At 63.7% G+C, this 56750-nt stretch carries 49 protein-coding genes, 2 tRNA genes, 1 pseudogene and 1 riboswitch (2 of these 53 cut by a window edge); of the genes and pseudogenes, 19 read left to right on the forward strand and 33 right to left on the reverse strand.

The features are described from left to right. On the reverse strand, nucleotides 1-1251 hold the 5' portion of the coding sequence (locus V1292_RS08365) for an ammonium transporter (protein ID WP_334371716.1). Its footprint begins 57 nt before the window's first position; 1251 of the gene's 1308 nt are visible here — the first part of the coding sequence; the start codon lies at nucleotides 1249-1251; the stop codon falls past the left edge of the window. Between the two features lie 91 nt (nucleotides 1252-1342). Next, complete coding sequence (locus tag V1292_RS08370) at nucleotides 1343-1681, reverse strand: P-II family nitrogen regulator (protein WP_028348351.1); 339 nt, start codon at nucleotides 1679-1681, stop codon at nucleotides 1343-1345. 249 nt (nucleotides 1682-1930) lie between these two features. Here V1292_RS08370 and V1292_RS08375 point away from each other — a divergent pair, with 249 nt between their 5' ends. Then, on the forward strand, nucleotides 1931-2818 hold the full coding sequence (locus V1292_RS08375; protein WP_334371717.1) for a DUF4339 domain-containing protein: 888 nt from the start codon (nucleotides 1931-1933) through the stop codon (nucleotides 2816-2818). A gap of 170 nt (nucleotides 2819-2988) precedes the next feature. Here V1292_RS08375 and tesB read toward each other — a convergent pair whose 3' ends face one another. Then, entirely contained in the window at nucleotides 2989-3849 is an 861-nt protein-coding gene (gene tesB / locus V1292_RS08380) for an acyl-CoA thioesterase II (RefSeq protein ID WP_171578739.1), read from the reverse strand. Between the two features lie 193 nt (nucleotides 3850-4042). On the opposite strand from tesB, the gene V1292_RS08385 reads away from it, so the two are divergent. Beyond that, nucleotides 4043-5260, forward strand: a complete 1218-nt coding sequence (locus V1292_RS08385; protein WP_334371719.1) for a ubiquinone biosynthesis hydroxylase — start codon at nucleotides 4043-4045, stop codon at nucleotides 5258-5260. A 116-nt stretch (nucleotides 5261-5376) separates the two neighbouring features. On the opposite strand, the gene V1292_RS08390 is transcribed toward V1292_RS08385, so the two are convergent. Continuing rightward, entirely contained in the window at nucleotides 5377-5571 is a 195-nt protein-coding gene (locus V1292_RS08390) for a Trm112 family protein (protein WP_334371721.1), read from the reverse strand. A 50-nt stretch (nucleotides 5572-5621) separates the two neighbouring features. Beyond that, the gene (locus V1292_RS08395) at nucleotides 5622-6158 is read right to left on the reverse strand and encodes a TetR/AcrR family transcriptional regulator (RefSeq protein ID WP_334371723.1); all 537 of its coding nucleotides are present in this window, start codon (nucleotides 6156-6158) and stop codon (nucleotides 5622-5624) included. 95 nt (nucleotides 6159-6253) lie between these two features. On the opposite strand from V1292_RS08395, the gene V1292_RS08400 reads away from it, so the two are divergent. Next, on the forward strand, nucleotides 6254-6604 hold the full coding sequence (locus V1292_RS08400; protein ID WP_334371725.1) for a hypothetical protein: 351 nt from the start codon (nucleotides 6254-6256) through the stop codon (nucleotides 6602-6604). Between the two features lie 12 nt (nucleotides 6605-6616). Here the strand turns inward: V1292_RS08400 and V1292_RS08405 are convergent, their stop codons facing one another. Next, on the reverse strand, nucleotides 6617-7291 hold the full coding sequence (locus tag V1292_RS08405) for an LON peptidase substrate-binding domain-containing protein (RefSeq protein WP_334371727.1): 675 nt from the start codon (nucleotides 7289-7291) through the stop codon (nucleotides 6617-6619). A gap of 73 nt (nucleotides 7292-7364) precedes the next feature. After that, nucleotides 7365-8288: a thioredoxin gene (gene trxA, locus V1292_RS08410; RefSeq protein ID WP_213286599.1), complete on the reverse strand. Its 924-nt coding sequence runs from the start codon at nucleotides 8286-8288 to the stop codon at nucleotides 7365-7367. A gap of 464 nt (nucleotides 8289-8752) precedes the next feature. Here trxA and V1292_RS08415 point away from each other — a divergent pair. Continuing rightward, a tRNA-Gly gene (locus V1292_RS08415) sits at nucleotides 8753-8827 on the forward strand. A gap of 116 nt (nucleotides 8828-8943) precedes the next feature. Here V1292_RS08415 and V1292_RS08420 read toward each other — a convergent pair. Next, nucleotides 8944-11583, reverse strand: coding sequence for a DUF2235 domain-containing protein (locus V1292_RS08420; RefSeq protein ID WP_334371730.1), 2640 nt, complete (start codon nucleotides 11581-11583; stop codon nucleotides 8944-8946). Nucleotides 11584-12001: 418 nt separating this feature from the next. Between V1292_RS08420 and V1292_RS08425 the strand changes: the two genes are divergently transcribed. Beyond that, nucleotides 12002-13264, forward strand: coding sequence for a PQQ-dependent sugar dehydrogenase (locus tag V1292_RS08425; protein ID WP_334371731.1), 1263 nt, complete (start codon nucleotides 12002-12004; stop codon nucleotides 13262-13264). 89 nt (nucleotides 13265-13353) lie between these two features. After that, complete coding sequence (locus V1292_RS08430) at nucleotides 13354-13935, forward strand: c-type cytochrome (protein WP_334371732.1); 582 nt, start codon at nucleotides 13354-13356, stop codon at nucleotides 13933-13935. Between the two features lie 13 nt (nucleotides 13936-13948). Here V1292_RS08430 and panE read toward each other — a convergent pair whose 3' ends face one another. The 3 genes from panE to V1292_RS08445 all read right to left on the reverse strand — a co-directional run bounded on the left by panE (nucleotide 13949) and on the right by V1292_RS08445 (nucleotide 16272). Next, nucleotides 13949-14869 carry a 2-dehydropantoate 2-reductase gene (gene panE / locus V1292_RS08435; protein WP_334371734.1) on the reverse strand — a complete coding sequence of 307 codons (921 nt, stop codon included), beginning with the start codon at nucleotides 14867-14869 and terminating at the stop codon, nucleotides 13949-13951. Between the two features lie 148 nt (nucleotides 14870-15017). Further along, a complete protein-coding gene (locus V1292_RS08440; RefSeq protein ID WP_334371735.1) occupies nucleotides 15018-15623 on the reverse strand; it encodes a 2-hydroxychromene-2-carboxylate isomerase in 606 nt (201 codons plus the stop codon). Nucleotides 15624-15660: 37 nt separating this feature from the next. Next, a complete protein-coding gene (locus tag V1292_RS08445) occupies nucleotides 15661-16272 on the reverse strand; it encodes a DUF2239 family protein (protein ID WP_334371737.1) in 612 nt (203 codons plus the stop codon). 152 nt (nucleotides 16273-16424) lie between these two features. Between V1292_RS08445 and V1292_RS08450 the strand changes: the two genes are divergently transcribed. Beyond that, the gene (locus tag V1292_RS08450; protein WP_334371739.1) at nucleotides 16425-17090 is read left to right on the forward strand and encodes a glutathione S-transferase family protein; all 666 of its coding nucleotides are present in this window, start codon (nucleotides 16425-16427) and stop codon (nucleotides 17088-17090) included. 33 nt (nucleotides 17091-17123) lie between these two features. Here V1292_RS08450 and V1292_RS08455 read toward each other — a convergent pair whose 3' ends face one another. Further along, nucleotides 17124-18020, reverse strand: a complete 897-nt coding sequence (locus tag V1292_RS08455) for an SDR family oxidoreductase (protein WP_334371741.1) — start codon at nucleotides 18018-18020, stop codon at nucleotides 17124-17126. A 303-nt stretch (nucleotides 18021-18323) separates the two neighbouring features. Further along, entirely contained in the window at nucleotides 18324-20063 is a 1740-nt protein-coding gene (gene ggt / locus V1292_RS08460) for a gamma-glutamyltransferase (RefSeq protein ID WP_334371743.1), read from the reverse strand. A 128-nt stretch (nucleotides 20064-20191) separates the two neighbouring features. Here ggt and V1292_RS08465 point away from each other — a divergent pair, with 128 nt between their 5' ends. Next, on the forward strand, nucleotides 20192-21577 hold the full coding sequence (locus V1292_RS08465; protein ID WP_334371745.1) for an MFS transporter: 1386 nt from the start codon (nucleotides 20192-20194) through the stop codon (nucleotides 21575-21577). A 972-nt stretch (nucleotides 21578-22549) separates the two neighbouring features. Here V1292_RS08465 and purH read toward each other — a convergent pair. The 3 genes from purH to V1292_RS08480 all read right to left on the reverse strand — a co-directional run bounded on the left by purH (nucleotide 22550) and on the right by V1292_RS08480 (nucleotide 27681). Further along, the gene (gene purH / locus V1292_RS08470; RefSeq protein ID WP_334371747.1) at nucleotides 22550-24142 is read right to left on the reverse strand and encodes a bifunctional phosphoribosylaminoimidazolecarboxamide formyltransferase/IMP cyclohydrolase; all 1593 of its coding nucleotides are present in this window, start codon (nucleotides 24140-24142) and stop codon (nucleotides 22550-22552) included. Nucleotides 24143-24165: 23 nt separating this feature from the next. Beyond that, a riboswitch (ZMP/ZTP riboswitch) is annotated at nucleotides 24166-24246 on the reverse strand. Nucleotides 24247-24452: 206 nt separating this feature from the next. Beyond that, nucleotides 24453-26168, reverse strand: a complete 1716-nt coding sequence (locus tag V1292_RS08475; RefSeq protein WP_334371749.1) for a heparinase II/III family protein — start codon at nucleotides 26166-26168, stop codon at nucleotides 24453-24455. Between the two features lie 163 nt (nucleotides 26169-26331). Beyond that, nucleotides 26332-27681, reverse strand: a complete 1350-nt coding sequence (locus V1292_RS08480; RefSeq protein WP_334371751.1) for an RsmB/NOP family class I SAM-dependent RNA methyltransferase — start codon at nucleotides 27679-27681, stop codon at nucleotides 26332-26334. 159 nt (nucleotides 27682-27840) lie between these two features. Between V1292_RS08480 and V1292_RS08485 the strand changes: the two genes are divergently transcribed. Then, entirely contained in the window at nucleotides 27841-28050 is a 210-nt protein-coding gene (locus V1292_RS08485; RefSeq protein ID WP_334371752.1) for a DUF1674 domain-containing protein, read from the forward strand. Nucleotides 28051-28126: 76 nt separating this feature from the next. Beyond that, entirely contained in the window at nucleotides 28127-28738 is a 612-nt protein-coding gene (locus V1292_RS08490) for a thermonuclease family protein (protein ID WP_442895603.1), read from the forward strand. Here V1292_RS08490 and cysC read toward each other — a convergent pair. From cysC to acs, 6 genes are all read right to left on the reverse strand, one after another. Then, nucleotides 28704-30599 carry an adenylyl-sulfate kinase gene (cysC, locus tag V1292_RS08495; protein ID WP_334371756.1) on the reverse strand — a complete coding sequence of 632 codons (1896 nt, stop codon included), beginning with the start codon at nucleotides 30597-30599 and terminating at the stop codon, nucleotides 28704-28706. The genes V1292_RS08490 and cysC overlap by 35 nt on opposite strands. Next, the gene (gene cysD / locus V1292_RS08500; protein WP_334371758.1) at nucleotides 30599-31561 is read right to left on the reverse strand and encodes a sulfate adenylyltransferase subunit CysD; all 963 of its coding nucleotides are present in this window, start codon (nucleotides 31559-31561) and stop codon (nucleotides 30599-30601) included. Before cysD ends, cysC begins: the two co-directional genes overlap by 1 nt. A 5-nt stretch (nucleotides 31562-31566) precedes the next feature. Then, the gene (locus tag V1292_RS08505; protein WP_334371760.1) at nucleotides 31567-32586 is read right to left on the reverse strand and encodes a sulfotransferase family protein; all 1020 of its coding nucleotides are present in this window, start codon (nucleotides 32584-32586) and stop codon (nucleotides 31567-31569) included. Nucleotides 32587-32745: 159 nt separating this feature from the next. Next, nucleotides 32746-34464, reverse strand: a complete 1719-nt coding sequence (locus V1292_RS08510; RefSeq protein ID WP_334371762.1) for a methyl-accepting chemotaxis protein — start codon at nucleotides 34462-34464, stop codon at nucleotides 32746-32748. Between the two features lie 175 nt (nucleotides 34465-34639). Beyond that, entirely contained in the window at nucleotides 34640-35152 is a 513-nt protein-coding gene (locus V1292_RS08515) for a L,D-transpeptidase (RefSeq protein ID WP_334371764.1), read from the reverse strand. A 313-nt stretch (nucleotides 35153-35465) separates the two neighbouring features. After that, entirely contained in the window at nucleotides 35466-37418 is a 1953-nt protein-coding gene (acs, locus tag V1292_RS08520; RefSeq protein ID WP_334371765.1) for an acetate--CoA ligase, read from the reverse strand. Between the two features lie 368 nt (nucleotides 37419-37786). Here acs and V1292_RS08525 point away from each other — a divergent pair, with 368 nt between their 5' ends. Next, nucleotides 37787-38938, forward strand: a complete 1152-nt coding sequence (locus V1292_RS08525; protein WP_334371767.1) for a DNA topoisomerase IB — start codon at nucleotides 37787-37789, stop codon at nucleotides 38936-38938. 67 nt (nucleotides 38939-39005) lie between these two features. On the opposite strand, the gene V1292_RS08530 is transcribed toward V1292_RS08525, so the two are convergent. The 4 genes from V1292_RS08530 to tsaD form a co-directional block, all read right to left on the reverse strand. Then, complete coding sequence (locus V1292_RS08530) at nucleotides 39006-40226, reverse strand: IS481 family transposase (RefSeq protein WP_334371768.1); 1221 nt, start codon at nucleotides 40224-40226, stop codon at nucleotides 39006-39008. 126 nt (nucleotides 40227-40352) lie between these two features. After that, a complete protein-coding gene (locus V1292_RS08535; protein ID WP_028348379.1) occupies nucleotides 40353-40766 on the reverse strand; it encodes an EVE domain-containing protein in 414 nt (137 codons plus the stop codon). Nucleotides 40767-40768: 2 nt separating this feature from the next. Beyond that, a complete protein-coding gene (locus V1292_RS08540) occupies nucleotides 40769-41749 on the reverse strand; it encodes an NAD(P)H-dependent glycerol-3-phosphate dehydrogenase (protein ID WP_334371770.1) in 981 nt (326 codons plus the stop codon). 1 nt (nucleotide 41750) lies between these two features. Further along, nucleotides 41751-42824: a tRNA (adenosine(37)-N6)-threonylcarbamoyltransferase complex transferase subunit TsaD gene (gene tsaD / locus V1292_RS08545; RefSeq protein WP_334376972.1), complete on the reverse strand. Its 1074-nt coding sequence runs from the start codon at nucleotides 42822-42824 to the stop codon at nucleotides 41751-41753. A gap of 143 nt (nucleotides 42825-42967) precedes the next feature. Between tsaD and V1292_RS08550 the strand changes: the two genes are divergently transcribed. The 6 genes from V1292_RS08550 to V1292_RS08575 all read left to right on the forward strand — a co-directional run bounded on the left by V1292_RS08550 (nucleotide 42968) and on the right by V1292_RS08575 (nucleotide 49316). Beyond that, nucleotides 42968-43723 (forward strand): uroporphyrinogen-III synthase, encoded by a 756-nt coding sequence (locus V1292_RS08550; RefSeq protein ID WP_334371771.1) that lies wholly within the window; start codon nucleotides 42968-42970, stop codon nucleotides 43721-43723. A 112-nt stretch (nucleotides 43724-43835) separates the two neighbouring features. Then, on the forward strand, nucleotides 43836-45059 hold the full coding sequence (locus V1292_RS08555; RefSeq protein WP_334371772.1) for a COG4223 family protein: 1224 nt from the start codon (nucleotides 43836-43838) through the stop codon (nucleotides 45057-45059). An 8-nt stretch (nucleotides 45060-45067) separates the two neighbouring features. Next, a complete protein-coding gene (locus tag V1292_RS08560) occupies nucleotides 45068-46849 on the forward strand; it encodes a heme biosynthesis protein HemY (RefSeq protein WP_334371774.1) in 1782 nt (593 codons plus the stop codon). Between the two features lie 194 nt (nucleotides 46850-47043). Further along, nucleotides 47044-47119, forward strand: a tRNA-Thr gene (locus tag V1292_RS08565). Between the two features lie 158 nt (nucleotides 47120-47277). After that, on the forward strand, nucleotides 47278-48804 hold the full coding sequence (locus V1292_RS08570) for a hypothetical protein (RefSeq protein WP_334371776.1): 1527 nt from the start codon (nucleotides 47278-47280) through the stop codon (nucleotides 48802-48804). Nucleotides 48805-48911: 107 nt separating this feature from the next. Beyond that, nucleotides 48912-49316, forward strand: coding sequence for a hypothetical protein (locus tag V1292_RS08575; protein WP_334371777.1), 405 nt, complete (start codon nucleotides 48912-48914; stop codon nucleotides 49314-49316). A gap of 72 nt (nucleotides 49317-49388) precedes the next feature. Here V1292_RS08575 and V1292_RS08580 read toward each other — a convergent pair whose 3' ends face one another. Next, nucleotides 49389-50423, reverse strand: coding sequence for a polysaccharide deacetylase family protein (locus tag V1292_RS08580; RefSeq protein WP_334371779.1), 1035 nt, complete (start codon nucleotides 50421-50423; stop codon nucleotides 49389-49391). 209 nt (nucleotides 50424-50632) lie between these two features. Between V1292_RS08580 and V1292_RS08585 the strand changes: the two genes are divergently transcribed. Then, entirely contained in the window at nucleotides 50633-50911 is a 279-nt protein-coding gene (locus V1292_RS08585; protein ID WP_334365697.1) for a hypothetical protein, read from the forward strand. 232 nt (nucleotides 50912-51143) lie between these two features. Beyond that, on the forward strand, nucleotides 51144-51365 hold the full coding sequence (locus V1292_RS08590) for a hypothetical protein (RefSeq protein WP_334371781.1): 222 nt from the start codon (nucleotides 51144-51146) through the stop codon (nucleotides 51363-51365). Between the two features lie 21 nt (nucleotides 51366-51386). Here V1292_RS08590 and V1292_RS08595 read toward each other — a convergent pair whose 3' ends face one another. The 6 genes and pseudogenes from V1292_RS08595 to V1292_RS08625 form a co-directional block, all read right to left on the reverse strand. Then, nucleotides 51387-51560, reverse strand: a complete 174-nt coding sequence (locus tag V1292_RS08595) for a hypothetical protein (protein ID WP_334371782.1) — start codon at nucleotides 51558-51560, stop codon at nucleotides 51387-51389. Continuing rightward, a pseudogene (locus V1292_RS33830) lies at nucleotides 51557-52994 on the reverse strand (amidase). Before V1292_RS33830 ends, V1292_RS08595 begins: the two are co-directional and overlap by 4 nt. Continuing rightward, a complete protein-coding gene (locus V1292_RS08610; protein WP_334371785.1) occupies nucleotides 52981-54330 on the reverse strand; it encodes a TRAP transporter large permease in 1350 nt (449 codons plus the stop codon). The pseudogene V1292_RS33830 and the gene V1292_RS08610 overlap by 14 nt, the downstream one beginning before the upstream one ends. Then, a complete protein-coding gene (locus V1292_RS08615) occupies nucleotides 54327-54932 on the reverse strand; it encodes a TRAP transporter small permease subunit (RefSeq protein ID WP_334371786.1) in 606 nt (201 codons plus the stop codon). The genes V1292_RS08610 and V1292_RS08615 overlap by 4 nt, the downstream gene beginning before the upstream one ends. A gap of 113 nt (nucleotides 54933-55045) precedes the next feature. After that, nucleotides 55046-56167, reverse strand: coding sequence for a TRAP transporter substrate-binding protein (locus tag V1292_RS08620; RefSeq protein WP_334371787.1), 1122 nt, complete (start codon nucleotides 56165-56167; stop codon nucleotides 55046-55048). Nucleotides 56168-56492: 325 nt separating this feature from the next. Continuing rightward, on the reverse strand, nucleotides 56493-56750 hold the 3' end of the coding sequence (locus tag V1292_RS08625) for an MFS transporter (RefSeq protein WP_334371788.1). The gene runs 1434 nt beyond the window's last position; 258 of the gene's 1692 nt are visible here — the last part of the coding sequence; its start codon lies beyond the right edge, outside the window — the gene reads right to left on this strand; its stop codon occupies nucleotides 56493-56495.

The raw sequence follows: 56750 nt of genomic DNA on the forward strand, positions 1-56750 counted from the left end.
CGATACCCGCAGGGGCGCGAACACGCCCACCAGCTTGAGCAGGATAAAGGTAATGCCGCCAGACCAGACGAGGGTAACCGCGACGCCATAGAGCTGGGTCAGTACCTGCTGAGCATTGCCCTCGATCAGGCCGGCAGTGCCCCCGATCGCGTTCACCGCGAAGACGCCGGCGAGCAATGTGCCGGTCAATCCCCCGATGCCATGAACGCCGAACACGTCGAGCGAGTCGTCATATTTGAAACGCTGCTTGAGCCAGGTGCAGGCCCAGAAGCAGAGCGTTCCCGCGACGACGCCGATGACGATGCCGTGCCACGGCGCGACGAATCCTGACGCCGGCGTGATCGTGCCGAGGCCCGCGATCGCGCCCGAGATCATGCCGAGTACCGATGGTTTGCGCCGGGTCGCCCATTCGATCGCGGCCCAGGTCAGCGCGCCGGCGCAGGCGGCCAGGTGCGTCGCGGTGATCGCCATGATGGCGCGCGAGTTCGCGGCCAGCGCCGATCCGCCGTTGAAGCCGAACCAGCCGACCCACAACAATCCGGTGCCGATCACGGCCAGCGAGAGGTCGAACGGCGCGAGGTTCTCGCTGCCATAGCCGTGACGCCGGCCCATCACCATCGCGGCAACCAGTCCGCCGACACCGGCGGAAAGATGCACGACGAGGCCGCCGGCGAAATCCAGCACGCCCATGGTGGCAAGGAATCCGCCGCCCCAGACCCAATGTGCGAGCGGCACATAGACGAACATGAACCAGCCGACCGAGAACAAGAGATAGGCTGAAAACCGCATCCGGTCCGCGACCGCGCCCGCCACCAGCGCCACCGTGATGATCGCAAACGTCATTTGGTACAGCATGAAAAGCGCTTCCGGAATCGTCTTCGCCGCCGGATTGACGCTCTCCATCGTCATGCCGATCAGAAACCAGCGATCGAGCGTTCCGATCCAGGCGCCATCGCCGACAAAGGCCAGCGAATAGCCGAAGGCCACCCAGAGAATCGAGATGATCGCGACGGCGGCGAGGCTTTGCGCCATGGTCGCCAGCACGTTCTTCTTGCGCACCATGCCGGAATAGAACAGGGCCAGGCCCGGTATCGTCATCATCAGCACCAGCGCGGTGGCGACGATCATCCACGCGGTGTCGGCGGCGTTGATGGTGGACGTCTCGGCCTGAGCCGGCGTGACGAGTGCGAAGCTCGCCGCAAGAATAATGAGCGCAGCATTGCCTGCTGCACGATACGATGGTGCCCCCATAAAAATCCCCCGGCCTGTTGTCGTTTCGTTGCCGCTTCCTGGCTTCGCGCGTTCAGCGTCGTTGCCGCCGCGCCTTGAATTCCGTGATGTCTCAGAGCGCGTCGCTATCGGTCTCGCCGGTGCGGATTCTCAGCGCATGGTCGATCGGCGTGACGAAGATCTTGCCGTCGCCGATCTGCCCGGTACGCGCGTTCGCGGTAATGACCTCGACTGCTTTATCCGCAACGTCGGAGGCGACCGCGATTTCGATTCGGAGCTTGGGCAGAAAGTTCACGACATACTCGGCGCCGCGATAGATTTCGGTGTGGCCCTTCTGGCGGCCGTAGCCCTTGACCTCCGTCACGGTCATGCCGTGGACGCCGATGGCCGTCAGCGCCTGGCGTACCTCGTCAAGCTTGAAGGGTTTGATGATCGCGACGACGAGCTTCATGGTCAGGCCTTCATTTCTCTGGGGAATTTTTTGAGCACGCGACAGGCTGGGCGCCCCGACGACGGACCGCCGACGCAAATCTGGCATCTTTCTGGGCAAATGGCACAAAAAAGTTGCAGGTAGAAGGGGAAAACATTTCGAGCTGGTGACATCGATCACTGTACAGGCACCTGTAACGTCCGCCAAAATGCGGTTTCACCCCCAGCCGCCCGCCGGCTACCTCCATTTTCCACGGCTCAAGGAAATAAAATGTCGAACCGATCGTGGTTTTATGCAGCCAACGGACAGCAACAGGGTCCTTATCCGGAGTCCCAGCTTCGCGACCTCATCACCCGCGGCATGGTCGGGGCGGATACGCTGGTATGGACCGAGGGAATGTCGGGCTGGCAGCGGGCAGGAGAGATTCCGGGGATGATACCCGGCGGATCAGGTCCGCCCGCGTTCGCGCAACCCGGTGGCCCATCTACGGCTGCAGCCGGAGGTTACGGCGGCGGTGCGCTATCGATCGATGTCGGGCTGTGGGAACTCCTCGGGCGCAGCCTGTTATTCGTCATCGGCATGGTGCTGGTGATTCCGGCGCCCTGGGTTGCGACCTGGTTCTATCGCTGGATCTTTTCCCGGCTCTACGTGCCGGGCCGGCCGAACCTTGCTTTCACCGGCCAGCCCCTCGACATCTGGTACGTCTTCATCGCCATCGGCATTTTGACCTATGTGGGCTCGGCCGACCTCTATTACCTGCAATACCTCTCGATCCCGATTCAGGCCGTGCTGGCCTGGATGGTCATTCGCTGGATCGCTTCCAACCTGAGCTCCAACGACCAGCCGCTTCCGATCGCCTTCAACGGCAGCGCGTTGGGTTATGTCGGCTGGCATGTGCTGTTGTATGTATCCTTCATTACCATCGTCGGCTGGGCCTGGGTGGTCACGGCCTGGATGCGCTGGATCTGCCGCAACATCGACGGCACACAGCGCGAAGTCATCTTCACCGCGTCCGGACTGGAAGTGCTGTGGCGAACCATCGTGTTCGTGATCGCCTGCATCTTCATCATTCCGATCCCGTGGATGCTGGCCTGGTACGCTCGCTGGTACGCGTCGCAATTCGCGCTGGCCGAGCGCGGAACGCTGGCGAACGCGTAAGAGGTCGCGCTGCCGTTAGCGTGGAATTTGTAGGGTGGGCAAAGGCGCAATTGCGCAGTGCCCACCATCCCCATTCTCACGCGCATTTCGCGATGGTGGGCACGCGGAGCCTGTCATCGGGCGCGCATTCGCGCGACCCGTTGGCTTTTGCCCACCCTACAAGGTGTGACTCACTTGCGCTGGCGGACCGAGCCTTCCTGGGCGACCGACGCCACCAGCGTGCCGTCAGGCTTGAAGATCAGGCCGCGGGTCAATCCGCGGCCGTCCTGCGCGCTCGGCGAATCCTGCGCGTAAAGCAGCCATTCGTCGGCGCGGAACGGCCGGTGAAACCACATCGCGTGGTCGAGGCTCGCCGGCATCATGCGCTTGTCGAACAGCGTGCGGCCGTAGCGCGCCATCACCGCGTCAAGCAGTGAGAAATCCGACGCATAGGCCAGCGCGCACATGTGCAGCGCCGGATCGTCGGGCAGCTTGGCCGCGGTGCGGATCCAGACATGGATGCGCCCGTCGTCGATCTTCTGGCCGAAATAGCGGCCGAGCTCGACCGGGCGCAGTTCGATCGGCCGGTCGGATTCGTAGTAGCGGCGGATGAATTCCGGCATCTCCCGGAACATCGGCTGCTTTGCCACTTCCTCGGCGGTGAGTTTCTCCGGAGGCGGCACGTCCGGCATCTTGTCCTGATGGTCGAAAGCGCCTTCCTCCTCGGCATGAAAAGAAACCATGATGGAGAAGATCGCATTGCCGTGCTGGATCGCGGTGACGCGCCGTGTCGAATAGCTCTTGCCGTCGCGCAGCCGTTCGACCTCGTAGATGATCGGAATCTGCGGATCGCCGGGCAGGATGAAATAGCAATGGATCGAATGCGGCAGGCGGCCTTCGACAGTGCGGCATGCCGCGACCATGGCCTGCCCGATCACCTGTCCGCCGAACACCCGCTGCCAACTCGTCTTCGGGCTGTTGCCGCGGAACAGGTTCACCTCGAGCGGCTCCAGATCGAGGATGGAAATCAGGTCAATCAGGCCTTTGGACATGGTGGTGCGCTTTCGGTCGGATTCCTGCGTCATTCCGGGCTGGTCCGAAGGACCAGACCCGGAATCTCGAGATTCCGGGTTCGATACTGCGTATCGCCCCGGAATGACGGCTTAGCCTTGTTTATGGCCCTGTTTCGCCCAGCTATTATCAGGTAGCAAGTCTGGTCTGAGGGCGTAACCGGGTACGGATCGCATGGCGACACAGCGAAGTATTGTCATTTGCGGCGGCGCCTTTGCCGGGCTGGCGCTCGCGTTGGCGCTCCGCCAGGCCCTTGGCGCGGAGATTCCCGTCGTCGTCGCCGATCCTGCGCTCGGGGTGCGGCCGAGCCGCGACCCACGCGCGACCGCCATTGTGGCCGCCTGCCGGCGGCTTTTCGAGACGCTCGGCGTCTGGAATCAGGTGTCGGATTCGCAAGCCATCCTCGACATGGTCGTTACCGATTCCCGGTTGGATGACGCGACACGTCCGGTATTCCTGACGTTTGCGGGAGATGTCGAACCCGGCGAGCCATTTGCCCACATGGTCGAGAATTGCCGCCTGATCGACGCGCTGGTCGAGCGCGCCGAGGCCGATGGCATCGATCTCCGGGCCACGGCGGTATCGACCTACGATTCACGTTCCGATGGCGTCACCGTGACGCTCGCCGACGGCGCTGTCATCGAGGCAAGCCTGCTGGTCGCCGCCGACGGCGCGCGCTCGAGACTGCGCGAGCGCGCCGGCATTGCCACCAATGGCTGGGACTACGATCAAGCCGGCATCGTGGTCACCGTCGGCCATGAGCGGGATCATCACGGCCGCGCCGAAGAGCATTTTCTCCCGGCGGGTCCGTTCGCAATCCTGCCGCTGAGTGGAAAGCGCTCGTCGCTGGTGTGGACCGAGAGCCGCACCGAGGCCGCACGCATTACCACGCTCGGCGAAGCCGAATTCCACGATGAGCTCGAGAAGCGTTTCGGGCTGCACCTCGGCGAGATCAAGGCGCTCGACAAGCCGCGCGCGTTTCCGCTCGGCTATTTCGTTGCGCGCTCATTCATCGCCGAGCGGCTGGCGCTGGTCGGCGACGCCGCGCATGTGATTCATCCGATCGCAGGGCAGGGGCTGAATATGGGCCTGAAGGACGTCGCGGCGTTGGCCGAAGTCGTGGTCGACGCGGCCCGGCTCGGCATTGATCCCGGGCAGGCCGATGTACTCGACCGCTACCAGCGCTGGCGGCGGTTCGACACCATGGCGATGGGCGTTGCGACCAACTCGCTGAATTTTCTGTTCTCGAACGAATCGACGCTGCTGCGCACCGTGCGGGATATCGGCCTCGGCCTCGTCGATCGCGCGCCGCCGCTGAAGAACTTGTTCATCCGCCAGGCGGCGGGATTGTCGGGCGAGGTGCCGCGGCTGTTGAAGGGCGAGGCGCTGTAGCTGCTAGCCGTCGTCATTGCGAGGAGCGAAGCGACGAAGCAATCCATGCAGCAACAAGCGGAGAGATGGATTGCTTCGCTTCGCTCGCAATGACGTGGAGAGGGCAGCGCTTACCCTCACTCGATCTTCCGCGCCTCTTCCGGCAGCATGATCGGGATGCCGTCGCGGATCGGATAGGCGAGCTTGGCGGAACGCGAAATCAATTCCTGCCGGCTCGAATCGAATTCGAGCGGACCCTTGGTCACCGGACAGACCAGGATCTCCAGCAACTTTGGATCGACGGTGCCGAGGCGTTCGGGCGGGGCTGTCATTTACTCTCTCCAGATAGGCGTAGTCCCCTAGCATACCAAATCGCGAGGTGTCATGACGCTGACATCCTTACCAATTCGTCCACCACGGCCTGTTGTCGTGCCTTCGGCAATGGCTGATCCGACAGCGCAAAGCCGAGAAACGCCCAATACAGGATTTGCGCCCGGGCGCGGGCCACATCCGTCGACAATCCGGATTGCGTCAAAAGACCTTCGACATAGCCGAGCCGGCGCCGGTCGATCGCCTGCACGGCGGCGCGGGCGGCGGGTTCGACGCTCGCCCAGGTGCGGACCGCCCGTTCCAGCATCAGCCGTTCGCCGAACACGCGGCGCAGCAGCAGCGCGAGCGGGTTCTCGTCCTTCGAGGCCGCCTCGACATTGGCGATGATCTGCTCGGCCGCGACCTCATGCCAGCGCGCGAGGATGGCGGCATGGAACGCGCCGATATCGGCGAAATGCCAATAGAAGCTGCCGCGCGACACTCCCATCGTCTTGGCCAAAGGCTCCGCCTTCAGCGCGGTGAAGCCACGGGTTGCCAACGTCTTCAGGCCCTGATCGAGCCAGTCCTTTGCCGATAGTTGATCGTTCATGCCGGGTTCCGCGATCTTGCCACCATACACCACTGTATTGACAGGCGCCAGAATGCAGGCGCATAACCATACAGCAGTGTATGGAGACGTTATCGATGCGCGATCTCATTTTGCAATGCGCCGGCGTCGCCGGCATAGCGGTGGCCCTGATCCATGGCGTGCTCGGGGAAACCAAGGTGTTCGCCAAGGCGACCATCCAGCCCGAAAGCCTGCGCACCCTCATCCGCCTGGTATGGCAGGCGGGTACGGTGGCCTGGATCGGCGGCGGCGTGCTGCTGATTGCCGCGCCCTCGTTTGGATCGGAGAGCGCGCGGCACTGGATCGTCGCAACGATCGTCGTGGTCTACGCCTTTGCCGCCGCCGCCAATGCGTGGTGGTCGCGCGGCCGCGGCTTCGGTTGGAAAGCCCTCGGCGCCGTCGTCGTGCTCGCGGTGGCCGGGTATTAATTAGCTAGAGGCTTACTGCAGCCCGGTGTCGCCGCTGGTACCCTTCTTGGCGAGGTCCATTTCGGTCACCGCGATCAGGATCTCGGCGCGGGTTTTCAGGTCCGGCGCCTCCAGCATCGCCTGTTTCTCAGCAGGACCATACGGCGACATCATCGCGAGCGCGTTGACCAGCGCCTCGTTCGGAGCGCTCTCGATGCCTTCCCAATCCACCTTCAGATTGTTGGCTTTTAGGAAATCGTTCAGCACGTCGAGCAACGCCGTGCGGTCGACTTCCTCCTCGCCCTTGCGCGCGACGAAATCGTCGGCATAGGGGAAGAAGTCCACCTGGCATTGCCGGTACGCGGTCAGTGCTGCGATTTCCTCGACCACCTTGAAGCGGGCGACCCCGGTCAATTCGAGGATGTAGCGGCCATCGCCGGATTCGGCGAGCTGGGTAATGCGGCCGACGCAGCCGACCTGGAACAGCACCGGCCTTGCCTCGTCCTTGGTATGGGAAATATCCGGCTGGATCATCCCGATCAGCCGGTGGCCGTCGCGCAGCGCGTCGTCCACCATCGCCAGATAGCGCGGCTCGAAAATATTGAGCGGCATCTGGCCGCGCGGCAGCAACAGCGCGCCCGGCAACGGAAATACCGGAATGATTTCGGGAAGCTCGCCGGGTCCGCGGTATTCGGCATTGATCGGCATCTGCAGTCCCGGTCAGTTGGTTGGTTCGGTGGGTGTTCTCTTCACAAAACCATGTCCCGCGCGTGTGGACGTCCTACGAGAAAAGGATCGTCGACAGCCGCTTGCGTCCCTCGACGGTCGCTTCGTCGGTGCCGCCCCACGCCTCGAAGAACTGCACGAGCTGCTTGCGCGCGCCGTCGTCGTTCCACTTCCGATCGCGCTTGACGATTTCCAGCAATTGGTTGGTCGCCTCGTTGCGCTTGCCGAGCGCATTGAGCGCCGTCGCCAGGTCGAATCGCGCCTGATGGTCGAGCGGGTTTGCGGCGACCTTTTGTTCGAGCTCGGTCACCGGGCCGACCGACTGGGCCTGCTCGGCAAGATCGATCGAGGCCTGCACCGCCTTGACGGCGGCGTCGTTGCGCTTCGATTCCGGCACCATCGCAAGCGTCTGCTTGGCTTGTTCGACGGCACCCGTCGTCACGTAGCACTTCGCCAGTCCCGCCAGGGCGGCGATATTTGTGGCATCGAAACCGAGTATCTCGGCATAGATCTGCGCTGCGGCGGCCGGATCGCCTTCCGCCAGCACGGCCTCAGCCTCCTTCAGGATCTCCGCAATGTTCGGCTCACCCGGCGCCGTCATGCCCTTGGTGAGCTTGTCGATGAATGCGTTGACCTGGCTCTCCGGCACCGCGCCCATGAAACCGTCGGCGGGTTGGCCGCCCACGAACGCAATCACCGCCGGGATCGACTGAATGCCCATCTGGCCCGGAATGGCCGGATGCTCGTCGATATTCATCTTGACCAGTTTGACCTTACCCTTGGCGGCCCGAACCGCCTTTTCCAGCACCGGCGTGAGCTGACGGCAGGGGCCGCACCAGGGCGCCCAGAAGTCGATCAGCACCGGCTGGCGCTTCGATTCCTCGATGACATCCTTCACGAAGGTCTGGGTGGTCGTCTCCTTGATCAGATCGGGTACTGCCTGCGGTGCCGGGCCGCCGCCCTGCTCAACTATCGTCACGGTATCCTCGCCTGATGTCTCGAGAAGGAACGCAGAATATCGGCTGCGGGTCCGGCTGCTTCTAGCACGGTCCGGAACCAAGTTCTCGTTCGCTAGATGGCGGCTTGGCCGCAAAAATCAATCGGTCCAGGCTTCGCCGCCTTCAAGCTGTGCTGACCATGGGACATTCCGCGAATGAAGGGTGCAACCGCCACTCCGGCCGGCGTTCCCAACCGTCCGAATGGCCCCAGGGCTCGCGGCCCGCGAATCGGGCTATCGCGCTGGCAGATGATTCAGGGTTCCCGGCGATGGCACGAGGCCCGATAAATTCCATTTTGCCGTTGTTTCGGACGGATTCGAGCCTATTTGGTCAAAGAAATCGGATTATCCGGAAAAGCTTCGGACCGTGCGCGGACTGTTGCATTCGCAGCCCGCATTTGGCATAGGTCTGCCGTTGACGGCGAGCGATCGCCGCCATCTCGGATGCGGGTGTAGCTCAGTGGTAGAGCACGACCTTGCCAAGGTCGGGGTCGAGGGTTCGAGCCCCTTCGCCCGCTCCAGATTTTCTCTATGGCAAAGCACTAGATCCAACGACAGGCCGCCATTTGGCGGCCTTTCGTTTACCGCCGGCAACGGGTGCGCTCCGGCGGCGGCATCCTTACTTCTGACGGGTCGCTCACCTCGGGATGCGATAGACCCAGATCCTGGCCTTGCCTGAGTTCACGCCGCCAAACAGGCCGGGGAAAACGCCGCTGACCGGCTGGTTCAGATAGACGAACAACTGCCCGTCGCGGGTAGCCCTGAATCTCTCGTCAAGGCGGCCGTTCGCTGGCTCGCCATCAATGAAGTTCTCCTCATTGCCGGTCTCGCCGTAGCGGAGGATAACGTGGCCAAAGGGCCGGTCGAGTGTTCGCTTGAGCGGGTAAGCTGCCGCCAGCAAAGCGAATCGGCCCAGTGGAACGGTCGGATCGGTTGCACCGTTCTTCTTCCAGTTGGGCAGGAACGCACGGAGCGGCATTCCGCCGGGGCTCGAAGGCGCGCCGAGAAACGACCAGTCGCCATCCTTTTCCAGAACGAACTGATAATGTCCGCGCCTCTCGAGCATGACGCCCACGGGTGTGCAAAGGTCGGCGGTGTTGAATGCAGCCAAGTCGACCCCTCGGCACGCCGCCGACGTGCAGGTGCCAGGGAAGCTGCCGTCGGGCGCGCGCTTGCACAGCTTCATATCATCGGGGTCGCACACCTCCAGCGTGATTGGCTTTTCCGCCGGCTGGCAGAAGTGGCCAAGGCTGTCGCGAATGTTGAAAAGATAGTGGCTGGCGAAAGCGATGCCGCCGACCAGGAGGAAAACCGCAAAGAATGCAGGCGCGACCTTGAGTTTGATGTTGGTGAGCAATCGCCGGTAGGCGTCCTTCAGTCTGAAGCGCGCGATCGTCCTGTCGGGGAGCAACATGGTGACCAGGACGGCAAAGGCGAAGAACTGGAAATAGGGGTGGGTGATCCGGTCGATGAAGGTCTGCGGCGAGGCAGACAGCTTTGGCAAGCTGTAGCCGGTCCAACCCGGTAGCGGATAGAGCGCGACAAAGAGCAGGCCAGCCAGCACCACCATTTGCGATGTGTTGAGGCCGAGCCTTGGTTTGGATTCGCTCCGGTGTAAATCGACCTTTGCAAGGCTCACCCGCCACGCGCGGCGCATCTGATCGGTGATCCGGTCCTTAAGGCTGGCGCTCAACCATAGCAGCAGCGCGACAAGACTGGCGCAAAGCACAAACCAGAGCGGCTCCCTCGCATAGGCGTTGATCCAGCGTGAGGCAGCGCCCGGCAAGGCGAGTCCGACCATCCGAATGAGATCGGAAAGCGGTCGCAGGGGCGTGGTGAATTCGGCGGCGGCCGGCGCGGTGGATGTAAGCGGATAGGTCAGCAAATAGAGCGACGCGATGACGGTCAGGAAATAGATGATGCGTCGCCGCCAGATCGAACTTCCGACGACGTGCTCCTGGGTGAGCTCGCGCTGACGGGCGGAGGCCAGGCTCTCATATTTCGGTCTGCCCGGCGGGACGGTCAGCTTGTCCGGGGTGACGATCCTCTCGTCGTAGGTCAATATTTCATAGACCGGTGGCAGTGCGACCGGCGCATAAAGATGCGCATCGACGGAGATCCGGTCGAATACGCTTTCGTGGATCTTCGGCATTGCGATCTTCACGCAATCGCGCTTGTCGTCGGAAAATTTCGTATCCGACAGCGCGGTCACGCTCCGTGGCCCGTAGCGGTAGTAGCCGCCGAGCCCGTTGCGGGAATCGTAGATGCGGCCGTCCTTGTCCTGGGTCGACTGCACCCGCGCAAACGCGTCGGGATCGGCGCCCGGCGCCGCCTTCAAGGCAAGGCCGCGGCTGCGCGCCTCTGACAACATCCAGGTCAGCGACACATGGGCGAGCGAGTCGTCCGGATATCCGCCGCCGACATTGGAATGCGCGCCGGCGAACCAGACCTGTGTGATCCGTTCCGAACTGGTCTTCCGGGTACCGGGGACAACGGTCTCCGGACTCTCGTCCCACAGCAGCGGATGAAACGTCGTGCGCTCATCGTCGAGCGAGAGCGCATGGCAGGCCTTGCGCACCAGTGGATGAAGCTGCCGGTCCGGCAGTTCGAGCGGCCAGAGATAGCGGCTGACGCCGCGGGTCATTTCGTCGATGGGCAGGCCGTAGGCGGCGACGGTATCCCAAAGGCCGAGGAAGGCGATGTGATCGACCGGGCGCTCGTTCTTGTCGTGCTTGGCTGATACGAACAGGTTGCGCAGCTTTCGAAATGCCCATTCGATTTGAAACTGCGATTTGAACGTCTCTGCCCGGTGCGCGCGATAGGCCGCGGCGACCTTTCGATCGAGCTCTTCTTCGGTCTGGTATTTCACCAGGCCCTGTTCGCAGATCAGCCCGTTCACCACGCGGATGGTGAAGGCCCCCCGGCTGAACCCGAATGCAAAGATGTCGTCGCTCTGCCAGGGACCGTATCTCTCCTCGCGACCCTCGACCTTCGCAGCGGCAGCCTCGAGCGCCAGATAGTCCAGATGCGAGCGATAGTTGCGGCAGGCAAATTTGTAGATATCAAGCACGTTCCGCTTCAGGCCGAAGCCGAAAGCGCCGCCCAGGATCGCAAACGGCTTGAAGGACGAGGTGCCGACCCCGTCGTCGTAGAACGCAATCTGTTGCGAACTCGTCAGATCAAGCGATTCAAACACACGCCAGACATTCGTCCGCCAGACTTTGCCGGCGGAATTGCCGGTGCCGTCCGAGAGCAGAATGATCCGCTTGTTGGCCATACGGACGCTCGCTCAAACCCGGCGAGGGGAGACTGACGTTGATGGGTATGCCGAATGGTTTTCTCAGGGTTTGATCCACTCCTGTATGAAATGGACCACAATTGCGTTGTTCGTTTATCAATCGGTGACAGCGCAAGCGGTCCGCTTGATGTGGAACGCCGCCCACTCATGCGCCTTGCGCGCGTTAGCTCGACGCGGTTATTGCGATGCAGCGGCGCAAGAGCGGATTGAACGTGCGGCTTGCCAATCCGTCTCACAATTTGCCTCGCGTGTGCTGAACCGCGTGGCGTGCGCTTCTCTCCGGCACCGGATGTGCTACCATTTTTCGGTCTGCCACACTTCACCAGACCATATTCGTCTCTCGAAAGTTCAAAATAATAACAGGCGCGGCCCATCCGGCTGCATAGGGAGTGACGCGATGAAATCGGCTTTCAATCGATCTATTGTTGCGCTCGCAGCAATCCTTGTTGTTGCGGGGGCCAGCCAGGCTCCTGCGCAACAGAAGGCCCTGAAGAAATACGAGTCCGGTACCAAGGACTTCTGGAATAATCCGCCGCCAGACTGGTTCCTCGGCGATGAGACCGAACAACAAAAGGGCCTCGCTCCGCCGTCAGGGCCGCCGACCGGCGCCTCGGACGCAGAACTGGCGGCGCTGATGAAGAAGATCAAGCTGCCCGACGGCTTCAAGATCGAAGTTTATGCGTCTAACGTGTTGTCCGCGCGGCAGATGGCGTGGGGCGACAAGGGCACGCTGTTCGTCGGTTCGTTCGAACTCGGCAATGTCTATGCGATCAAGGACAATGGCGGCAAGAAAGAAGTCAAGACCATTCTCAAGGGCCTCAAGATGCCGACCGGCCTCGCCTTTCTCGATGGCGCGCTTTACGTCGTCGCGGTCGACAAGCTGATCAAATACGAAAACGCCGAGGCCAATCTCGACAACCTCGGCGCCGGCAAGGTGGTGTATGACGACATGCCGTCCTACATCGCTCATGGTTGGAAATATATCACCGTCGACAAGGATGGCTGGTTCTACCTGCCGTTCGGTCCTCCCTTCAACATCGGCATTCCGCCGACCAGCGTTTCGCAGGTCCGCCGCGTCGATCCCAAGACCGGCAACGCCGAAATCTGGGCGCTCGGCGTCCGCAACAGCGTCGGCGGCGACATCGATCCACGCAGCGGGCGATACTGGTTTACCGAGAACGCCCGCGACTGGGTCAGTGACGACATGCCGAGCGACAAGCTGAACATGATCTCCAGGATCGGCGAGCATTTCGGCTATCCCTATTGCCACCAGGGCGACATGCCGGACCCGAAATTCGCGATGGGCCACAAGTGTTCGGAATTCACGCCGCCCGTCGTCAATCTGGGCGCGCACGTCGCGCCGCTCGGCATGAAGTTCTATACCGGCGATCAATTCCCGGCCGAGTACAAGAACAACATCCTGATCGCCGAGCATGGCTCCTGGAATAGGCACAAATACCAGGGCGCCCGGATCAAGCGCGTCATCGTCGATGCCGACGGCAAGAACGCCAAATCGGAGATCTTTGCCTCTGGCTGGCTCGAAGGCGACCAGGGCTACCTCGGCCGGCCGAACGATATCTTGCTGGACAAGGACGGTTCGATCCTCGTGGCCGACGACTGGGCCGGTGCGATCTACCGCATCAGCTACACCAAGAAGTAGGATTTGAGCTGGCGGAGGCTGCGGTTTGCCCTGGAGAACGGGTGGCCGCAGCCTTTGCTGTTTGATGCACAGGGCGGAGAGTAGTCGAAATGCGAAGTGCATTGATGGGGTCGCTGCTGGCGCTTGTGATTTGCGTGCCGCTCGCCCGCGCCGCTGATATCGCGGCCGGCAAGGCGAAAGCCGAGCTGTGCGTCGGTTGTCATGGCGAGGGCGGCATTTCGCAGATCGAGAACACTCCCTCGCTGGCGGCGCAGCCCGATCAATTCATCCAGTGGCAGCTCGTGTTCTTTCGTGCCGGCACCCGCAAAAACGAGCAGATGCAGCCGATCGTCGAACAGCTCAATAATGAGGATATTCGCAACCTCGGCGCCTACTACGCCTCGCTCGAACCGCCGAAGGCATCAAAGCCTGACGACAATCCCGATTTGTCGAAGAAGGGAGAGCAGGCGGCCGTCGGCCGGCGCTGCGCGTCATGCCACACCGATAGCTACGCCGGCACCAAGGGGGTCGCCCGCGTCGCCGGCCAGCGCGAGGAATACCTGGTCAAGGCGCTGCGCGAGTACAAATCGGGAGTGCGATCCGGCGGCGCGATGGCTGCGATGACGGATGTCGCCTATTCCCTCAGCGAGGAAGAGATCGAGGCACTCGCGCATTATCTTGCGCATCTCTGAGTGGCTACGGGGACTACCCCTGCTGCTTCTCATATGCCTTCAGATGCGTATAGGCGATGCGCAGCTTCGGCACCGGAATCTTCGCCGCGTCGGCGCGTGCTACGAGATCGCCGATCACATGATCGGCTTCCACCGGCAGTCCCGCCTTGATATCGCGGAACATCGAGGCGGTCATCGGCGAGCCCTCGGTGGTCAACAAGCCACTGGTACGCTGGAAGAACGGTCCCGTCGGCTCGTAGCCCGACGCCTTTGCAATCGCGCTGCATTCATCGAGCATGCCGAGCAGAAAATCCTTTCCGCCGGCCACCGCCAGGATGTTGCCGACAGAGGTGCGCATCAGGCAGGTGGAGGCTGCGAGCGAAGCAAGGAAAACCCACTTCTCCCACATATCCTGCATGACGTGTTCGCTGGCCACGGCACCGAACTTGCCGCTGTCGAACACTTTTGCGATCGCACGCACCCGCTCCGACATCGAGCCGTCGCGTTCGCCAAAATTAAGCGACTGCATCGGCGCTAGCTGGACCACCTCGCGGGCCTCGTTGAGCGTCACCGCGATCGCGCAGAGACCGCCGAGCACGCGGTCGGCGCCGAATTTCTTGTCCAGGACCTTGAGGTGCAGCATGCCGTTGAGCAGCGGGATGATTGCGGTTGTCGGCCCGACCGCAGGTGCAAAAGATTTGATCGCATCCTCGAGGTCGAACGCCTTGCAGCTCAACAGCACGACGTCGAATGTCTCGGTGAGCTTGTCGGCCTGTACTGTCGGCGGGTTCGCGAGCGTCACGTCACCGGTGGGGCTCCTGATGATGAGACCTGCGCTTGCGAGTTCCGAAGCGCGCTTCGGCCGGACCAGGAACGTCACATCGTTTCCTGCCTGAAGCAGCCTGCCGCCGAAATAGCCGCCGATGGCGCCGGCCCCGACCACGAGAATACGCATGGATCAACTTTCCTTATTGTTGATTTTGGAACGGCGAATAGCGAGTAGCGAATGGCGAGTAGGAAGATGCCGGCTGCAATCTACTCCCAACTATTCGCTATTCGCTACTCACCATTCGCTTGCCTACCATGTGGTCTGATCTGGGCAGCTACTTTCCCGAAATCATTTCCTCGACTTCGCGAAGTTGCTCCTTGCCGAAGAACATTTCCTTGCCGACGAAGAACGTCGGCGAGCCGAACGCGCCACGGTCGACCGCGTTTTGCGTATTCTCGATCAGCCTGGCCTTTACATCCGCATCCTGCGATCGCGCCAGCAGCTTGGCAGCATCCAGGCCGGACGAGGTCAGCGCCTTGGCAGCGACTTCGGGATCATCCATCTTCTTTGGCTCGATCCACATGTGGTGGAAGGCAGCATCGACATATTTCTCGAACACGCCCTCGAACTGGGCTGCCACCGCCGCGCGCATCAGGTTCAGCGTGTTGACCGGGAAGAATGGGTTCCAGACGTAGGGCTTGACCCCAAAGCGCTTCACGAAGCGTTCGGTTTCCAGCGCGTGGAATTCGCGCTTGTTCTTGATGCCGGCGAGCGTTTCGGCGGGCGACTTGTTGTTGGTGGCCTTGAAGATGCCGCCGAGCAGGATCGGCACATATTCGAACTTCACGCCGGAGCGTTTTTCGATCGCCGGAATCGCTTCATGGCTGAGGAAGGCGTTTGGGCTGCCGAAATCGAACAGGAATTGCGGATTTGAGCTCACGGCAGTCTCCTTATGTTTTGGCGCATTGCGATCGCGCCTATGGCTCGGCGCGATCGCTAAAGGCGAGCTTGACGACGTGGTCGCGGATATCGTCGGGCCAGCCGGCGACGAGAACAACGAAGCGCCGCCGGTCATCGGCGAACAACGCCCGCGAGGCTTCCTCGAAGCCGGCGAGATTGCCGGCCATCACCGACATGAAGCGATAGGCGGCGTCCCTTGCCGCGCGGGCGCGATCCGCATCGCCATTGGCGCTGCGCGCCTCGTCGACGAGCTTGCGCAACGCCACCGACGCGCCGCCGGGCTGCGCCCCGAGCCATTCCCAATGGCGCGGCAACAGCGTCACCTCGCGCGCGACCACGCCGAGCTTGGGCCGTCCCCGTCCGCGCGGCCCAGTCGTCGCAGCAGCCTCATCGGCTTCGACTTCCGGAGACGAGGCCGGTTGCGGCAGGCGGGCAACAACGTCGCCCTCGGTCCCGCGAAGGTCGAGATCGATCGGCTGGCCGGTCGCGTCGTTGAATATGATGATAGGCAGCACGGCAGGCCTGCGGGAAGCCTGCATGACCGCCAGCGCGACCTCGGCGAGCGGGCCGGCCGCCAGGCGTTGCGGGCCGATGAAGGCTGTGAACAGGGGGCGAGACGTGTCGGCCATTGGAGATTCTCTGGATTTTCGGTGCGCTATATTTACCCGGATAAATTTCGGATGTCAATATCCCCCGGGTAAATTATGACCTGGCTCAAGGTCGTCTCGACTTTCCATCCCCCGGCTGGCACCAACGCCACGCCAACTCCAGGGGGGACGCCATGCTGACGGTTCATCATCTCAACAATTCACGCTCCCAGCGCGTGCTCTGGCTTCTCGAAGAGCTTGGCCTCGCTTACGAGATCGTCCGCTATCAACGCCAACCGGACATGCGCGCGCCCAAGGAACTGCGCGCCATTCACCCGCTCGGCAAATCGCCCGTCATCACCGACAACGGCAATACGATCGCCGAGTCCGGCGCGATCTGTGAATACATCGTTGGCACCTATGGCAATGGCCGCCTGATCCCGCCGCCGAACACGCCGGAGCGGCTGCGCTACACCTATTGGCTGCACTATGCCGAAGGCTCCGCGATGTCGCCGCTGCTTTTGAAGCTGCTGTTCACGCTGATGCCGAAGCGTGCGCCTGCGCTGCTGCGGCCGCTGGTGCGCAAGGTCTCCAACACGGCGCTGACCACCCTGGTCAATCCGCAGCTCAAGCAGCACATGGATTACTGGGAGAGCGAGCTCGGCAAGAGCGAATGGTTCGCCGGCAATGAATTCACCGCCGCCGATATCCAGATGAGCTTTCCCCTGGAAGCCGCCGCGGCGCGCGGCGGGCTCGAGCAGGGCCATCCCAAAGCGATGGCGTTTCTCGAACGCATCCACGCGCGGCCGGCCTATGCGCGCGCGCTGGAGAAGGGCGGGCCGTATGTGGTCGGGCGTTGACATCTCCTCCGTCATTGCTGTCGGTGTTCATCTCTAGCGCGACGTCTGCGTGGCGCCGACCGAGGGCAGCGCCTGCACGGTGACGCCGGGCGGCGGCACGTCGTCGTCGGGGACGAAGAAATCCGACATCAGCGGCACGGAGGGATCGACGCGGTAGCGCTCGAAATCCCTGACGCCGGAGGCGTACAGCACCTTGTCGTCGATGCAGAACTGTCCGGTGAATTCCCGCGCCGGCCTGGTCAGGATCGCGTGCGCGGCGTCGCCCATGATCTCGGGCGTGCGGCTGGCGCGCATCATCGCCTCGCCGCCGAGCAGGTTGCCGACCGCGGCAGTGGCGATGGTGGTGCGCGGCCATAGCGCGTTGACAGCGACGCCGGCGGATTTCAACTCACCCGAAAAGCCCAGCACGCACATGCTCATGCCGAACTTCGCCATCGTATAGGCGGTGGAATGCTCGAACCATTTCGTCTTCATGTCGAGCGGCGGCGACAGCATCAGTATGTGCGGGTTTTCCGCCTTCTTCAGATGCGGAATGCAGTATTTCGACACCATGAACGTTCCGCGGGTGTTGATGCCCAACATCAGGTCGAACCGCTTCATGTCGGTTGCTTGCGAGGTGGTCAGGCTGATGGCGCTGGCGTTGTTGACGCAGATATCGATGCCGCCGAATTCGGCGACGGTCTGCTCGACCGCCGCGATCACCTGCGCCTCGTCGCGGATGTCGCACAGCACCGGCAGCGCCTTGCCGCCGGCGGCGCGAATTTCTTCCGCCGCGGTGTAGATCGTGCCCTTGAGTTTCGGATGCGGCTCGGCGGTCTTCGCCGCAATCGCGACATTGGCGCCGTCACGCGCGGCGCGAAGCGCAATCGCCAGCCCAATGCCGCGACTGGCGCCGGAGATGAACAACGTCTTGCCTATGAGGGATGTCATGACGAGAACCTCCAGTTATGGACGCACGAACGAACGGCTCCCTCCCCCCTTGCGGGGGAGGGTTGGGGAGAGGGGTACGCCACGGGCGCTGACGGCAGACATACTCGATCCTGCGTCAACGACCCTCGCTAAGCGATCGGCGAAGCCGAGAGCCTTGTCCGTGCGATGCGTCGAACAGTCGAGCAAGTGGCACCCCTCTCCCTAACCCTCCCCCGCAAGGGGGGAGGGAACCCATCCGCTAGTGCGTCCCTTACAAACCTGCGTCCCTTACGAGTGCGCGGCTTCATTATCCAACTGCTACGCTTACTGCCCCACCGCCGCCGCCCCTCTCGTGCGCGGATCGGGGGCGCCGAGCAGGCCAGTGGGCGTGACGGCGATCGAATTGGCCGAGGTCTGGCCGAGCGGCTCGATCACCTGATGGCCCTTCTCCTTTAGCGCATCCAGCGTTTCCTGCGGGAAGCCGCGCTCCACGCGCACCACATCCGGCATCCATTGATGGTGCAGCCGGGGTGCGGCCACGGCGGTGGCGACGTCCATCTTGTAATCGAGCACGTTGACCACGACCTGCAGCACGGCTGAAATGATGCGGCTGCCGCCCGGCGAACCCGTCACCAGCACCGGCTTGCCGTCCTTCAGCACGATGGTGGGCGACATCGACGACAGCGGCCGTTTGCCCGGGCCTGGCAAATTGGCTTCGAAGCCGACCAGGCCGAACGCGTTCGCCGCGCCGGGTGCTGCGGTGAAGTCGTCGAGTTCGTTGTTGAGCAGCACGCCGGTGCCATCGGCGACGAGGCCGACGCCATAGGAAAAATTCAGCGTATAGGTGTTGCTGACGGCATTACCGCGGGCGTCGACGACGGAATAATGCGTGGTATTGCTGCCCTCGCGCGGCAGGCTCACGGATAACGCCTCGGCGGGCGTAGCGCGCGCAAGGTCGATGCTGGCGCGTTGCTTTGCCGCGTAATCCTTCGCGATCAGGATACTCGCCGGCGCATTGACGAAGGCGGGATCGCCGAGATAGCGCGCCCGGTCGGCGTAAGCGCGCTTCATGGCTTCGATCATGACATGCAACGAGGGCGCCGAGCCCTGCTTCATGTCCGCCATCGCAAACCCTTCGAGAATGTTCAGCGCTTCCAGTAGCACCGTGCCGCCGGACGAGGGCAGCGGCATCGACACGATCTCATAGCCGCGATAACTGCCGCGCACGGGACTGCGGATCACCGCCTCATAGGATTTGAGATCGTCCGCCGTCATGATGCCGCCGGCATCGCGGACGGCTTTTGCCAGCCGTTCGGCGACCGGGCCCTGGTAAAATCCACGCGGTCCCTGCTCGGCAATCGCCGACAGCGTTGCCGCGAGATCGGCCTGAACCAGACGGTCGCCCTCTCGCAGCGCCGTGCCGTCGTCACGGGAGAACGCCTTGGCCGAGTTCGGCCAGCGTGCCATCCGGCGATACATGTCCGGCAGCGTGTCGGCGGTGTCGTCGGCGATCACGAAACCGTCTCGTGCGAGCTCGATGGCGGGCTTGAGGATTTGCGCGAGCGTGAAGCGGCCGGAGCCGTATTTCTCCAGCGCCAGTGCCAGTCCGGCCACCGTGCCGGGCACGCCGATACCAAGCGCGGAATTGCGCGACTTGTCGGTATCGGGCTTGCCGTCCGATCCCAGAAAGATATCGCGCGTGGTCGCGGCCGGTGCGGTCTCGCGATAGTCGATGGCGACGTCTTCATTGCGCTCGGCCGAATGGATCACCATGAAGCCGCCGCCGCCGATGTTCCCGGCGCGCGGATAGGTGACGGCAAGCGCAAAGCCGGTGGCGACCGCGGCATCAACCGCGTTGCCGCCTTGCCGGAGAATGTCGGCGCCGACTTCCGCCGCGATCCTTTCCTGGGCGACCACCATGCCGTGTTCGGCTGCAATGGAACGAACGGCGGAGAGGTCCGGCGAATAAAAGCGGCGTTCCTGCGCAAAGGCGGTCGCACCGCAGGCAAATGCCAACACGATTGCGGCAATCGCCTTGCGCCGAGTGATTTGAAAGATTGTCATCGAAAATCCGCCGCAGTTTGAGCCTGTGTGGCGCGTGGGCAACAGCGCCAGCGTTGGTGACGCATGCTATATGGGTTCGGTTTCGGCACGCAAAACGCTTCACGAGACTTTTGAAGGAAATATCCGGCATGGCGGTGATCGCTTCCGAGGCAGTTGGCGCCGAGATTCTGCAGGCATATCCGCGCCGCGCCGCCGTCGTGAGCTGGATCTTCTTCGATTGGGCCGCGCAGCCTTATTTCACGCTGATCACCACGTTTGTCTTCGCGCCCTACTTCGCGGGCTTCGTCGCGCCGGATCCGGCGAGGGGGCAGGCGCTGTGGGGATTCGCCACCGCCGCCGCCGGCCTGGTGATCGCGCTGCTGTCGCCGGTGCTGGGTGCCATCGCCGACGCCAGCGGCCGCCGCAAGCCGTGGATCGCCGGCTTCGGGTCGCTTTTGGTGATCGGCTCCTGCCTGATGTGGTTCGGAAAGCCGGGCGACCCCAGCGTCATCCCGCCACTGCTGTTGGCCTATGCGATTGCGAGCATCGGTGTCGAATTCGCCACCGTCTTCAACAATGCGATGATGCCGACGCTGGTGCCGCCGGACAGAATCGGGCGGTTGTCCGGCACCGGATGGGCGACCGGCTATATCGGCGGTATCCTCAGCCTCATCCTCGTGCTCGGCTTTCTGGCGGCCAGTCCCGAGACCGGGCGTACACTGTTCGGCCTGGCACCGTTGTTCGGTCTCGATCCGGTCACGCACCAGGGCGATCGCATCACCGGTCCCTTGACCGCCATCTGGTTCCTCATTTTCGTGACGCCGATGTTCCTGTTCACACCGGATTATCCGGCCAGGCGTCCAATCCGCGAGGCGTTGCGCGAAGGATTGAGCGGGCTCAAGCGAACGCTCGGCGAATTGCCGAAGCAAAAGTCGATCGCGACGTTCCTGCTTGCCAACATGATCTATACCGACGGGCTGGTGTCGCTGTTCGCGTTCGGCGGCATCTACGCCGCCGGCACCTTCGGCTGGCATACGATCCAGATCGGGACGTTCGGAATTCTGCTGGCGATCGCGGGCACCTTCGGCGCCTGGCTCGGCGGCAAGCTCGACGACAGGTTCGGACCCAAGCGCGTTATCGCCGGTAGCCTCACGATCCTGCTGCTTGCGCTCGCCGCGATCTTGCTGGTCGACAAGGATTCGATCCTGTTCGTGAAGGTCGCGCCACCAGCTCCGGGCGGCGCGCTGTTCTCCGGCGCCGCCGAGCGCGCCTATCTCGTGCTCGGGTGCCTGATCGGCGCGGCCGGCGGCCCGCTGCAGGCGGCGTCGCGCACGCTGCTGATCCGTCTCGCGCCGAAGGATCGCATCGCGCAATACTTTGGATTGTTCGCGCTGACCGGAAAGGTGACGTCGTTCATCGGTCCGCTCCTGATCGGCGCGATCACGGCCGTGACCGCAAGCCAGAAAGCCGGCATGGCGCTGCTGGTGCTGTTCTTCGTCGCGGGCCTGGCGCTGCTGTCGCGCGTGCGGGAGTGAGGGGGAGCGACTGTCGCGCATTGCTCTCCACGAAGGCGGGTTTCCGGTTTTGCCGCGGCCCATCCGCGTCATTGCGAGCGAAGCGAAGCAATCCATGCCTCAGCGCGGGGATAGATGGATTGCTTCGCTCCGCTCGCAATGACGGGAAGATAGCGCCGCACACACCACTGTCGTCCCCCGCGAAGGCGGGGGATCCAGTACGCCGCGGCTCATCCGTTCAATCACTGGCGTCTCTGGAATACTGGATCGTCCGCCTTCGCGGACGATGACAACCGAATATGAGGCGGCGATCTCGCGGCGCATTGCGTCCGAGGTTTGCTCTCAACTTCCCGCCCTCTCATTCAAAGGGCGCAGGGAAGACCGGGTGCTGGCTGCACCCGCGGTCTCGTGTGCAATTGCGCATAAAGAACACGCACACGAGCATACAGGTACAGCGGGAGCATCCCGGCCTTCCCTGCGCAATGGCTTCACGGCTTACTTCGTGCTCTCCCCGGAGAACGGCTCTTTTGCCTCCGTCGCCGACGGGAAATTCCCGCCAACTTAACGCCAGCACCGCGGCGTCCGAACCACACGACTTCGCCGTACGCTCCCGTCTTCGCCAAGAGGCTTCGCCGGGTTTGGTACCGGTCCGCCGAAGCTTTAGCGAAGGCGGATCCTGCGCCTACGTCTTGCGCATTCCGCGTCCATCGCATCTCACCGCACGTTCGTGACGATCGCGAGCGCCCCTCAATGGGTGAGACGGGCGGAGTTATGCATCTGATTTGCGTGAGAACGAAAGCGGAATATTTTTGATTCCGGGACTTGATATGATTTCGGAAAATCAGAATTGATTTGCTCGTAGGGCAATCACATCACCGGTGCCGTAGGGTGGGCAAAGCGCGAGCGTGCCCACCGTCAAGCCATGCGATCGGTGATGGATGGTGGGCACGTCGCTGGCGCTCCTTTGCCCACCCTACGGCGTTTATCATTCACTCAGTGCCTGAAATGCCTGACGCCGGTGAACACCATCGCGATGCCGTGGTCGTCGGCGGCCTTGACTACTTCTTCATCGCGCATCGAACCGCCGGGCTGGATCACCGCCGTTGCGCCGGCTTCGATGCAGGCCAGCATGCCGTCTGCGAACGGGAAGAACGCATCGGATGCGACGACGGAGCCTTTGGTCAGCGGTTCAGCGAGCTTCATTTCGGCCGCAGCATCCTGTGCTTTGCGGGCGGCAATACGCGCCGAATCGACCCGGCTCATCTGGCCGGCGCCGATGCCCACTGTGGCGAGGTCCTTGGCGTAGATGATGGTGTTCGACTTGACGTGCTTGGCGACGCGGAAGGCGAATTTGAGATCGCGCAGTTCGGCGTCGGTCGGCGCGCGCTTGGTCGCAACCTTGATGTCCATGTCCTCAACCACCGCATTGTCGCGGCTCTGCACCAGCAAGCCGCCGGCAACCGTCTTGGCGGTCAGGCCGACCGTGCGCGGGTCGGGCAGGCCGCCCGCGAGCAACAGGCGCAAATTACGCCTGCTGCCGATGATCGAGATCGCCTCTTCGGTGGCGTCGGGGGCGATGATCACTTCGGTGAAAATGCCGATGATGGCGCGCGCGGCCTCCGCATCCAGCGTGCGGTTGACTGCGATGATGCCGCCATAGGCCGACGTCGAGTCGCAGGCGAGCGCGCGGCGATAGGCGGTGACGAGATCGGGTCCCTCCGCAACACCGCAGGGGTTCGCATGTTTCACGATGACGCAGGCCGCGGTGCGCTTCGGATCGAACTCACCGACGCATTCGTAAGCCGCATCGGTGTCGTTGATGTTGTTGTAGGAAAGTTCCTTGCCCTGCAATTGCCGCGCGCTGGAGACGCCGGGCCGCTTGTCGGGGGTTGCATAGAACGCCGCGGTCTGGTGCGGGTTCTCGCCATAGCGCAAGGACTGGATCAGCCGGCCGCCGAAGGCGCGGAAATCCGGCGCATTGTCCTTGAGCTCTGTAGCAAACCAGTTCGAGATCGCTGCATCGTAGGCGGCAGTACGCGCATAGGCTTTTGCGGCGAGGCGGCGGCGCAACGCGAGCGTCGTTGCGCCCTTGTTGGCGGCGAGTTCGTCGAGCACGGCCTGATAGTCCTGCGCCTCGACGACGACGGCGACATCGTCGTGGTTTTTGGCGGCCGCCCGGATCATCGCGGGCCCACCGATATCGATATTCTCGATGCAGTCTTCGTAAGCAGCGCCTTTGTCGACGGTCGCCTCGAACGGGTAGAGGTTGACGACAAGCAGGTCGATCGGCGCGATGCCGTGCGCCTTCATGGCGTCGGCGTGCTCCTTGTTGTCGCGGATCGCGAGCAGGCCGCCATGCACCTTCGGATGCAGCGTCTTGACGCGGCCATCCATCATTTCGGGGAAGCCGGTAAGTTCGGAGACGTCCTTGACCTTCAACCCTGCGGCGGCGATCGCCTTCGCCGTGCCGCCGGTCGAGACCAGCTCGACGCCATGTCCCGCCAGCGCCTGGGCGAATTCGATCAGGCCGGTCTTGTCGGAAACGGACAACAGGGCGCGGGTCACGCGGCGGGTCGTATCGGTCATGGGCAAGGTCCTTTGTTAGGGGATGCTTATGCCCAGGCGCGCGGCGATTACTCTCGCGCTTCCCGATGGTGCTCCATCCAAAGTCGCCAGTCGCGCGAGCGCGGGCTGGTTAGCAGCTTTTGGCGCGGTTCACAATGGGGCGGTGGCAGTCTCTGTAATCGGCTTTGGCAGCCCGTTTCACACCCGTTCAAACCCTCATCCTGAGGAGCCCGCTGAGCGGGCGTCTCGAAGGATGTGGCCACAGACGGGGCCTCATGGTTCGAGACGCGCTTCGCGCTCCTCACCATGAGGGACGAGCGAAGCAGCACGATCAGAGCGGCAATTCCGGCTCTCGCCGCGCATTGCGCCGCGTGTTGGTGGCGCCTGGCGACGTGCTTGAGCGGACAAAGCTCCAGCGGATCGAGGAGGCGTGGCGGGAATCCTGACGGATCACGATCTGGGCGGTGCGGCGCGGGCCGTCATTGCCGGCCAGAAACACGCTGTCCTCGAGATCGACCTTGTCGTCGAGCGCCTCGAAGGTCCAGACTTCGCGGTTGGGCAATACCAGCATGACGCCGCGCGCATCGCTGAGGCGGCTGGCCTTCACCGCGGGATGAAGGTGAAACCGCAGCGCAAAATCGGTCTCCGCGCCCTTGATGCGCGTCCCCGGCGCCGGCGACACAGTGTCCTCGCCATCGAGTCTTGCGCCGTCATGGGAGATCATCAGCACCCGGCGATGCACGACGCCGAAGCGTGCGAGATAGCCGTCATGCGAGGTGGTCAGGAGATCGCCGTCGGCCACCGCCTCGCGGTAGCTTTCCACGTTGGCCGGACCGCTGACGACCGGCGCGCCCTGAAGCAGGCGCTTCATCGCCGACAATTCGACGAACTGACACGAGGACGCCTCGTGATAGGTCAGGGTCGAATGCGCTGCGGTGCTGCGGGCAAAGGTGCGCCAATTATCCCGGCCGGTCGAGGGCATCCCGCAATTGACCACGATCCGGCTCGGCCCCGAAGACAGTTCGAACGAGAGACAGCCGGCGTGCGCTTCCTGGCTGACATTCGGCGGCGGCGGCGGACCGCTATCGATGATGACGGTCGTCGTGCCGGCGTCGAGGCGCTGGAAGCCGGTATGCGGCATGTTCGCCATCGGTACGCCGTGCGTGTCATCATAGGCGAGCAGCGTCGCGACCAGGTCCGAGGGCGCGTTGCTCATGCCGTTGAACAGCGCGAAGCTGCCGTCGCCATGACGGAAGAAGCGCAGCATCGGCATCATGCGGTCGATCGCATTCAACAGCGCGGGCGGCGGCGCGATGTTGCGGGCGGCAAAGGTCTGGCGCAGGGGCAGGAGGTCGCTGAGCAGTTCGACCAGCGCGCCGGGGTTGCGCGAAATATGCCCGCCGTCGGGCTGGATCTGGCGCTGCAATTCGTCGGAAAGCCGTCGCGTGGCGGAGCGGATGTGTCGCGCCTGATTGGCCAGGCACAGCGAGGCGTAGCACAGCGCGATCAGGACCTGCAGCCGCGGCACACCGTCGGCGATGTCGAGCATCGTGTAGCGAAGATATCGAATTTCGCGGGTCAGCCCGCGCAGATACTTGCGATAGAATTTTCCGTCGGTGTCGCCGAGCACCAGCGGCGCCTGCGACAACAGCGAGATCACGCGGCGGGCCAGCACGTCGGGGCGGCGTTCGAGCGGCCGCTTGCGCGCCGGATTCGAGATCCAGTCGTCGACCAGCGAGCGGGCATTGGCGCGGGTCAGCGCGGTGTCGGCGGCGCGCAGGTGCCGCAGCCAGCCGAAGCCGAGCAGCGCGACTTCCCAATCTTCCGACGGCGGCTCGAGATCGAAGATCGAGCGGCCATGGCAGGTGACGATTTTGCCGGCAAACACGAAGCGGCCGGCATAGATTTCCGCGGCGCGGGTGGCGTCGGCGGTGCGCAGATCGTGCGGGGCGATGATCAGCCGGTCGGCGCGGCCGGGCCACAGCCGCGATACCGCCACCGTGGCGCCGGTCGCGCGCGCGATCACGGTCCGCGCCGAGCGGCTCATGATAAGCGTCGAGATGCGTCTGCGTTGAGCGACCGACACGCCGTGCCTTGGCTTTAAGGAGGGAGGGGTATTCTGGCGAATCCTTTTAATCCGGAAACACCGGCAACACACCATCTTGAAAATCGACGAATCACCCGAAGGCAGGGTGATTTCGGTCTAAAAATCAGGTTTTAACCAGCCGCGCCGCGTAAAATCCATCTAACCCGCCGAGCCGGGGGTCGTCATGGGGCAAATGGCAGGGCAGGGTGCGTAAATCGCCGCTTGGGGTCACGATTTCGCTGAGGCCCGCGACCTCGTCCACCTCGACCGGGACGCGACGCACGCCCGGTTCGGTAGCGAGCAGGGACGCGACCGCCTGTTCGCCTTCCTCGGGCTCCAGCGAACAGGTACAATAGACCAGCGTTCCGCCCGGCTTGAGCAGGGCGACCGCCTTTTGCAGCAACCTTTTCTGTAACGCGGACAGCGCCGCAATGTCGGCTTCCTGACGCAGCCAGGCGACATCGGGGTGACGGCGGATGGTGCCGGTGGAGGTGCAGGGCGCATCCACCAGCACGCCGTCGTAACCGCCATTGCCGCTGCCCTGCCATTCGGCCGCATCGGTCACCACGTCATCGGCCTGCAGCGAGAGCCGGGCCAGATTGTCGCGCAGCCGCGCCATGCGCGCCGGCGAGCGATCGACCGCGGTGACGCGCGCGCCGGCGTGCGCGAGTTGCGCGGTCTTGCCGCCGGGCGCGGCGCAGAGGTCGACGATGCTCTTGCCGGCGACATCGCCAAACAACCGCGCCGGCAGCGCGGCCGCGGCGTCCTGCACCCACCACTGTCCCTCGGAGAAACCGGGCAGCATGGTCACCGACCCTTGCAGCAGCGTGCGCACGGTTCCGGTCGGCAAGGTTTCGCCATGCAGGCGGCTCGCCCATTGCGCCGCGTCCGTCTTCACGGTGATGTCGAGGGACGGCTCGTGGCCGATGGCGCGCGCCATCTCCCGCGCGGTGGTCTCGCCATAGGCGCCGATCCAGCGCGTCAACAGCCACGGCGGAACATCAAGCGTCTGCGACTTGATTTCCTCGATCAGCGGCTGTCCCTCGCGGGCGCAGCGGCGCAGCACGGCGTTGACGAGGCCGGCATACTTTGCGGCGCGGCGGTCCGATTGCACCAGCCGCACCGAAAGATCGACGGCGGCGTGATCAGGCACGTCCATCCAGAGAATCTGCGCCGCGCCGATCAGTAGTGCGCTCTGTGCCCGCGGCGCATCCGTCGGAATGCCGCGATCGAGCAGGCGCGACAGCAAATGGCCGAGCGTGCCGAGCCGTCGCAGGATCGTCGCAACCAGCCGCCGCATCAGCGCGCGGTCGCGATCGGCGAGCGCCTTCAGTCCGGGATGGGCGCCCGTGCCGTCAAGCTGATCGTCGAGGGTGCGATGCTTGTGCAGCACGCCGTCGAGAATATCAGCCGCGATCCGCCGCGCCGCGAGGCCGGGCACTTCTGAAGGTACTGCGAATCTTGAAGGGGGCATGAAGCAGGAATGTCTCGGAAGGCGGAAAGGTTTCGGCTCATGCCAATGAAATGAAACACTCATTTGGCATGCGAATATGCCAAATGTAAGAATCGCCACAGACAATTTCTCGATTGTGATGTCATCTGTGCGCCCATCCCGTGCTATGGGAGAGTTGCGATGACCGACAATTATTCATCTCCAGCGCCGGCTGCGGAACGCAAGAAGCTGACGCCCGCAGCCCAGCGCGCGCTTGCCGAGGCCGAGGCGCGCCGCAAGGCCACTGACGCCAGCGCTACCATGCTGCAGAAGGAATTCCAGGGTCCGAAGGGTCTGGAACCGACCCGCTACGGCGATTGGGAGCGCAGAGGGATCGCTTCGGATTTTTGAGGGCCAAGATTTTTGAGGCGCAAGGACGGGCAGTGGGCCCTTGCCGGACGACCCGACTCAGCCCTTAGTCGGGAATATGCCTCCATATGAGAAGATAACTGCTTACCGGACCTCGCGCCGGGGTCCGTGGCGCCGCTGGTTTGCGGCGGCCTTGCCATGGATGTTCGTGCTTTGCGTAGCGGTGGCGACGACGCTGCCGGTGCGGGACTGGGTGCGCCGGTCGTTGCCTGACTTCGCCGACAGCCAGGCGGCGCGCGATGCCGAGATGATCTGGAAGCGCTCTGGAAGCCCTGACGTGCGCCATCCCGTCGATGTCATCCGGACCATCGATGGCGACACGTTTGAGGCGCGGGTGCATTTGTCGCCCGGCGTTGAGCCGATCACGCGCATACGCCTGCGCGGCATCGACGCGCCCGAATTGAAGGCATCGTGCCCTGGGGAATTGCAGATGGCGGAGGCCGCGACCGGTGCCCTGCGCGCGCTGCTTGGCGAAGGCGGGGTCACGATCTTCAGTATCGGACCGGACAAATATAGCGGCCGTGTTGTTGCCGAGGTTGCAACCAGGCGCACCGGGAATGTTTCGGCGGCCATGCTCGCGGCAGGTCATGTGCGCAGCTATGGCGGCGGCCACCGCAACGGATGGTGCGCGACCGCTACAGGTAACGATGCTCCCGCAAGTAAGCGGTGATGCGCTCGCAGGCCGCTTCCGCCGACATCTCCGATGTGTCGATGATGATTTCCGGAGCAAGCGGCGTCTCATAGACCTGGTCGATGCCGGTGAAGTTCGGCAGTTCGCCGGCGCGCGCCCTGGCGTAGAGCCCCTTGGGATCGCGCCGCTCGCATTCGGACAGCGATGTCGCGACATGAATCTCGATGAACTCGCCGTCGTCGTGCCGTCGTCGTGCCGTTTCGCGATCGCCGCGGAACGGGGAGATCAGCGAGACCAGCGCGATCAGGCCGGCATCGACGAACAGCGCCGCGATCTCGGCGACGCGGCGGATGTTCTCGACGCGGGCCTCGCTGGTGAAGCCGAGATCGCGGTTGATGCCGTAACGAAGATTGTCGCCGTCGAGCAGCGCGGCGTGGCGCCCGAGTTCGGCAAGGCGGCGATCGACGAGATTGGCAATGGTCGACTTGCCGGCGCCGCTTAAGCCAGTGAACCACAAGACGCAGGGCCGCTGCTGCTTGATGCGGGCGCGCACGGATTTGTCGACGTCGAGCGCCTGTCGGCGGATATTGGTGGCCCGTCGCAGCGAGAAATCGATCATCCCCGCCACCGCGGTGCGGTGGCTGATCGGATCGATCAGAATGAAGCTGCCGAGCTCGCGATCCTCGCGATAGGCCTCGCAGACCAGCGGGCGGTCGAGGCTGAGATTGACATAGCCGATCTCGTTGGTGGCGAGCGTGGTTGCGGCCTGATGCTCCATGGTGTCGATGGCGACGCGGTGCTTTAGCGTCGAGATGACCGCGCCGGTCGAGGCGGTGCCGCATTTGAGCACGTAGCGGCGGCCCGGCAGCATGGCATCGCCGTCGAACCAGACGAGATGCGCGGCCAGTTGATCAGATACCAGCGGCGGGTCGCCCGCGGTCAGCACGTCGCCGCGGCTGACATCGATCTCATCGGCCAGCGTGAGGGTTACCGATTGGCCGGCTGTGGCATGGTCCTGCTCGCCGGCGGCGGTGATGATGCCGGCAACATGGGTGAGATGGCCGGACGGCCGCACGCTAATCGCGTCGCCTATGCGTACCGTGCCGCCGGCGATCCGCCCGCTGAAGCCGCGAAACTCCGCATTCGGCCGGTTCACCCATTGCACCGGAAGCCGGAACGGCCGCTCTGCGATGTCGCCGGTGACGTCGACCGTCTCCAGATGCGCCATCACCGTCGGCCCGTCGTACCAGGGCATCCGCGCACTCGCAGCGAAGATGTTGTCGCCGTCGCGCGCCACTACAGGAATGCATTGAACCTGCGGAATGCCGAGTCGGGCAGCCAAGGTGCGATATTCGGCGGCGATCGCTGCAAAACGATCGGCATCGAACCCGACCAGGTCCATCTTGTTGACGGCGAGCACGACGTGGCGCACGCCGAGCAACGCGAGGATATGACTGTGGCGGCAGGTCTGCGTGATCACGCCCTTGCGCGCGTCGATCAGCACCACCGCGAGATCGGCGGCGGACGCGCCGGTTGCCATATTGCGCGTATATTGGGCGTGGCCCGGCGTGTCGGCGACGACGAAACGGCGGCGCTGGGTGGCGAAGAAGCGGTAGGCGACGTCGATCGTGATGCCCTGCTCGCGCTCCGCCTGCAGGCCGTCGACCAGCAGCGCGAAATCGAGATCGCCGCCGGTGGTGCCGGCGATCTTGCTCTCGGAGGCGAGTGCCGCCAGTTGGTCGTCGAGCAGCGTCTTCGAATCGTAGAGCAGGCGGCCGACCAGCGTGCTCTTGCCGTCGTCGACGCTGCCGCAGGTGACGAAGCGCAGCGTCGGCCGGTCATGCTGCCCGAGCTGCAACGCGTCGAGAACGGCGACCGTGGGCGCCTCGTGATAAGACATCAGAAATAGCCCTCAGCTTTCTTGCGCTCCATCGACGCGGTCGAGTCGCGGTCGATGACGCGTCCTTGCCGTTCGGACGTTCGCGAAATCATCATCTCATGGACGATCTCCGGCAGGTTCGCCGCCGTCGACGGCATCGCGCCGGTCAGGGGATAGCAGCCGAGCGTGCGAAACCTGACCGAGCGCCACATTGGCTGCTCGCTGGCGCGCAGCGGCATCCGATCGTCGTCGACCATGATCAGGGCGCCGTCGCGCTCGACCACCGGCCGCCGCGCGGCAAAATACAAGGGCACGATCGGGATGTTCTCGATCAGGATGTATTCCCAGACGTCGAGCTCGGTCCAGTTCGACAGCGGAAACACCCGCATGCTCTCGCCGGGCGCGAGCATGGTGTTGTACAGGCTCCACAGCTCCGGCCGCTGCTGCTTCGGATCCCATCGATGGGTTGCGCTCCGATGCGAGAAGATGCGCTCCTTGGCGCGCGATTTCTCCTCGTCGCGGCGGGCACCGCCGATCGCGGCATCGAAGCCGCCGGCTTCCAGCGCCTGCCGCAGCGCCTGCGTCTTCATCACGTCGGTATGAAGCGCCGAGCCGTGGCTGAACGGGCCGATGCCCTGCCTCACGCCGTCGGCGTTGACATGGACGATCAGATCGAGCCCGAGCTCGCGTGCGCGCTGATCTCGAAACGCGATCATCTCGCGAAACTTCCAGGTCGTATCGACATGAAGCAGCGGAAACGGCGGCTTGCCGGGATAGAACGCCTTCATCGCCAGGTGCAAGAGCACCGAGGAGTCCTTGCCGATCGAATAGAGCATCACGGGTTTACGGAATTCGGCCGCCACCTCGCGCATGATGTGGATGCTTTCGGACTCCAGGCGCTGCAGATGGCTCGTGGCGGTGCGGGGCTGCTTGCCAGCCCTTCCCGGGAGGGCTGGCTCGGCGATCGTGGGAATGTCCAGCATGGCGATCACGCGGCCGCGGCGAACCAATCGCCGAACAAGCGCTCCGACGTGGCCGCACTCAGGCCAAGATCCCGAACACACGCCGCAACCGAGGCGCGATAGGCATCATTGATCCCGCAGCGCTCCAGGATGTCCAGTTGGGTTTCGCTCAGCGAGGCCGTTGCGCGGCACTGGTAGCGATAGGCGCTATCGGAGGTGTGCAGATTGGGCACCTTGTAAATCGTCGCTTCGCTCGGGAAGATGACGCGCGCGTTGTTCACCTGCGTTTGTCCTGGCTCCCGCCAGGACGTCACGGCGTTTTCGGTAAAGCTGCTCGAAAGGCCAAGGCGGTCGAACAGGACACGAACCGACGATATGGCCTCCTTGCTCACCTCGTAGACGTAGTGAGTGACCGGAACGCCCTGTTGCTTGGCATAGCTTGCCACCCGAACCGCACTGAGCGCGGCGATCACATAATGCCGGAGCAACGTACTTTCCGGCGCGCGAGAGATCAGCTTCTCGAGCCATGACGCCAGCGCACTTGCCGGCTCGCGATCGAGCACGATGAGGTGCAGCCGATGCCGCGGATAGCCCGCCTCGATCAGGAGCTGCAGCGGATTGAACAGGCTCTCGGCGAGCACGTAGGGCCCGATCGTCTCCTTGCTGAAGATACGCGGCTCATCGGTCGCCGACGGCACGATCCAGGGCGTCAGCGACTGGCCGACAAGCGCATCGCGCAGGATGGCCTTCAGCGGCTGATAGTATGAGGGCATCCCGATCATGCCGAACAGGTTGCTCAGAGCTGTCGATCCGACCCGGGCCTTGCCGCACGCGAAATAGAGCATCGGGAAGTCTTGTGCCGGGCGATGTCGGAAGTTCTCGGCAAGACACTCGGTCACTTCGCGCATCAACGTTTCGAGCGCGACGGTCCTGGTCTGGAATTCACCAACTGGCGAAAGCAGCATGGTGTCGAGGGAACTGTGCTGCTGCCAAACCAGATCGGCGATTCGCTCAAGCGAATCGGCTGAGGTCGCGTGGATGTTCATGTCGGGAGGCTCACTGAGGCAGGTTCCGTAAGGTTGCTTACGGATTATCAGCAAATCTATAGTTGTCTATGGTGCCGGTCAAATCCGTATAATCCCGGGGCGTGCGTGCTGCGTATATCGAGCGAGCACCAAAAGTGTGCTCGCCGCTATGTTGGCGGCTTAGGCGGCGCGCACGGTGTTGAGGAACTTCTCGACCTCCGCCCTCAAGAGACCGCTTTCGCTGGAAAGCGAGCGCGCTGATGCCAGCACTTGGGCCGAGGCCGAACCGGTGGAGCTCGCACCGGAGTTGACCTGGGTGATCCTCTCCGCGACCTCGGAGGTGCCCTTGGCAGCTTCGCTGACGTTGCGGGCGATCTCGGCCGTTGCAGCACCCTGCTCCTCGATGGTTGCAGCGATGGTCGTCGAGATGTCCGAAATCCTGGCGATGGTGGCGCCGATCTCCTTGATCGCACTGACCGAGTCTTCGGTCGCCGCCTGCATGCCCATGATCTGTGCGCCGATCTCGTCGGTGGCCTTGGCCGTCTGCGCTGCCAGTGCCTTCACCTCGCTCGCCACCACGGCGAAGCCGCGGCCGGATTCGCCGGCGCGCGCAGCCTCGATGGTAGCGTTGAGCGCCAGCAGGTTGGTCTGTTCGGCGATCGCGGTGATGAGCTTGACGACGTCGCCGATCCGGCCCGCTGCCTTCAGCAGTTCATTGATGCGCAGGTCGGTCTGCTCCGCCTGCCTCACGGCCTCGTTCGCGATGCGGCTGGAATCGTGGACCTGCCGGCTGATCTCGACAACCGACGTGCTCATTTCCTCGGCGGCGGAAGCCACCGCGCCGACATTGGTCGAGGCTTCCTCGGAAGCCGCGGCGACCATTCCGGAGAGCTGCTGCGTCTGCTCAGCGGTGCCCGACAGCGTGCCAGCGGCGGCCTCGAGCTGCTGGGATGCCGACGATACCGTGCTGACGATGCCGCCGACGGCGGACTCGAAAGCGTCGGCAAGCTTGATCATTTCCGCCTTGCGCCGTGCGGCCGCAGCGGCTTCCTGATCCTTCCGCTCGGCTTCCATCTGCTCGATGCGGAGCAGATTGTCCTTGAAGGTGTGGGCCGCGCGGGCGTTGTCACCGACTTCGTCGCCACGGGCCGTGTAGGGAATCTCGACGGCCTTATTGCCGCCAGCGAGTTGCAGGAGCACGTCGCCGATACGCCGGATCGGCCGGGCGATGCTCAACACCGAAAAGACCGCGGAGGCGATCAACATCACCATGACGAATGCGCCGACGATGAACGCGAAGTTGGCGACGCGATCCAGTTCCGCCAGCAACTCGCCTTTGCGTCGCGCCGCGAATTCGTTGGCGACGCCCACCAAGTCGTCAATGCGTTTGCTGACTTCCCGGGCCGCCGGGCGCATACGCTCTGTGAGAATGCTCGCCTTCGCCGTTTCGGCCGCGGCCTTGGCGTCGCCGGCGGGAGCGCCGATGACGGCCTTTTGCGCCGCCGCCAGCTCGACGGCACTGGCCAGGTAGGCATCCACGAATTTCCTGGCCTCACGGTAGGCATCCTGTGTGACCTTCCGCGTCGCTCGCTCCGTTGCGGCGTTGATTTCCGTCCCGGCTTCAGTTGCGTGGGTGCGGAGAATATCGAGGAACTTGTCAACCTCTCCAACTGACGGCGCGGAGCCGATCTCGAGCGCGGCGAGCTGCGCGCGCGCCATCGCCGTCTGCGTCGCCTGCGCATTGCCTTTGTTGAGGTAGTTGATGATGACCAGGCGGTTGGATTCTACAATCGACCGGTGGCCGAGCATCTGGTTGGTCAGGATGCCGCCCACCAAGATGACGCCGATACCGGCCGTCAGACCCAGCTTTGTACCGATACGAAACTTGAACCGTCCCATGGCGCGCCGCTCCCCTAACAGTTGAAGCAGTAGGCGACATACAACTAAACCAAACGTAAAAACTAAACCCCGTACAACTACAGGGGGAGTTCCGCAAAGCGCGTTTTGCGGAACCGCAAAAACAAAAAAGCTGCGCCAAGGCGCAGCTTTTTCAGGTGAAAATGATGTGAGCCGATTAGCGCGTGACGGTTACGGTGGTTCCGATCGGCACGCGTTGATAGAGATCGAAGATGTCGTCGTTGAGCATGCGGATACAACCGTACGACACGAAGCCGCCGACCGAGCCCGGCACGTTGGTGCCGTGAATGGCATATTCCCCGCCGGCCAGCGTCATCGCCGCGACGCCCATCGGATTGCGCGGCGAGCCGCCGGGAATCACGTCGGGCATATAAGGCTTGTCGCGCCTGACCTCATTCGGGGGCGACCAGGCCGGATTGAGATACTTGCCGTCTATCTTTGTGGTGCCCGACCATTGCTTGCCGGCCTTGCCGACGCCGACCGGATAGCGCATGGCGCGGCCGGATTCGAGAATGAGATAGAGACGTCGTTCATGGGTCTTCACCACGATCGTGCCCGGCGCGTAATCGTCGCTGATGCCGACCAGTTCCGGGCGCGCTTGCGCCGGTGACGACATCATAGTGGCCACAGCCAAGGTGGCGGCCAACGCCACCGCAATCTTCTTTGACATTCCCCAGCTCCACTCTGCCCGCCCTCTCAGGGGCCCTCAAAATGTCCTTTCAAGCCTTGACGGCCCGCTGTCTCGTCCACGCGTTTTCAGTTTAGTCGCGCGAACTGACCGGCTGGTTTCAACTCAAGCGTTCGAGATTGTTTTCGATGGAGGGAACAACGAAATAAAGTAAATGACCGTAAAACGACACACAGCGGCAAAAGCCCAGTGAGGCGGGCTCGCCACCGACAAACGCGTGAGCGATGGGATTGATGCAAAATTCGGCATTGCCTCGTCCCGGGTCCCGGGACGAGATGCTTGCTCCAGCGGCGCCCTACGCCGGTGCGCCCTTCTTGTTCTGCCGGTTCTTCACGAGGTCGTCGACCACGGCGGGGTCGGCGAGCGTCGAGGTGTCGCCGAGGCTCGACGGCTCATCCTCGGCGATCTTGCGCAGGATGCGGCGCATGATCTTGCCGGAGCGGGTTTTCGGCAGGCCCGGCGCGAACTGGATCTGGTCGGGGGACGCGATCGGGCCGATGTCCTTGCGCACCCAGGCGACCAGCTCTTTCCGCAGCTCCTCGGTCGGCTCGGTACCGGCCATCAACGTCACATAGGCGTAGATGCCCTGGCCCTTGATGTCGTGGGGATAGCCGACCACGGCCGCTTCCGACACCTTGGCATGCGCCACCAGCGAGCTCTCGACTTCGGCCGTGCCCATGCGGTGGCCGGAAACGTTGATGACGTCGTCGACGCGGCCGGTGATCCAGTAATAGCCGTCGGCGTCGCGGCGGCAGCCGTCGCCGGTGAAATACTTGCCTTTGTAGGTCGAGAAATAGGTCTGCTCGAAACGCGCGTGGTCGCCATAGACCGTGCGCATCATCCCGGGCCAGGATCTGGTGAGGCAGAGATTGCCGGTGGTTTCGCCTTCCAGCACCTTGCCGTCGGCGTCGACGATCTCGGGCACCACGCCGAAGAACGGCCGCGTCGCTGAACCCGGCTTGAGCTTGGTTGCGCCCGGCAGCGGCGTGATCAGGATGCCGCCGGTTTCGGTCTGCCACCAGGTGTCGACGATCGGGCAACGATTCTCGCCGACGACGCGATAGTACCATTCCCAGGCTTCCGGATTGATCGGCTCACCGACCGTACCGAGCAGCTTGAGGCTCTTCCGTGAGGTTTTCTTCACCGGCTCGTCACCGCCCTGCATCAGCGCGCGGATCGCGGTCGGTGCGGTGTAGAAGATGTTGACCTTGTGCTTGTCGATGACGTTCCAGAACCTGGAGGTGTCAGGGTAATTCGGCACGCCCTCGAACATCAGCGTGGTGGCGCCGTTCGCCAGCGGCCCATAGACGATGTAGCTGTGGCCGGTGACCCAGCCGACGTCGGCGGTGCACCAGTAGATGTCGCCGTCGTGATAGTCGAACACGTATTGATGCGTCATCGCCGCGTATACGAGATAGCCGCCTGTGGTGTGCAGCACGCCCTTCGGCTGACCGGTGGAGCCCGACGTATACAGGATGAACAGCGGATCTTCCGCGTGCATGTGCTCGCACGGGCATTCCGTCGTCACCAGCTTGGCCACTTCGTGGTGCCAGAAATCGCGCGTTGGATTCATGTCGACGGCCGCGCCGGTGTGCTTGACGACAACGACCCAATCGACGCCGCCGGCTTTCTCGATCGCTGCATCGACATTGGCCTTCAGCGGCACCTTCTTGCCGCCGCGCAGTCCCTCGTCGGCGGTGATGATCACCTTGGATTGGCAGTCGGTGATGCGTTGGGCGAGGCTGTCGGGCGAGAAGCCAGCGAACACCACCGAATGAATGGCGCCGATCCGCGCGCAGGCAAGCATCGCATAAGCGGCTTCCGGGATCATCGGCAGATAGATGGTGACGCGGTCGCCCTTCTTGACGTTCCGCGTGCGCAGGATGTTGGCCATCTTGCAGACTTCGTCGTGCAACTGGCGGTAGGTGATGTGCTTGGACTGCGAGGGATCGTCCCCCTCCCAGATGATGGCGGTCTGGTTGCCGCGCTTGTCGAGATGCCGGTCGATGCAGTTCCAGGCGGCGTTCAGGACGCCGTCCTCGAACCATTTGATCGAGATGTTGCCGGGGGCGAAGGAGACGTTTTCGACCTTGTGGAAGGGCTTGATCCAGTCGATGCGCTTGGCCTGTTCGGCCCAGAAGCTATTGGGGTCCGAGACCGAGCGGGCGTACATTTCGCGGTACTTGGCGTCATCGACGTAGGCACGTTTGGCCCAATCGGCGGATACGTCGTAAATCTTCTCGGACATCTTTTCCTCCCACTCATTGCGGCCGGATGCTCGGCGGCCACAAGTCGTCCCTGATTGTTGCAGCGATTATGCGTCGCGGGACGATGCCCGGACAAGGCGGAACGTCTGCGACCTTGGTCGGCCAGCCGGTCCCCGGCCTTGTCGCGGATCAAAGTCAGGTCATTTTCGCGGGTCCCGCTCAGGGCAAATCAACGTTATCGGCGGAATGGCTCCCATGATCGGTATCTAATAACCGCCAATGACGGAATCGGGACTCGCAAAGTGGTTCGTTACCCCCTAAATGGCCTCCCCGGGGCCGGCGGCCTCCCGGAACAAGCCATAACAACCGGCATTACCGGCGAAACAGGCGGAGTAAGGCGACAACGGATATGATGGATCAGCAGAATTTCGAGGCTACGCGGCCCGTTTCCGCCGATCCCGCCGTTGCATTGGCCGAAGCGCTCGGGCAACTGCCGAAGGAACCGCCCAAATCATCCGCGGCAAAGCCGCACATCATCTCCGTCGAAGCGCTGGCACAGGAACTTGGCCTCAAACTCGGCGATCAAAACGGCCTGACCATCCGCCGCATCAAGCGCGGAAAAAGCTATTCATTCATTCGCGCCAATGGCACGCAGATCCGCCACGCCGGAACGATCCGGCGCCTGCATTCGATGGCGGTGCCGCCGGCCTATCGCGACGTTCGCTATTCGGCCGATCCGACCTCGCATCTGCAGGCGGTCGGCTTCGATGCCGCCGGCCGGTTGCAATACCGCTACCACGCCGATTGGGAAAAGGTTCGCGAGCACCGCAAGGCGCATCGCCTGGCCAAGCTGGTCGCGGCGCTGCCCAAGATCCGGCGGAAGGTCTCTGCGTATCTGTCGGGCGATGAGCCGACGCGGGAGTTTGCGCTCTCGGCCGTGATCGAGCTGATCGCGCGTACCGCGATCCGTCCCGGCAACGAGTCATATGCTCGTCTCAACGGCACCCGCGGCGCCACCACGCTGTTGAAATCGAACGTCACGCTGGAAGACGATTGCCTCGTCCTGACCTTCAAGGCCAAGGGCGGCAAGGCCGTGCGCAAGGAATGTGACGCCGCCAAGCTGGTGCGCGCCATCGGCATCCTGCGCACCGTGCCGGGCAAGCGCATGTTCCAGTACCGAGACAGGTCTGGCGTCGTGCGCGCAGCCTCGACCACGGCCGTGAACGCGTTCCTGCGCGAGATCGCCGGCATCAAGATTTCGCTGAAGGATTTCCGCACGCTGATGGCATCGGCCGTGGTGCTGGAATCATTGTCGCGGATTTCGCCGGCAGCGAGCGCCCGCGGCCGCAAGAAGCAGGTGCTCGAAGCCGTGCGCGCGGCGGCCGACGAACTCTCGAACACACCGGCTATCTGCCGCAAGAGCTATGTCCACGACACCATCGTCACCGCGTTCGAAGACGGCATCCTCGAGCGCTTTGCCGCGACGATGAAAGGCTATCGCACGCAAGCCAAGCGCGAGGCGCTGCTGGCGCAGGTGGTGACGGCGGCCGCTGCGGCGTAGTGTGAGCAACCGGCGACATAGGTAACAGTTCAAACCGACGACATGGGTAACACAATTCTCGTTTCGTTCAGGTCTGTTGTTGCTGGGGCTGTGGGCCCTGGGGGCAACGCGCAGCGTTGTCCCCAAGTCCACAGCCCTTGCGCTTTGGTTTTCGGAGTTCATCGCTCCGATAGGCGATGGTGCCGAGCATGATCGGGCCGTAGCTGACGGTCCAACAGCCGTCCGATTCAGCCAGACCAACCGGCTCCCCCACCAGAGCCGCGTTGATGTAGACGAACTTGCCATCGAGTTTGATCTCTCCATTGTGGCGAACCCAGCGGACTTCCTGGTCGTCATATTCCGGCGAGCGCAGAATGCCATCAAAACGGCGCGTTGAAGCCTGGTAACGCTCGGCAGGCGTAGCATTGCCGAGCGCCTGGTGAGGACGTTCTTCGTTGTAAAGTTGCTGGAAGGCACGCAGTCGCTTGAGCTGTTCGCGCATGCTGTGTGCCGGCGGGTTGGCCACCTCCTGCAACAGCGTGAGATGCATGCGCTCATGGCGGCCGTTCTGCTGCGGCTTGCCGGGGGCAATGCGTTCCGGCGTGACGCCGGCCTTGATCAGCTTCACCGACAGCTTTGACAGTCCGCCAGCGCCGCGTGACGCAAAGGGGGAGCCATTGTCCGACCGCATGTAATGGGGCAGCCCGAACTCGCGGAACGCTGCATCAAGTACCGGCCAGACATGATCGGCGTCCGTGTGAGGCAGGGCCTGGCAACGCAGAAGATAGCGGCTATGGGCATCGGTGATCGTCAGCGGTTCACACCGCTCGCCGTCGCCCGTCAGGAACCAGCCCTTGAAATCGATGCACCAGACGTCGTTGGCGGCCTCACAATGGGCAAAGGGCGCACTCGATGGCGGGCTGCGCCGGCGCAGCCTGCGCTTTACCGTCAGCCCCTCGCGATCGAACAGCTCTCCAATCGTGCTCGCCGCCGGCCAATCTGTCTTGGGCGTGCACCGTTCCAGATAGGCCCGCACCTTCACCGGCCCCCAAGTCGGATGCGCGCGCCGCACCTCCAGGCAGCGCTCGGCAAGGTCCGGCGCAATCGCTTGCGGGTGGTGCAGCGGAGCCCGCGAACGGTCGAGCAGGCCGGCAGCCCCTTCCTCCTCAAAGCGCGCCAGCCACTTGTACCCGATCCGCCGGCTCACTCCGAACCGCCGGCAGATTGCCGCAAACGATTCCTCGCCCTTCTCAACCGCCACCATAAACCGCATCCGCTCTTCCACGGTACAGGTCTCCTTCCACCCCATCGGCAAGGCCCTCCTTGCCGACTAGTTGACCTGTTACCCATGTCGCCGGTCTATTCTGTTACCCATGTAGCCGGTCAGGACCAGTGCTTCACCCTCCCCCTCCAGGGGAGGGTAAAGATAAGAGCGCTACATCCCGCCCATCTTGCAGACCAGCTTCCACTCTTCGGCCGTGACCGGCTGCACCGACAGCCGCGAATATTTCACCAGCGCCATGTCGGCGAGCTTCTTGTCAGCCTTGATCGCGGCCATCGTCACCGGCGTCTTCAACGGCTTGTCGGCCTTGATGTCGACGCAGACGAATTTGCCGGTTTTGTCTGTCGGATCGGGATAGGCTTCCTTGATGACTTCCGCGATGCCGACGATCTCCTTGCCTTCGTTGGAATGATAGAAGAAGGCTTTGTCGCCCTTCTTCATGTTCACCAGATTCTGCCGCGCGGTGAAATTGCGCACGCCAGTCCAGGCTTCGCCCTTTGCTCCCTTCGCGACCTGCTGGTCCCATGACCAGGCCGACGGTTCGGATTTCACCAGCCAGTACGCCATCGTCATTCCTCCGCCTTGAACGGCCGTGTCAGCAGGCCTTCGATCGCCGCGTCGATCGTCACCTTGCCGCCGAGAATCGCCGCGACCGCATTTGATACCGGCATATCGACGTTCTGCGAAGCCGCCAGTTCGATCAGGACCGGCGCGGTGAATTCGCCTTCCGCGAGCTTATCGCGGTTCGGCTGCTCGCCGCGGCCGAGCGCGATGCCGAATGCCAAATTGCGAGACTGCGGACTGGAGCAGCTCAGGATCAGATCGCCGAGACCCGACAGGCCCGCCAGCGTTTCGCTGCGCGCGCCGCAGGCACGGCCGAGGCGCGCGAGTTCGCTGAAGCCGCGCGTGGTCAGTGCGGCCAACGCCGAGGCGCCGAGCTGACGGCCGACGACGATCCCGGCTGCGATCGCCAGCACGTTCTTGGCCGCGCCGCCGATCTCGACGCCGCGAACATCCGTGGTGTGATAGGGCCGGAAGGTTGATGAGCCCAGTGCCTGCACCAGACGGCTCGCCAGCTTTTCGTCCCTTGCCGCAAGCGTCACGGCGGTCGGAAGGCCTCGCGCGACGTCGTCGGCGAAGTTCGGTCCCGACAGAATCGCCGGGATTGCATCCGGTATGGTCTCGGCAATGATCTCGGTCATGAACCGGTGGGTGCCGCGCTCGATGCCCTTGGCACAGGCGACGACGGGTGTCTTTGGCTTGAGGTGCGGCGCTAGCGTCGCAGCGGCGTCGCGCAAACTTTGCGCAGGCGTCGCAAGCAGGACGATGTCCGTGCGCGCTGCGGCAGCGATGTCGGCCGTGACGCCGATACTGCTGTCGAGGCTCACGCCGGGTAGTTTTGGATTGTTTCGCGTCGCCTGCATCTGCGCGGCGCTTTCGGCGCTTCGCGCATAGAGCACGACTTTGCGGCCGGCGCGCACCGCGGCGCAGGCGAGCGCGGTGCCATAGGCGCCACCGCCGATCACCGCGACGGAATTGAAGGACGTCATGTCAGAATCCTGCGCGGGTGTTGGCGAAGCCGGCCGGCGCGGTTGCGTTGGCATCTAACAGCCAGCGCGCGCGCGGCGGCGCATCCATTGTATCGGTCAATCCGAGCGCCATCCGCTCCGCGCCGGCCCAGGCGATCATGGCGCCGTTATCGGTGCAGAGCGCGGGCGGCGGAATGATCAGCGTGGTCTGCGCCTTCGAGGCGACATCCTGCAGCGCCCCGCGAATGGCATGATTGGCGGCGACGCCACCGGCGGCGACCAACGCGCGGGGCGGGCCGAATTGCTCGTGAAACAGTCGCAAGCCGACGCTTAGCCGATCTGCGGTCGATTCCAGCACCGCGGCCTGAAAACTGGCGCAGAGGTCGCTGACGTCCTGGGGCTCCAGCGGCGCCAAGCGGTTGGCCTCATTACGAACCGCCGTCTTCAATCCCGACAGCGAGAAATTTGCATCCGGCCGGCCAAGCATCGGCCGCGGAAAGGCGAAACGTTTGGCGTCGCCACTTCCCGCCGCGCGCTCGACCTCGGGGCCGCCCGGATAGGGCAGCGACAACATCTTTGCGACCTTGTCGAAGGCTTCCCCCATCGCGTCGTCGACGGTGGTGCCGAGCCGCACATATTTGCCGACGCCGACCACGGCGACGATCTGGGTGTGACCGCCGGAGGCGAGAAACAGGCAATAGGGAAAGGCGAGCGCGCAAGTGAGCCGCGGCGTCAGCGCGTGCGCTTCGAGATGATTGACCGCAATCAGCGGCGTGTCATGCACCATCGCAATGGCCTTGGCGGTGGTGAGGCCGACGATCACGCCGCCGATCAGGCCGGGACCTGCGGCAGCCGCGACCGCTGACAGTTGCGCGAAGCCGACATTGGCGTCCTTCATGGCCTGGCCGACGATCCCGTCGAGCAGGTCGACATGGGCGCGCGCCGCGATCTCCGGCACCACGCCGCCGAAACGGGCGTGTTCCGAGGTCTGCGAGCGCACGATATTGGATAGAATCTTTCCGCTGCCGTCGCGCTGGCGCTCGACCACGGCGGCTGCGGTTTCATCGCAGGTGGTCTCGATACCCAGCACCAGCATCGGCTTGTCGTTGTCCAATTTGAACCCTTGTCTAGCCCTTGCGCTATCGCCAAAAACAACGCTTCCGTAACCGGGTAGCATTACGAGGTCACAACGTGCAATCACCGCGCGTGCCCGAAACCGGTTTGGCGGAGATCTGAAATATGGCCGTTCTCGTGACGCGACCAAGTCCGGATGATGAGATGACGGCGAAGGCCCTCCACGCGCGGGGGTTCGACGTGCTGCGCGCGCCGATGCTGCGGTTCGAGCCGGTGCTGTTCCAGGACGATGCGGACGCGACCTATGGCGCCGTCATCGTCACCAGCGCCAACGCGCTGCGCGCCATCGCGCCCCAGCTTGCCGACAGCCGGCTTCTCAAACTGCCGCTGTTCGCGGTCGGAGAAAATACCGCGGCGGCGGCCCGCGATGCGGGGTTCGGCGACGTGATCGCCTCCAAGGGCGACGCCGGCGCGTTGCGCGATCTGGTGCTGGCGAGCGCGAAATTGAAGCAACTGAAGAAGGCGAGCCCCATACTGTACCTTGCCGGGGCCGATCTCGCGCGCGACCTTGCCGGTGAACTCGGCGAGAAGGGTTTTGCGGTGGTGACTCATACCACCTACCGGATGGTGCCCGTGCCCAGCCTGCCGCGGGAAATATGTGACGCTTTCGTGGCGCATGAGGTCGAGGCCGTGCTGCATTACTCGCGGCGCAGCGCGCGTGCGTTTCTGGAGGCGGCGCGTTTCGGCGGCGTCGAAATCTCAGCATTGGCGCTGCCGCAGTGCTGCATTTCAGCAGGCGTTGCCGCGGTGTTGCGGGACGCCGGCGCAACCCAGGTCACGACGGCGGTTTCACCGGACGAAAATGCCCTGTTCGAGGCGCTGGACCGGGCGTTGCAGGCCCGATCGGATCCTAATCTTTAAGTCCTGAGCATGGTCTTATCGGAAAACCGGTGCCGCCACGGCCGGATCATGCTCTAAGACGTCTCGATTCTGCTAAGTTCCGGCATCTAACCACCTTAAGGGAACCGTTGTGATGGTCGATAACAGGCCCGAAGACACTGGATCGCTGCCCGAATCGGGTCGGCCGAAGCGTGAGCCGCCGACCATCGATCTCGATGCCTCCGAAGTTTCGAGCGAGACCAAGAGTTCTGGCGAGGCGCCATCCGAGCAGCCTGAGGCTGAACCCGCGCCCGAGATCGCCCAAGCGCCGGTTGAGGAGTCTCCAGTTGAGGAGTCACGGGCGGCGGAGCCGCCGTCTCGGCCTGTCTCACCCTGGGTCGTCGCGCCGGTTTCCGGCGCGGTCGCAGCGGCGCTGGTGATCGGCGTCGGCTGGATGCTGGGCTGGCCCGCGATTCAGCCGGCCTCCGTATCGCAGACCGCGCAGCTCAACGCCGCCGCCATCGACGGTTTAACCGCGCAAATCGCCGGCCTCGAATCCAGGGTGGGCAAACCGGTGGCCGATCCCGCCGCGGCCGCGCGCACAGACGCGCTTGAAAAATCGGTCGCGACGCTGCGCGGTGAGCTCGCCGCGGCGCGCGCGCAAGGCGAGAAGCTGGCATCTGCCATCAACGAGGTGAAGTCGGCGCCGCGTGGCGACGGCACCGTGTCGCCTGATCTCGCCGCTTTCGCCGAACGTATCGCCAAGGTTGAGAGCCAGATGCGGGCGCAGAGCGTCGAGATCGCGCAACAAGGCAGCAAGCTTGCCGACACGACGGCCGACGCCAAACCTGCGGATGATATGCCGCTGCGCCGTGTGGTATCGGCAGCGCTGCTCGATGTGCTGGTCCGGATCGGCGATCCCTATCCGACGGCGCTCGCCGCAGCCAAGGCGCTGGCACCAAATCCCGAAGCGCTGAAGGCGCTCGATGAATTTGCGGAGAAGGGCGTGCCGAACGCCGGCAAGCTGAGCACGGAACTGTTGGCGCTGGTGCCAAAACTGTTGCCGGCCCAACAGAGCGCCGCCACCACCGGCACCGGCATCGTCGACCGTCTGCAGGCGGGCGCTGCCAAACTGGTCAAGATCGAACGCACCGATACCGCCGGCACGGACCGCGGCGCCGTGGTGGCGCGGATCACGGCGGCTGCGCTGCGCAACGATTTCAACGAGGCGCGGCGGGAATTGAGGACGCTGGAGCCGGCCGATCGCGCCGCGGCGCAATCATGGCTTGAGTCGGCCGATGCGCGCGACGCCGCGCTGGCCGCATCCCGTCAATTTGCGACTGAGGCCATGGCCGTGCTCGCCAAACCGGCGCAATAAGGATTTCAATGGTCCGGATCATTCTGTTTCTGCTGTTGATCGCGCTCGGTGCAGCGGGCGCGGCCTGGATTGCCGAGCAGACCGGCAACGTCGTGCTGTCGTGGGGCGGCTATCGCGTGCAGACCACGCTGCCGGTGTTCATGCTGGCGCTGGGCATCGTCATCGTCGCGGCGATGATGCTGTGGGCGACCCTGCGCGGCCTGTGGCGCACGCCGCAACGGATCCGCCGCAACCGGCGCGAACGTCGTCAAGCCCGTGGCCGGCATGCGATCACGCAAGGCCTGCTCGCGATCGGCCATGGCGATTCCACGGCTGCCCGTATCCATGCGGACGCCGCGCGAAAGCATGCGGCGCATGATCCGCTGGCCCTGCTGCTGCACGCGCAATCGGCGCAGCTCGACGGCGACCGCGAGGGCGCGCAGCGCGCCTTCCGCGCCATGGCCGAGCGCGAAGACACGCGGCTGTTGGGCCTGCGCGGCCTGTTCATCGAGGCGCAGCGCGCCGACGATCCCGTCGCCGCCGTCATGCTCGCCGAGGAAGCGCTTAAGCTGTCGCCGTCGTCGTCATGGGCATCGCACGCCGTGCTCGGCTTCTGCTGCGCCAAGGGCGACTGGGCCGGCGCGCTGAAGATCCTCGACAACAATCAATCGGCAGGGCTGATCGACAAGGCGACCTATCGCCGGCAGCGCGGCGTGCTGCTCACCGCACGCGCGCTCGAACTCGAAAAGGTCGATCGCGACCTGGCGCGCGAGAGCGTGATGGAAGCGGTCAAGCTGGCGCCGACGCTGGTGCCGGCCGCGGTGCTGGCGAGCAAGTTCGAGAGCGAAGCGCACCAGGTGCGGCGTTCGATGCGGCTTGTCGAGACGGCGTGGTTGGCGCAGCCGCATCCGGATCTGGCCGATGCCTATGCCCATGTGAAGTTGGGGGATTCCGCGCGCCAACGGCTGGTGCGGGTCGAGACGCTGGCGGCGAAAGCGCCTGAACATATCGAGGGCGCGCTGGCGATCGCGCGCGCCGCGATCGACGCGTCCGAGTTCACCAAGGCACGCGAGGCGCTGGCGCCCTTCATCGCTCAGCCGACGCAGCGGGTCGCGCTGTTGATGGCCGAGATCGAGCGCACCGAGCACGGCGATAGTGGCCGCGCGCGCGCGTGGACCTTGCGCGCGGTGCGCGCGCTGCACGATCCGGCCTGGACCGCGGACGGCTATGTCAGTGATCGCTGGCGGCCGGTCTCCCCGGTTACCGGGCGGCTCGATGCCTTCCAGTGGCAGACGCCGGTCGCGGCCCTGCCGTCCGATAAGGTGAGCACGATCGAATCCTCCCCGTTCGAGGAAGCCATGTTGGCGACGCCGCGCCGTGCCGTGGTGATTGCGCCGCCTGAGGCCGTGGACGAGCAGCCTGCCGGGCCCGCTGCCCCCGTCATCACGCCCGAACCGCCCGTGGCACCGGCCGCGCAGGACAATGTGCCGCCACCCGCGGCTGCCGCCGAAGTGCCTCCCGCCGAGGCTCCCCGCCCCGAAGCGGCCACCATTCTTCCGACGCCGGAGCCGGCCCCGCCGAAGCCGGCCGAACCGGCGCCAAGCCAGCCGGCCCCGCTGTTCCGTTCGCGTCACGATATTCCAAAGACGGTTCCGGCCCCGATTCCCGCCGTGATCCCCCTCATTCGAGCCCCGGACGACCCCGGCATCGACGAGGACGGCCAAGCGGACGAGTTCGCGGAACAAATCGCCCCGCCCAAGGCCCAGGCCGGCGGCTGGCGGGGATTTTTGTCACGTTGGGGTGGCAGTTAGAGCGTTTTCCAGCGAAGTGGACACCGGTTCGCGTCAAGAAAACGCGTCAAAACAAGAATCTAGAGCCCGGTTCTGATTCAATCAGAACCGAAAGGGCTCTAGGTTTCCGAAGCAGCGTTTTTCTTGCCAATCGGGGCGCTGCCCGATATCAGGTGCGGGCGTTCGCGGCTAACGCCCGGACGCCGCTTCGGTCCGCCGCAATAGCTCAGTTGGTAGAGCACGTCATTCGTAATGACGGGGTCACAGGTTCGAGTCCTGTTTGCGGCACCACGCTTTTTTTGGGCGGGCTCTCGCCGGAGCTTCCTTTCAGCCGATCGCCGCCTTCAGCCTCATAGCCATGTGCTTGGCAAGCGCGTATCCAACCCCCTGAAATCTCTTATTAACTGGCCGCCTCTAGCTTGCCTGCACAGTTTTCAGCAGGATCTTGCATGTCGCTCAATGTCGGCCTGAGCCTTCCCGGGGACGAAACCGCCCGCCAGGGAGCCTGGGCCGTGACTCCCCTGCACGCCGTCGTCGCCGTCTTCATGGTGGCGATCATGCTGCGAGGGTTTTTGCCCTTCAACGTCGATGTAAGCTGGTGGTTGACCATCTGCGAGCGCATGCTCGACGGCCAGCGTTTGTATGTCGACATCCTCGAGACCAATCCGCCGATGGCGGGATCGGTCTATATGCTCGGCGTCGTCGTTGCACGCGCGATTCACATGCGGCCTGAGGTCGTGACCAACGGGCTGATCTTTCTATTGATCGCGGCATCGCTGGCGCTGACATGGCGGGCCTTGCGTTTCTCCTCGTTGCGCGAGCGTGCCGGTGGCGTGGTTGCCGTATGGGCGGCCGCGTTGCTGACCATTTTGCCGATGTATGATTTCGGCCAGCGCGAACACCTGGCGCTGGTGGCGCTGCTGCCGGCGCTTGCGGTCTACATCCTGCGCGCCAATGGCGAGCGGGTTGCGCCGTCGGCGATCCTGATCGCCGGCCTGTGCGCCGCGACAACCATGAACTTCAAGCCGTATTTCGTCTTTGCGGTCGGCTTTTGCATTCTGACCGCAGCCGCGCAAGCGCGAGACTGGCGGGTGCTGTTTGCGCCGGAGAACTGGATCGCCGCGACCTTGGTCGTGATCCATGCGCTCTGCATCGTCGCGTTCTATCCGGAGTATCTCACGCTCATCTATCCGCTGGTGCGCGACGTCTATCTGTTGGCGAACTTACCGCTCCTCTCCATTCTGCCGACGTCAGCAACAACGCTGTGGCTGCTGGCGATCACGGTCACGCTGGCGTTGCAAAGCCGGCGGCAGAAAGTGGACACGGTGGCGCTGGTGATGATGGCCGGATCGCTCGGCTTCGCGGTCTCGTTTTTCGTGCAGGCCAAGGGATGGGGATATCACGCCTATCCGATGGTCGCGCTCGGACTGCTGGCCGCAGGTTGGGCGGTCGTGGCCGGCGGCGATGGGCAGGCGGGATCGCGCCGGCTTCGCGTTGGCGCGATGTTGCTCATCGCGCTTGTCTTCGCAAACGGATGCCTCCGGTTCGCCACGAGCATCGATACGCGGGTCGTCCGGGAGGAGATCACCCCGCTAGGGCCGCGGCCGAAGATCCTGATGCTGAGTGCGGCGAACGACATCGGTCATCCGGCGGTTCGCGAGCTTGGGGGGACATGGGTCTCGCGTCAGCAGGCGCTTTGGATTCGGGAAGTCGTTCGTCGGGCGCTCCGGGACGGGACCATCGATCAGCCGACGGCGGACCGCCTCGCGGGCTACGTGGCGCGCGAGCGCGCCGGCCTGATCGAGGATTTCAGGAAGCAGCCGCCCGACGTTGTTGTGATCGACAACCAGAATAGCGACTGGGGTAGTTGGGCCGCTGCCGACCCCGAACTCTCCCAACTCCTGAAATCCTATACCTTGGTGAAGAATATCATGGGGATAGAGATCCTGCGGCGAGTGGATCAGACCCGGTCCTAGGCGCGTCGATAGATCGCCGGGTGGTGCATGCCTTGCGTGACCTTTCTCACATAGAGAGCCGCGTGGCCGGCCTAGTCTCCGCCTCGACCTCAAGGGGAGACACCAACATGCGTAAACTCATTCTCATCGCAGGATTCGTTCTGGCATCCACTGCTGCTCAGGCTGGGGATCGGAGCTTGTCGCTGGGTGGCATCGAGCGGGCGCCCGCGAAGGCCGTCGATGCACCGAAAACCGCTGAAGTCCCGCAGCCGCCGGAACCGCCGAAATATGTCGAGCGGCCGGCGATCGAGCCCAAGGCTGAAACGCCGAAGGCTGAGACTCCGAAGGCCGAGGCGCCCAAGCCGGCAGCAAAGGTTCAACAGCCGGCCGCTGAGCGGTCGAGAGCCGAGCGCGGAAGGCCCGTTGCTCGGAGAACGGCGTTCATGTCCAGGAGCATGAAGCCGCGCCGCAGGCACCACTGGATTGAAGCGCGCATCGTCCGCGAGCTGCATCGCCACGGGATCTACTGGTAAACACTGCCAAAGCAAAACGCGCCCCTCGGGATTACTCCGAGGGGCGCGTTTTGCGTGCTTGAGCCGATCGGCTTACTGCGAAACCGTCTGCACCACGCTGCTGATCGGGCGGCTGGCAACCGCCGGCATCTTCTGGTCCTTCACCAGCATCGCGTCATATTCGGGCAGGGTTTCGAGTTGCTCCTTGGCGCGCATTTGCACGACCTTGTAGCCGCCGGCTTTCAGGCGGCGCAGCAATGTCGGCAAAGCTTGCGCCGTGCTCTTCTGCAAATCGTGCATCAGGATGACGCCCTTGCCCTGCTTGTCGAGCTTGGTCATGACGTTCTGGATGACCTGGTCGGGACCCGACGATCTGAAGTCGTTGGAATCGACATCAACCGAAAACATCGAGATGTTGCGCGAGGCGAGATAGCCGAGGGCCGGCTGCGTGTGCGCAAGCCCCGGGAAGCGGAAGAACGGCGCGGGCGCCGTCCCGAGCGCCATCTTCACCGCGCTAAAGCCCTTCTCGATCTCTTCCTTGACCTGCGCTTCGGTCAGTTTCTTGCTGTCGAGATGGGCATGCGACCAGGTGTGCGAGCCGATGGTGTGGCCGGCGGTCGCGACCTGCTTGAGAATCTCGGGATGATAAGTCGTGTGCTTGCCGACGGGGAAGAAGAGCGCCTTCGTGCATTCATCCGATAGCGCCTTGAGCACGGCGGGCGTGGTCGGCCACGGGCCGTCGTCGAAGGTCAGCACGACCTCTTTGTCGGTCAGGAAGTCGAACTGCTTGTACTGCAGGAAGCCGAAGCCGGGGCCGCCGGTGGTGTCGATCACGACGGTGCGGCTCACGCCGAGTGCGTCGGGATTGGCGCAGGCCGATCGCATCGGCTGGGCTGCGGGAATCGGCGCGGGGGCAGGGGCCGGCTTCGAGAGCGAGGCTGTGGTCTCGACGTCGTCCCTCGGTGCCGGCCTGGCTGCGGCGGGTGCCGGCAGCGGCTCGGGCGCACGGGCGGCAACGGTTTGGGGTGCAGCCGCGTCGGTCCGCGGCGAGGAGGTCCAAAACCAAACGCCGGTGATCACCAGCGCCATCACTACACTGGCCAGCATCAGGCCCAACGCATTACGCATCGCTACTCTTTCCACATACTCGGGGTACACACACGCAACGGGCCATTAATGCCAACAATGTCTTAACGTCTCGCGAACAAGCGCCGGCTAGGTGAAGGAAATGAGCAGCTTATGCGCGAGTGAGGTCAGTCACAGTCGCCCCGCGGCTCCGGGCGCATGCTCCTGCCATCAACAACGGGGCTCGCCTGCCGAGCCAACAGGAGCCGACAATGACCGCAGTGTTCTTCAATGCCGTTCGCAAGGTCAGCCTAGTGCTGGCCCTGACCGCCTCGTTCGCCGCCGCTTCGTCGACCGCGAGCTTCGCCTTCACCTCTGAGCAGCAGCAGATGTGCACCGGCGACGCATTCCGCCTCTGCAGCTCGGAAATCCCGAATATTCCGAAGATCACCGCCTGCATGATCAAGCATCGCGCCGACCTGAGCGCGGGCTGCCGCACCGTGATGGATCGCGATCTCGCGGCGAAGAAGGGCAAGCTCGCCGCGCAATAGTCGGCCCACCGGCTCCCGGGAACGCTTGCGGCGATGCGACGCAGGCGTTTTTCGTTTCGCGGCGTTCACAACGCGAACGGGGCATTTCGCCGTTCACAAATGCGTGCGGCCGGGATTTTGACGCACTGGATTCCTGTTTGACGCGTTTTCCTGACGCGGACCGGTTCCAACCTCGCCAGAAAACGCTATAGAGCGCGCTGATCGCGTTTCCCGGCTACGAAGGCATTAACAAATGACCAAGATCCTTTTCGTCATTCCCCTGATCCTGATGGCCTCAAGCGTATCGGCACAAACACAAAAAAGAGAGGGGCATGACGAGTGCGCGCGCGACGTCTCGCGGTATTGCCGGGCGCAGATGCAGGATGGTGATCAGGTCATTCTGGCCTGCCTGAAGCAGAACCGCTCACGGATCAGCAAGGCCTGCCAGCGGAAGCTAGCGAGCGCCGGGCAGTAGAAGGCGCCGGGCGGCCGTGGCTTATCCCGTGCCGTTTCCGTTGGCGCGCAGCGATTGGTAGAAATCGTAAATCAATAGCGCCATCACCAGCACGCAGATGATGATCAGCGGCACTGCCTTGATCCACCAGAGCATGATGCCGAGAAACGCGCAGACGCCGGCAACGCCGATCAGTCCGGTGATGAAATTCGTCATCTGCCGCTCCTTGTTTTCGCGCGACGCGCATTGGTTTTGGCAGGCGCGGCTTTGCCGCGGCCGCCTTTTCCAAGAGTTTTGATGAGCCAGTTGGCCGTCCGCAGGAGCCGCGCATCGTTGCCGCGGCGCCCGACCAACTGAACGCCGATGGGCAGGCCGCTTTCCGATTGCAGCAGCGGCAGCGTCACCGCCGGCGTGCCGAGGTAAGTCCACGTCGAGCAGAACACGGGGTTGCCGGTACTGTCGAGGCCGCGCGGCGCCGGGCCCGGTGCAGACGGGGTCAGAATCGCGTCGTATTCGTCAAACACGCCGTCGAGCGCCGCGTTGAGCGGCGCGCTGCCGGCCAAGGCGCGCGTGTAGTCGACGGCCGCAACCTGGCGGCCGCGCTCGATCAGTGCGCGCAGCATCTGGCTCAGGGACTCGCCGCCCTGCTCGAAATCGCGATGCAGGTTGTGCGCCATCTCCACTTCCATGACGGTGCGGTGCATGTCGATGGCGCGGTCGAAACTTGGGCCGATCTCGACTTCGGAAACTTGCTCGCCGAGCGCTTCCACCAGTTCGGCAAACGCCTCCGTCGTCACCTGCTCGACATGCTTCCACGCGGGCGAGCGCACGAAGGCGAACCGTGGCGGCAATGGCGGCTCACTTGCCGCCATTTCGACAAAGGGCGGAGAGGCAAGGGGGCGCGTATCCGGATCTTCCTCGTCGAAACCTGCAAGGGTCTGTGCCAGCAGTGCTGCATCGTCGACCGAGCGCGCAAACACGCCGGACATGATCAAGTGCCCGCGATAGCAGTAGCGCGCCGCTCCGTGGAATGAGACCGTGTGTCGGCTTGAAGCCAACCACCCCGCAGAAGGCGGCAGGGCGGATCACGGACCCGTTGGTCTGCGAGCCGATGGCGCCCGGCACCATCAGCGCTGCAACGGCCGCGGCGGAGCCCGACGATGACCCGCCCGGCGTGTGAGCCGGGTTGTGCGGATTTCGGGTCTTGCCGGGATTGAAATAGGCATACTCGGTCGTCACCGTCTTGCCGAGGATCACGGCCCCTGCCGCCCGCAGGCGCGCCACCGCCGCCGCATCGCGACGCGGAGTGCGTCCGGCCCACAGGCTTGATCCGAACTCCGTCGGCATGTCGCCGGTATCGAAGATATCCTTGATGCCCAGTGGCACGCCATGCAACGGGCCTGTGGCCTTGCCCTGCTTGCGACGGTCGTCCGCGGCCTCGGCCTGCCGCATCGCGTAGTCGCGATCGAGGAATGCCCACGCCTCGATGTCGCGATCGGCCTCGTCGACGCGTTTCAAGCAGTCGGCGACAAGCTCCACTGAGCTGAGCCGGCCATCGCGGATGCTGGCCGCAGCCTCCGCAAGCCCGAGCGCATTGAGACTCATGCGCATCCTTTCAGCGCTTTGCCGGGCCGGCTCACCGCGATCCATAGAGATAGCTGGGCAACCACAACGCAATTTCCGGGAAGATGTAGACCAGAGCCATGGTGAAGAAGACCAGGCCGACAAAGGGAAGCGCGCCGGAGAAGATGTCGGTGAGCTTCACTTGCGGCGGTGCCACGCCCTTCAAATAGAAGGCGGCCATCGCGACGGGCGGCGTATTGAACGCTGTCTGCGTGTTCAATGCGACCAGGATGCCGAAGAAGATTGGATCGATGCCGTACTGGGGAAGCAGCGGCAGGAAGATCGGCACGAAGATGATGATGATCTCGGTCCATTCCAGCGGCCAGCCGAGCAGGAAGATGATGATCTGGGTCAGCAGCAGGAACTGAATCGGTGACAGATTCAGCGAGGTGAAGAACTGCTCGACCACCGACTGTCCGCCGAGGACGGCAAACACCGCGGAGAACGTCCACGACCCGATGAACAGGTAGCAGACCATCGCGGTGGCGCGCACGGTAAGGTAAACCGACTCGCGCATCATCGTGTAGTTGAGCGAGCGATAGGCCGCTGCCAGAACGATGCTCATGAGCGCGCCCACCGCCGCCGCTTCGGACGGCGTCGCCAGCCCGAACAGGATCGCACCGAGCACCGAAACAATCAGCAGCGCCAACGGCAGGAACGATGTGGCGAGCGCCCAGATCACCGTGCTGAGAGGCACATTGGTCTGTTCGGGCGGCAGCTTCGGCGCGAGCGCGGGATTGATGATCGCCCGCGCCATCGCGTAGAGGACATAGAACAAGGCCAGCATGAACCCCGGAAAGAATGCGGCCGCATAGAGCTTGACCGCCGAAACGCCGGCGGTCGCCGCATAGACGATCAGGAGAATGCTTGGAGGGATCAGGATGCCGAGGCAGCCGCCGGCGCACACCACGCCTGCCGACAGCTTGGTGTCGTAACCCGCGCGCAGCATCGCCGGCAACGCCAGCAGGCCCATCAGCGTAACAACGGCGCCGACGATGCCGGTGGCGGTCGCGAACATTGCGCAAGTGATGAGCGTAGCCACCGCGAGCGCGCCGGGCACGTTCTTCATCGACAATTGCAGCGAGTGGAACAGGCGGTCGAGAATATTGGCGCGCTCGACCAGATAGCCCATGAAGAGGAACAGTGGCACCGCGACCAGCACGTCGCTGGACGTGACCTCGAACGTCTTCTGCACCAGCAGCGTGAAGATACGGTTCTGGAAGAACTCCTGACCGGGCGTGTAGTAGGCATAGTAGCCGAACGAGACGCCCATCGCCATCAGCGTGAAGGCGATCGGGAAGCCGAGCATGATGATGAAGATGAAAAGCCCCAGCATCAGCATGCCGAGTTGAGGGTCGGTCATGCGCCGGCTCCTTTCTCGGTCGGCTCCACCGCAGCCTGGTGCTGTTGATGCTCGCGGATGATGAGGCTCTCGGTTTCCTCGACGTCGTGCAGGCGTTGCGGCCATCGTCCGGTGCGGATGCACAGCACACAGCGGATGATTTCAGCGAACCCTTGCAGAAACAGAAGCAGGCCGGTGATCGGGATCAGCGCCTTCAGCGGAAACACCGGCACGCCGGCCGGACTGAAGATGCTGACTTCGCGGAAGCGCACCGACATATCGGCGTAGTTCCAGCCTGAATACATCAATGCCGCAATCGCCGGCAGGAAGAACAGAATGTAAAGAACGAGGTCCATCGTCGCCTGGGTGCGCGGCGACCACAGCCGGTAGACCACATCGGCGCGCACATGGCCGTTGCGCGAGAGCGTATAGGCGCCGGCCATCAGGAACATCGCGCCGTAGGTGATGTAGCTGATGTCGAATGCCCAGGTGGTCGGCGCACGCAACACGTAGCGCATGAACACCTCGTAGCTGACACCGAGCGTGAGGACGAGAATCAGCCAGGCGAACGCCTTGCCGACCCATGTGCTGAGCTCATCGATGAAAAACAGAAATTTCCTCATGCGAGTTGAACCCGCGGCAAATCGCACATCCGGATGTCCCCCAATTGCTGGCTGAGCGGCGCGTCAACCGCGCCGCTCATTATTCGTACCGCCGCTCAAGCGCTGCGAGCTCGTCAGACCTTGAGCACGCCCGGGAAGTGATGCTCGAAGGCGCCACGATAATCCGTCGCGTTGTTCATGTTGTAGTAGACCACGCGGCGCACCCACGCCTTCTGCGAATCCATCACCTTCTTCATGAACGGATCCGACCCGAGCTGAGTGATCAGGCCATCCCATGCCTTGATCTGCGCATCGAATACGGACTTCGGCGTCCGCTGAACGTTGACCTTGTCCTTGCTGATCAGTTCCTGCAGGTCCTTGGAGTAATAATCCATCGCCTTCCATTCGTTGGCGGAGGAGACTGCCTCTGCGGCATACTGCAGAATCGCCTTCTGCTCGGCCGCCAACGCATTGTATTTCGTGCGGTTGAACATGATCTCGAAGTATTCCGTCGCCTGATGGTGGCTGCCCATCATGTAGTTCTTGGCGACGTCCTGCGCGCCGAAGCGCCTGTCCGAGGTCGGGTTGTTAAACTCGAATCCGTCGATCACGCCGCGCTCCATGGCCGGCACGATTTCGCCGCCCGGAAGCTGCGCGACAGAGGCGCCCATCACCTGGAACAAGTCGGCGGCGAGACCCACGGTGCGGTACTTGAGCCCCTTCAGGTCGGCGTCGCTGTTGATCGGCTTCTTGAACCAGCCGAGTGGCTGGGTCGGCATCGGCATCGCGAAGAAGCTCTTGATGTTGACCTTCATAATCTGGGTCTGGAGTTCTTCGAACAGCTCCTTGCCACCGCCGTTGTGAATCCAGCCAAGGCCTTCGTTGGCATTGAAGCCGAACACGGGCCCGGTGCCGAATAGCGACGCGGCCTTGTGCTTGCCGTACCAGTAGACGGTCACCGTATGGGCCGCGTCGATCTGACCGCCATGCACGCCGTCGAATACCTGGAACGGATGCACAACCGAACCGCCCACCAGATAGTCGATACGCAGCCGGCCTCCCGCCATCTCGTTGACGCGCTTCACATAATCTTCGGCCATCTCGTTGAAGACGTCGGCCTTGCCCCACGAGCCCTGCATCTTCAGGGTCGCCGTCTGCGCCCGGCTGACTTGTGGCATCGCAATCGCCGCACCGCCGGCGGCCGCGGCCGTCAGGAAACGGCGCCGCGTCGTTTTTGTATCGCTACGCTTGCTCATGAGTTCCTCCCGGTTGAGATGTCGCCCGCTGTCGCCGCAGGCTTGTTTGTCTCAACGACAAGTCAAAGGCTTGCGCGGCATTTTGGCAAGCGGGAAGTGCGCGGACTCCTTATGAATCGCTCAACTGGCAGGGCAACGTTGCTATCTCGCAGGCGCGAAGCAGGACCTGCTCGCGTTCGGCGGGGCGTATGCCCACCGACGTCTTGCACTTTAGTCGCAGGAAGTTGGTGGCGCGGTGTGGGCAGCACGCTGAATCAAGTTGGGCTGATTTATTCCCGCGCCGTTCTGCGCCCAACAGCCGCCCCGCGTCACCCATATCGATGGGTCAGGTGCTGCTGCCTGCTGCGGTTGCGACCACCGGCAAGACCTCGTTGGCCGCGCGGTCGGGGGTATCTTCCTTCCAGCGGACCGAGCCGAACGGCCGCTCCAGCATGCGGCGGACGCGGATCGGCTCCGGCCCGAGATGAAAGTCGATCGCGCGCTGGTGCAGGGCGCGCTCGGATTGCGTGGCACGGTTACGCTGGCGCAGATAATCGAGCCAGGTCGGGCAATGGTAGCGCTCCGTCCATAATTCGGGGTCGCC

It is taken from the genome of Bradyrhizobium sp. AZCC 1719 (genome assembly GCF_036924525.1).
In the GTDB taxonomy this organism is placed as follows: domain Bacteria; phylum Pseudomonadota; class Alphaproteobacteria; order Rhizobiales; family Xanthobacteraceae; genus Bradyrhizobium.

What these genes read in the sequence shown, in the direction of transcription:
- V1292_RS08370 (WP_028348351.1), bottom strand. Translation starts at nt 1,681, where the DNA reads ATGAAGCTCGTCGTCGCGATCATCAAACCCTTCAAGCTTGACGAGGTA.
- V1292_RS08375 (WP_334371717.1), top strand. Translation starts at nt 1,931, where the DNA reads ATGTCGAACCGATCGTGGTTTTATGCAGCCAACGGACAGCAACAGGGT.
- tesB (WP_171578739.1), bottom strand. Translation starts at nt 3,849, where the DNA reads ATGTCCAAAGGCCTGATTGACCTGATTTCCATCCTCGATCTGGAGCCG.
- V1292_RS08385 (WP_334371719.1), top strand. Translation starts at nt 4,043, where the DNA reads ATGGCGACACAGCGAAGTATTGTCATTTGCGGCGGCGCCTTTGCCGGG.
- V1292_RS08390 (WP_334371721.1), bottom strand. Translation starts at nt 5,571, where the DNA reads ATGACAGCCCCGCCCGAACGCCTCGGCACCGTCGATCCAAAGTTGCTG.
- V1292_RS08395 (WP_334371723.1), bottom strand. Translation starts at nt 6,158, where the DNA reads ATGAACGATCAACTATCGGCAAAGGACTGGCTCGATCAGGGCCTGAAG.
- V1292_RS08400 (WP_334371725.1), top strand. Translation starts at nt 6,254, where the DNA reads ATGCGCGATCTCATTTTGCAATGCGCCGGCGTCGCCGGCATAGCGGTG.
- V1292_RS08405 (WP_334371727.1), bottom strand. Translation starts at nt 7,291, where the DNA reads ATGCCGATCAATGCCGAATACCGCGGACCCGGCGAGCTTCCCGAAATC.
- V1292_RS08420 (WP_334371730.1), bottom strand. Translation starts at nt 11,583, where the DNA reads ATGGCCAACAAGCGGATCATTCTGCTCTCGGACGGCACCGGCAATTCC.
- V1292_RS08425 (WP_334371731.1), top strand. Translation starts at nt 12,002, where the DNA reads ATGAAATCGGCTTTCAATCGATCTATTGTTGCGCTCGCAGCAATCCTT.
- V1292_RS08430 (WP_334371732.1), top strand. Translation starts at nt 13,354, where the DNA reads ATGCGAAGTGCATTGATGGGGTCGCTGCTGGCGCTTGTGATTTGCGTG.
- panE (WP_334371734.1), bottom strand. Translation starts at nt 14,869, where the DNA reads ATGCGTATTCTCGTGGTCGGGGCCGGCGCCATCGGCGGCTATTTCGGC.
- V1292_RS08445 (WP_334371737.1), bottom strand. Translation starts at nt 16,272, where the DNA reads ATGGCCGACACGTCTCGCCCCCTGTTCACAGCCTTCATCGGCCCGCAA.
- V1292_RS08450 (WP_334371739.1), top strand. Translation starts at nt 16,425, where the DNA reads ATGCTGACGGTTCATCATCTCAACAATTCACGCTCCCAGCGCGTGCTC.
- V1292_RS08455 (WP_334371741.1), bottom strand. Translation starts at nt 18,020, where the DNA reads ATGACATCCCTCATAGGCAAGACGTTGTTCATCTCCGGCGCCAGTCGC.
- ggt (WP_334371743.1), bottom strand. Translation starts at nt 20,063, where the DNA reads ATGACAATCTTTCAAATCACTCGGCGCAAGGCGATTGCCGCAATCGTG.
- V1292_RS08465 (WP_334371745.1), top strand. Translation starts at nt 20,192, where the DNA reads ATGGCGGTGATCGCTTCCGAGGCAGTTGGCGCCGAGATTCTGCAGGCA.
- purH (WP_334371747.1), bottom strand. Translation starts at nt 24,142, where the DNA reads ATGACCGATACGACCCGCCGCGTGACCCGCGCCCTGTTGTCCGTTTCC.
- V1292_RS08475 (WP_334371749.1), bottom strand. Translation starts at nt 26,168, where the DNA reads ATGAGCCGCTCGGCGCGGACCGTGATCGCGCGCGCGACCGGCGCCACG.
- V1292_RS08480 (WP_334371751.1), bottom strand. Translation starts at nt 27,681, where the DNA reads ATGCCCCCTTCAAGATTCGCAGTACCTTCAGAAGTGCCCGGCCTCGCG.
- V1292_RS08485 (WP_334371752.1), top strand. Translation starts at nt 27,841, where the DNA reads ATGACCGACAATTATTCATCTCCAGCGCCGGCTGCGGAACGCAAGAAG.
- V1292_RS08490 (WP_442895603.1), top strand. Translation starts at nt 28,127, where the DNA reads ATGCCTCCATATGAGAAGATAACTGCTTACCGGACCTCGCGCCGGGGT.
- cysC (WP_334371756.1), bottom strand. Translation starts at nt 30,599, where the DNA reads ATGTCTTATCACGAGGCGCCCACGGTCGCCGTTCTCGACGCGTTGCAG.
- cysD (WP_334371758.1), bottom strand. Translation starts at nt 31,561, where the DNA reads ATGCTGGACATTCCCACGATCGCCGAGCCAGCCCTCCCGGGAAGGGCT.
- V1292_RS08505 (WP_334371760.1), bottom strand. Translation starts at nt 32,586, where the DNA reads ATGAACATCCACGCGACCTCAGCCGATTCGCTTGAGCGAATCGCCGAT.
- V1292_RS08510 (WP_334371762.1), bottom strand. Translation starts at nt 34,464, where the DNA reads ATGGGACGGTTCAAGTTTCGTATCGGTACAAAGCTGGGTCTGACGGCC.
- V1292_RS08515 (WP_334371764.1), bottom strand. Translation starts at nt 35,152, where the DNA reads ATGTCAAAGAAGATTGCGGTGGCGTTGGCCGCCACCTTGGCTGTGGCC.
- acs (WP_334371765.1), bottom strand. Translation starts at nt 37,418, where the DNA reads ATGTCCGAGAAGATTTACGACGTATCCGCCGATTGGGCCAAACGTGCC.
- V1292_RS08525 (WP_334371767.1), top strand. Translation starts at nt 37,787, where the DNA reads ATGATGGATCAGCAGAATTTCGAGGCTACGCGGCCCGTTTCCGCCGAT.
- V1292_RS08530 (WP_334371768.1), bottom strand. Translation starts at nt 40,226, where the DNA reads ATGGGGTGGAAGGAGACCTGTACCGTGGAAGAGCGGATGCGGTTTATG.
- V1292_RS08535 (WP_028348379.1), bottom strand. Translation starts at nt 40,766, where the DNA reads ATGGCGTACTGGCTGGTGAAATCCGAACCGTCGGCCTGGTCATGGGAC.
- V1292_RS08540 (WP_334371770.1), bottom strand. Translation starts at nt 41,749, where the DNA reads ATGACGTCCTTCAATTCCGTCGCGGTGATCGGCGGTGGCGCCTATGGC.
- tsaD (WP_334376972.1), bottom strand. Translation starts at nt 42,824, where the DNA reads ATGCTGGTGCTGGGTATCGAGACCACCTGCGATGAAACCGCAGCCGCC.
- V1292_RS08550 (WP_334371771.1), top strand. Translation starts at nt 42,968, where the DNA reads ATGGCCGTTCTCGTGACGCGACCAAGTCCGGATGATGAGATGACGGCG.
- V1292_RS08555 (WP_334371772.1), top strand. Translation starts at nt 43,836, where the DNA reads ATGGTCGATAACAGGCCCGAAGACACTGGATCGCTGCCCGAATCGGGT.
- V1292_RS08560 (WP_334371774.1), top strand. Translation starts at nt 45,068, where the DNA reads ATGGTCCGGATCATTCTGTTTCTGCTGTTGATCGCGCTCGGTGCAGCG.
- V1292_RS08570 (WP_334371776.1), top strand. Translation starts at nt 47,278, where the DNA reads ATGTCGCTCAATGTCGGCCTGAGCCTTCCCGGGGACGAAACCGCCCGC.
- V1292_RS08575 (WP_334371777.1), top strand. Translation starts at nt 48,912, where the DNA reads ATGCGTAAACTCATTCTCATCGCAGGATTCGTTCTGGCATCCACTGCT.
- V1292_RS08580 (WP_334371779.1), bottom strand. Translation starts at nt 50,423, where the DNA reads ATGCGTAATGCGTTGGGCCTGATGCTGGCCAGTGTAGTGATGGCGCTG.
- V1292_RS08585 (WP_334365697.1), top strand. Translation starts at nt 50,633, where the DNA reads ATGACCGCAGTGTTCTTCAATGCCGTTCGCAAGGTCAGCCTAGTGCTG.
- V1292_RS08590 (WP_334371781.1), top strand. Translation starts at nt 51,144, where the DNA reads ATGACCAAGATCCTTTTCGTCATTCCCCTGATCCTGATGGCCTCAAGC.
- V1292_RS08595 (WP_334371782.1), bottom strand. Translation starts at nt 51,560, where the DNA reads ATGACGAATTTCATCACCGGACTGATCGGCGTTGCCGGCGTCTGCGCG.
- V1292_RS08610 (WP_334371785.1), bottom strand. Translation starts at nt 54,330, where the DNA reads ATGACCGACCCTCAACTCGGCATGCTGATGCTGGGGCTTTTCATCTTC.
- V1292_RS08615 (WP_334371786.1), bottom strand. Translation starts at nt 54,932, where the DNA reads ATGAGGAAATTTCTGTTTTTCATCGATGAGCTCAGCACATGGGTCGGC.
- V1292_RS08620 (WP_334371787.1), bottom strand. Translation starts at nt 56,167, where the DNA reads ATGAGCAAGCGTAGCGATACAAAAACGACGCGGCGCCGTTTCCTGACG.